General features: G+C 48.6%; 64 protein-coding genes, 2 pseudogenes, 1 riboswitch and 1 other annotated feature (2 of these 68 only partly in view). Of the genes and pseudogenes, 51 read left to right on the top strand and 15 right to left on the bottom strand.

From position 1 onward, the window contains the following. The 4 genes from ccpA to acsA form a co-directional block, all read left to right on the top strand. Positions 1–603, top strand: the 3' portion of a protein-coding gene (gene ccpA / locus I8U23_RS05845) for a catabolite control protein A (protein ID WP_037995652.1). It extends 438 nt beyond the left edge of the window; only the last 603 of its 1041 coding nucleotides appear in the window; its start codon lies beyond the left edge, outside the window; the stop codon is at positions 601–603. Positions 604–617: 14 nt separating this feature from the next. Continuing rightward, positions 618–1331 carry a 5'-methylthioadenosine/adenosylhomocysteine nucleosidase gene (locus I8U23_RS05840; protein WP_121874156.1) on the top strand — a complete coding sequence of 238 codons (714 nt, stop codon included), beginning with the start codon at positions 618–620 and terminating at the stop codon, positions 1329–1331. Between the two features lie 104 nt (positions 1332–1435). Beyond that, a complete protein-coding gene (locus tag I8U23_RS05835) occupies positions 1436–1591 on the top strand; it encodes a DUF1540 domain-containing protein (RefSeq protein ID WP_069201544.1) in 156 nt (51 codons plus the stop codon). A 118-nt stretch (positions 1592–1709) separates the two neighbouring features. Beyond that, entirely contained in the window at positions 1710–3428 is a 1719-nt protein-coding gene (acsA, locus tag I8U23_RS05830; RefSeq protein WP_037995648.1) for an acetate--CoA ligase, read from the top strand. Positions 3429–3453: 25 nt separating this feature from the next. Here the strand turns inward: acsA and I8U23_RS05825 are convergent, their stop codons facing one another. After that, positions 3454–5673, bottom strand: coding sequence for a transglycosylase domain-containing protein (locus I8U23_RS05825; RefSeq protein ID WP_198050822.1), 2220 nt, complete (start codon positions 5671–5673; stop codon positions 3454–3456). A 218-nt stretch (positions 5674–5891) separates the two neighbouring features. Further along, entirely contained in the window at positions 5892–8249 is a 2358-nt protein-coding gene (locus tag I8U23_RS05820) for a transglycosylase domain-containing protein (RefSeq protein WP_049720467.1), read from the bottom strand. Positions 8250–8310: 61 nt separating this feature from the next. Continuing rightward, positions 8311–8516, top strand: a binding site (T-box leader). Positions 8517–8574: 58 nt separating this feature from the next. On the opposite strand from I8U23_RS05820, the gene tyrS reads away from it, so the two are divergent. Further along, entirely contained in the window at positions 8575–9831 is a 1257-nt protein-coding gene (gene tyrS / locus I8U23_RS05815; protein WP_037995647.1) for a tyrosine--tRNA ligase, read from the top strand. A gap of 38 nt (positions 9832–9869) precedes the next feature. Here the strand turns inward: tyrS and I8U23_RS05810 are convergent, their stop codons facing one another. Continuing rightward, complete coding sequence (locus I8U23_RS05810) at positions 9870–10277, bottom strand: NUDIX hydrolase (RefSeq protein ID WP_037995722.1); 408 nt, start codon at positions 10275–10277, stop codon at positions 9870–9872. Positions 10278–10957: 680 nt separating this feature from the next. Here I8U23_RS05810 and ppsA point away from each other — a divergent pair. Beyond that, the gene (ppsA, locus tag I8U23_RS05805) at positions 10958–13582 is read left to right on the top strand and encodes a phosphoenolpyruvate synthase (RefSeq protein ID WP_198050821.1); all 2625 of its coding nucleotides are present in this window, start codon (positions 10958–10960) and stop codon (positions 13580–13582) included. An 80-nt stretch (positions 13583–13662) separates the two neighbouring features. Here ppsA and rpsD read toward each other — a convergent pair whose 3' ends face one another. Both rpsD and trmB read right to left on the bottom strand, forming a co-directional pair. Then, a complete protein-coding gene (gene rpsD / locus I8U23_RS05800; protein ID WP_037995641.1) occupies positions 13663–14265 on the bottom strand; it encodes a 30S ribosomal protein S4 in 603 nt (200 codons plus the stop codon). 266 nt (positions 14266–14531) lie between these two features. Continuing rightward, positions 14532–15185: a tRNA (guanosine(46)-N7)-methyltransferase TrmB gene (gene trmB / locus I8U23_RS05795; protein WP_037995639.1), complete on the bottom strand. Its 654-nt coding sequence runs from the start codon at positions 15183–15185 to the stop codon at positions 14532–14534. 173 nt (positions 15186–15358) lie between these two features. On the opposite strand from trmB, the gene I8U23_RS05790 reads away from it, so the two are divergent. The 13 genes and pseudogenes from I8U23_RS05790 to I8U23_RS05735 all read left to right on the top strand — a co-directional run bounded on the left by I8U23_RS05790 (position 15359) and on the right by I8U23_RS05735 (position 23866). Continuing rightward, positions 15359–15667, top strand: coding sequence for a hypothetical protein (locus tag I8U23_RS05790; RefSeq protein ID WP_037995637.1), 309 nt, complete (start codon positions 15359–15361; stop codon positions 15665–15667). Positions 15668–15885: 218 nt separating this feature from the next. Continuing rightward, positions 15886–16617 carry a hypothetical protein gene (locus I8U23_RS05785; RefSeq protein WP_198050820.1) on the top strand — a complete coding sequence of 244 codons (732 nt, stop codon included), beginning with the start codon at positions 15886–15888 and terminating at the stop codon, positions 16615–16617. A 49-nt stretch (positions 16618–16666) separates the two neighbouring features. Beyond that, positions 16667–17263: a histidine phosphatase family protein gene (locus I8U23_RS05780; protein WP_049720463.1), complete on the top strand. Its 597-nt coding sequence runs from the start codon at positions 16667–16669 to the stop codon at positions 17261–17263. A 29-nt stretch (positions 17264–17292) separates the two neighbouring features. After that, complete coding sequence (locus tag I8U23_RS05775) at positions 17293–17661, top strand: PAS domain-containing protein (RefSeq protein ID WP_049720462.1); 369 nt, start codon at positions 17293–17295, stop codon at positions 17659–17661. Continuing rightward, a pseudogene (locus tag I8U23_RS13400) lies at positions 17583–18464 on the top strand (sigma-54 interaction domain-containing protein); the annotation flags it as partial. The gene I8U23_RS05775 and the pseudogene I8U23_RS13400, both read left to right, overlap by 79 nt. 163 nt (positions 18465–18627) lie before the next feature. Further along, positions 18628–19065 (top strand): annotated as a pseudogene (locus tag I8U23_RS05770) (GntP family permease); the annotation flags it as partial. Between the two features lie 26 nt (positions 19066–19091). After that, complete coding sequence (locus I8U23_RS05765; RefSeq protein ID WP_037995633.1) at positions 19092–19859, top strand: 3-hydroxybutyrate dehydrogenase; 768 nt, start codon at positions 19092–19094, stop codon at positions 19857–19859. A gap of 100 nt (positions 19860–19959) precedes the next feature. Next, positions 19960–20436: a PaaI family thioesterase gene (locus I8U23_RS05760; RefSeq protein ID WP_049720458.1), complete on the top strand. Its 477-nt coding sequence runs from the start codon at positions 19960–19962 to the stop codon at positions 20434–20436. Between the two features lie 12 nt (positions 20437–20448). Next, positions 20449–20874: an NUDIX hydrolase gene (locus I8U23_RS05755; RefSeq protein WP_049720457.1), complete on the top strand. Its 426-nt coding sequence runs from the start codon at positions 20449–20451 to the stop codon at positions 20872–20874. A gap of 73 nt (positions 20875–20947) precedes the next feature. Then, the gene (locus I8U23_RS05750) at positions 20948–21472 is read left to right on the top strand and encodes a hypothetical protein (RefSeq protein ID WP_198050819.1); all 525 of its coding nucleotides are present in this window, start codon (positions 20948–20950) and stop codon (positions 21470–21472) included. Positions 21473–21659: 187 nt separating this feature from the next. Then, the gene (locus I8U23_RS05745) at positions 21660–22445 is read left to right on the top strand and encodes an ABC transporter substrate-binding protein (RefSeq protein ID WP_370526913.1); all 786 of its coding nucleotides are present in this window, start codon (positions 21660–21662) and stop codon (positions 22443–22445) included. 39 nt (positions 22446–22484) lie between these two features. Continuing rightward, the gene (locus tag I8U23_RS05740; protein WP_370526912.1) at positions 22485–23144 is read left to right on the top strand and encodes an amino acid ABC transporter permease; all 660 of its coding nucleotides are present in this window, start codon (positions 22485–22487) and stop codon (positions 23142–23144) included. Then, positions 23141–23866 (top strand): amino acid ABC transporter ATP-binding protein, encoded by a 726-nt coding sequence (locus I8U23_RS05735; RefSeq protein WP_049720454.1) that lies wholly within the window; start codon positions 23141–23143, stop codon positions 23864–23866. Before I8U23_RS05740 ends, I8U23_RS05735 begins: the two co-directional genes overlap by 4 nt. A 47-nt stretch (positions 23867–23913) precedes the next feature. Here I8U23_RS05735 and I8U23_RS05730 read toward each other — a convergent pair whose 3' ends face one another. After that, entirely contained in the window at positions 23914–24417 is a 504-nt protein-coding gene (locus tag I8U23_RS05730; protein ID WP_037995621.1) for a GAF domain-containing protein, read from the bottom strand. Positions 24418–24612: 195 nt separating this feature from the next. On the opposite strand from I8U23_RS05730, the gene I8U23_RS05725 reads away from it, so the two are divergent. The 4 genes from I8U23_RS05725 to I8U23_RS05710 all read left to right on the top strand — a co-directional run bounded on the left by I8U23_RS05725 (position 24613) and on the right by I8U23_RS05710 (position 27950). Further along, a complete protein-coding gene (locus I8U23_RS05725) occupies positions 24613–25728 on the top strand; it encodes an aminopeptidase (protein WP_037995618.1) in 1116 nt (371 codons plus the stop codon). A gap of 30 nt (positions 25729–25758) precedes the next feature. Then, positions 25759–26241, top strand: a complete 483-nt coding sequence (locus I8U23_RS05720) for a PTS sugar transporter subunit IIA (protein ID WP_037995616.1) — start codon at positions 25759–25761, stop codon at positions 26239–26241. A gap of 95 nt (positions 26242–26336) precedes the next feature. Continuing rightward, complete coding sequence (locus tag I8U23_RS05715) at positions 26337–27380, top strand: M42 family metallopeptidase (protein ID WP_037995613.1); 1044 nt, start codon at positions 26337–26339, stop codon at positions 27378–27380. 90 nt (positions 27381–27470) lie between these two features. Beyond that, a complete protein-coding gene (locus tag I8U23_RS05710) occupies positions 27471–27950 on the top strand; it encodes a PaaI family thioesterase (RefSeq protein ID WP_037995611.1) in 480 nt (159 codons plus the stop codon). Positions 27951–28104: 154 nt separating this feature from the next. On the opposite strand, the gene I8U23_RS05705 is transcribed toward I8U23_RS05710, so the two are convergent. Then, positions 28105–28473: a hypothetical protein gene (locus tag I8U23_RS05705; RefSeq protein ID WP_037995608.1), complete on the bottom strand. Its 369-nt coding sequence runs from the start codon at positions 28471–28473 to the stop codon at positions 28105–28107. Positions 28474–28602: 129 nt separating this feature from the next. Here I8U23_RS05705 and glsA point away from each other — a divergent pair, with 129 nt between their 5' ends. Then, positions 28603–29514, top strand: a complete 912-nt coding sequence (gene glsA / locus I8U23_RS05700; protein WP_037995606.1) for a glutaminase A — start codon at positions 28603–28605, stop codon at positions 29512–29514. A gap of 119 nt (positions 29515–29633) precedes the next feature. Beyond that, the gene (locus I8U23_RS05695; protein ID WP_232335082.1) at positions 29634–29933 is read left to right on the top strand and encodes an Fpa/YlaN family protein; all 300 of its coding nucleotides are present in this window, start codon (positions 29634–29636) and stop codon (positions 29931–29933) included. Positions 29934–29979: 46 nt separating this feature from the next. On the opposite strand, the gene cax is transcribed toward I8U23_RS05695, so the two are convergent. Further along, positions 29980–31044, bottom strand: coding sequence for a calcium/proton exchanger (cax, locus tag I8U23_RS05690; RefSeq protein ID WP_049720452.1), 1065 nt, complete (start codon positions 31042–31044; stop codon positions 29980–29982). Between the two features lie 193 nt (positions 31045–31237). On the opposite strand from cax, the gene I8U23_RS05685 reads away from it, so the two are divergent. Continuing rightward, on the top strand, positions 31238–32056 hold the full coding sequence (locus tag I8U23_RS05685; RefSeq protein ID WP_049720451.1) for an NYN domain-containing protein: 819 nt from the start codon (positions 31238–31240) through the stop codon (positions 32054–32056). Between the two features lie 70 nt (positions 32057–32126). Then, complete coding sequence (locus I8U23_RS05680) at positions 32127–32507, top strand: Asp23/Gls24 family envelope stress response protein (protein ID WP_037995602.1); 381 nt, start codon at positions 32127–32129, stop codon at positions 32505–32507. A 44-nt stretch (positions 32508–32551) separates the two neighbouring features. Here I8U23_RS05680 and I8U23_RS05675 read toward each other — a convergent pair whose 3' ends face one another. After that, complete coding sequence (locus tag I8U23_RS05675) at positions 32552–32905, bottom strand: YugN family protein (RefSeq protein ID WP_037995599.1); 354 nt, start codon at positions 32903–32905, stop codon at positions 32552–32554. Positions 32906–33039: 134 nt separating this feature from the next. Here I8U23_RS05675 and I8U23_RS05670 point away from each other — a divergent pair, with 134 nt between their 5' ends. The 8 genes from I8U23_RS05670 (at position 33040) to I8U23_RS05635 (ending at position 39322) form a co-directional block, all read left to right on the top strand. After that, a complete protein-coding gene (locus I8U23_RS05670) occupies positions 33040–34242 on the top strand; it encodes a M20 metallopeptidase family protein (RefSeq protein WP_049720450.1) in 1203 nt (400 codons plus the stop codon). A 44-nt stretch (positions 34243–34286) separates the two neighbouring features. Continuing rightward, positions 34287–34730: a CBS domain-containing protein gene (locus I8U23_RS05665; RefSeq protein ID WP_037995596.1), complete on the top strand. Its 444-nt coding sequence runs from the start codon at positions 34287–34289 to the stop codon at positions 34728–34730. Between the two features lie 137 nt (positions 34731–34867). Continuing rightward, a complete protein-coding gene (gene spoVAC, locus I8U23_RS05660; protein WP_236533659.1) occupies positions 34868–35350 on the top strand; it encodes a stage V sporulation protein AC in 483 nt (160 codons plus the stop codon). Positions 35351–35359: 9 nt separating this feature from the next. After that, complete coding sequence (gene spoVAD, locus I8U23_RS05655; protein ID WP_049720449.1) at positions 35360–36397, top strand: stage V sporulation protein AD; 1038 nt, start codon at positions 35360–35362, stop codon at positions 36395–36397. Then, entirely contained in the window at positions 36397–37065 is a 669-nt protein-coding gene (locus tag I8U23_RS05650) for an SGNH/GDSL hydrolase family protein (RefSeq protein WP_037995593.1), read from the top strand. Before spoVAD ends, I8U23_RS05650 begins: the two co-directional genes overlap by 1 nt. Positions 37066–37132: 67 nt before the next feature. Beyond that, the gene (locus I8U23_RS05645; RefSeq protein WP_037995592.1) at positions 37133–37984 is read left to right on the top strand and encodes an SPFH domain-containing protein; all 852 of its coding nucleotides are present in this window, start codon (positions 37133–37135) and stop codon (positions 37982–37984) included. Continuing rightward, entirely contained in the window at positions 37981–38169 is a 189-nt protein-coding gene (locus I8U23_RS05640; protein ID WP_037995590.1) for a type II toxin-antitoxin system antitoxin, read from the top strand. Before I8U23_RS05645 ends, I8U23_RS05640 begins: the two co-directional genes overlap by 4 nt. Before the next feature lie 67 nt (positions 38170–38236). Further along, on the top strand, positions 38237–39322 hold the full coding sequence (locus I8U23_RS05635) for a S8 family peptidase (RefSeq protein WP_049720448.1): 1086 nt from the start codon (positions 38237–38239) through the stop codon (positions 39320–39322). Between the two features lie 2 nt (positions 39323–39324). Here the strand turns inward: I8U23_RS05635 and mgtE are convergent, their stop codons facing one another. After that, on the bottom strand, positions 39325–40674 hold the full coding sequence (mgtE, locus tag I8U23_RS05630) for a magnesium transporter (RefSeq protein ID WP_037995589.1): 1350 nt from the start codon (positions 40672–40674) through the stop codon (positions 39325–39327). A gap of 278 nt (positions 40675–40952) precedes the next feature. Here mgtE and I8U23_RS05625 point away from each other — a divergent pair, with 278 nt between their 5' ends. Then, positions 40953–41102 carry a hypothetical protein gene (locus I8U23_RS05625; protein WP_156473329.1) on the top strand — a complete coding sequence of 50 codons (150 nt, stop codon included), beginning with the start codon at positions 40953–40955 and terminating at the stop codon, positions 41100–41102. Positions 41103–41207: 105 nt separating this feature from the next. Continuing rightward, positions 41208–41366, top strand: coding sequence for a hypothetical protein (locus I8U23_RS05620; RefSeq protein WP_198050818.1), 159 nt, complete (start codon positions 41208–41210; stop codon positions 41364–41366). A gap of 45 nt (positions 41367–41411) precedes the next feature. Here I8U23_RS05620 and I8U23_RS05615 read toward each other — a convergent pair whose 3' ends face one another. Beyond that, positions 41412–41750: a protease complex subunit PrcB family protein gene (locus I8U23_RS05615; RefSeq protein ID WP_170151235.1), complete on the bottom strand. Its 339-nt coding sequence runs from the start codon at positions 41748–41750 to the stop codon at positions 41412–41414. A 204-nt stretch (positions 41751–41954) separates the two neighbouring features. On the opposite strand from I8U23_RS05615, the gene I8U23_RS05610 reads away from it, so the two are divergent. From I8U23_RS05610 to I8U23_RS05570, 9 genes are all read left to right on the top strand, one after another. Further along, entirely contained in the window at positions 41955–43613 is a 1659-nt protein-coding gene (locus I8U23_RS05610) for a DNA repair helicase XPB (protein ID WP_198050817.1), read from the top strand. After that, positions 43613–45451 carry a helicase-associated domain-containing protein gene (locus I8U23_RS05605; RefSeq protein ID WP_198050816.1) on the top strand — a complete coding sequence of 613 codons (1839 nt, stop codon included), beginning with the start codon at positions 43613–43615 and terminating at the stop codon, positions 45449–45451. Before I8U23_RS05610 ends, I8U23_RS05605 begins: the two co-directional genes overlap by 1 nt. Positions 45452–45469: 18 nt before the next feature. Next, entirely contained in the window at positions 45470–45901 is a 432-nt protein-coding gene (locus tag I8U23_RS05600; protein WP_049720444.1) for a YlbF/YmcA family competence regulator, read from the top strand. Positions 45902–46091: 190 nt separating this feature from the next. Continuing rightward, positions 46092–46328 (top strand): YlbG family protein, encoded by a 237-nt coding sequence (locus I8U23_RS05595; RefSeq protein WP_037995578.1) that lies wholly within the window; start codon positions 46092–46094, stop codon positions 46326–46328. A 97-nt stretch (positions 46329–46425) separates the two neighbouring features. After that, on the top strand, positions 46426–47646 hold the full coding sequence (locus I8U23_RS05590; RefSeq protein WP_037995576.1) for an MFS transporter: 1221 nt from the start codon (positions 46426–46428) through the stop codon (positions 47644–47646). A 96-nt stretch (positions 47647–47742) separates the two neighbouring features. Then, complete coding sequence (locus tag I8U23_RS05585) at positions 47743–48207, top strand: zinc ribbon domain-containing protein (RefSeq protein WP_037995575.1); 465 nt, start codon at positions 47743–47745, stop codon at positions 48205–48207. 14 nt (positions 48208–48221) lie between these two features. Continuing rightward, positions 48222–48581 (top strand): YkvA family protein, encoded by a 360-nt coding sequence (locus I8U23_RS05580; protein ID WP_049720443.1) that lies wholly within the window; start codon positions 48222–48224, stop codon positions 48579–48581. A 245-nt stretch (positions 48582–48826) separates the two neighbouring features. Beyond that, positions 48827–49627 carry a septum site-determining protein MinD gene (gene minD / locus I8U23_RS05575; protein ID WP_049720442.1) on the top strand — a complete coding sequence of 267 codons (801 nt, stop codon included), beginning with the start codon at positions 48827–48829 and terminating at the stop codon, positions 49625–49627. Between the two features lie 29 nt (positions 49628–49656). After that, positions 49657–49908 carry a hypothetical protein gene (locus I8U23_RS05570; protein WP_131470915.1) on the top strand — a complete coding sequence of 84 codons (252 nt, stop codon included), beginning with the start codon at positions 49657–49659 and terminating at the stop codon, positions 49906–49908. A 39-nt stretch (positions 49909–49947) separates the two neighbouring features. Here I8U23_RS05570 and I8U23_RS05565 read toward each other — a convergent pair whose 3' ends face one another. Beyond that, positions 49948–50781: a hypothetical protein gene (locus I8U23_RS05565; RefSeq protein ID WP_037995570.1), complete on the bottom strand. Its 834-nt coding sequence runs from the start codon at positions 50779–50781 to the stop codon at positions 49948–49950. A gap of 297 nt (positions 50782–51078) precedes the next feature. On the opposite strand from I8U23_RS05565, the gene I8U23_RS05560 reads away from it, so the two are divergent. Beyond that, positions 51079–51519, top strand: coding sequence for a hypothetical protein (locus tag I8U23_RS05560; protein WP_037995568.1), 441 nt, complete (start codon positions 51079–51081; stop codon positions 51517–51519). 55 nt (positions 51520–51574) lie between these two features. On the opposite strand, the gene I8U23_RS05555 is transcribed toward I8U23_RS05560, so the two are convergent. Both I8U23_RS05555 and I8U23_RS05550 read right to left on the bottom strand, forming a co-directional pair. Continuing rightward, on the bottom strand, positions 51575–51793 hold the full coding sequence (locus I8U23_RS05555) for a hypothetical protein (protein WP_037995567.1): 219 nt from the start codon (positions 51791–51793) through the stop codon (positions 51575–51577). A gap of 11 nt (positions 51794–51804) precedes the next feature. Beyond that, positions 51805–51960, bottom strand: coding sequence for a hypothetical protein (locus I8U23_RS05550; RefSeq protein WP_156097736.1), 156 nt, complete (start codon positions 51958–51960; stop codon positions 51805–51807). A 258-nt stretch (positions 51961–52218) separates the two neighbouring features. On the opposite strand from I8U23_RS05550, the gene I8U23_RS05545 reads away from it, so the two are divergent. Both I8U23_RS05545 and I8U23_RS05540 read left to right on the top strand, forming a co-directional pair. After that, complete coding sequence (locus I8U23_RS05545) at positions 52219–52386, top strand: hypothetical protein (protein WP_156097735.1); 168 nt, start codon at positions 52219–52221, stop codon at positions 52384–52386. Positions 52387–52526: 140 nt separating this feature from the next. Next, a riboswitch (SAM riboswitch) is annotated at positions 52527–52633 on the top strand. Positions 52634–52714: 81 nt separating this feature from the next. Beyond that, complete coding sequence (locus I8U23_RS05540) at positions 52715–54031, top strand: Na+/H+ antiporter NhaC family protein (RefSeq protein ID WP_232335455.1); 1317 nt, start codon at positions 52715–52717, stop codon at positions 54029–54031. A 296-nt stretch (positions 54032–54327) separates the two neighbouring features. On the opposite strand, the gene cas6 is transcribed toward I8U23_RS05540, so the two are convergent. Then, positions 54328–55074, bottom strand: a complete 747-nt coding sequence (gene cas6 / locus I8U23_RS05535) for a CRISPR-associated endoribonuclease Cas6 (RefSeq protein WP_198050814.1) — start codon at positions 55072–55074, stop codon at positions 54328–54330. A 301-nt stretch (positions 55075–55375) separates the two neighbouring features. On the opposite strand from cas6, the gene I8U23_RS05530 reads away from it, so the two are divergent. Both I8U23_RS05530 and I8U23_RS05525 read left to right on the top strand, forming a co-directional pair. Beyond that, complete coding sequence (locus tag I8U23_RS05530) at positions 55376–55675, top strand: EthD family reductase (RefSeq protein ID WP_037995564.1); 300 nt, start codon at positions 55376–55378, stop codon at positions 55673–55675. A gap of 129 nt (positions 55676–55804) precedes the next feature. After that, positions 55805–56010: the 5' portion of a PaaI family thioesterase gene (locus I8U23_RS05525; protein ID WP_049720439.1), read on the top strand. Its footprint extends 214 nt past the window's final position; the window shows 206 of its 420 coding nt (coding positions 1–206); it begins with the start codon at positions 55805–55807; its stop codon lies off the right edge, out of view.

Below are 56010 nucleotides of genomic sequence, written 5' to 3'. Positions count from 1 at the left end.
GTTGTCCTTGCGGCGAGCCGCGATGAGAAAAAAGAACTTCCCTATGTCACAATTGATCAGATTCAGGCATCCAAAGAGGCCACCCTGATCCTGGGGCATGAGGGACATAAACATGTCGGGTTTATCGGTGGCCCGCTGACGGATTCGGTCAACGGCTATCCGCGTTATCTCGGTTACAAAGAAGCCTTGAAAGAGATGGATATTGCCTTTGAGGAAGACCTGATCCGTTTGGGGGATTATCGCTACCGTTCCGGTTACAAAGCGATGAGAGAACTATTGGAAAGCCGTCCTGAAATCACCGCTGTCTTTGCGGCCAGCGATGAAATGGCTGTGGGTGCCCTTCATGCGGCATTGGACATGGGGCGTGACGTTCCGAATGATTTATCGGTCATCGGTTTTGAAAACATTCCGCTGGCTTCCCAAGTCCGCCCGCTTTTAAGCACCGTCGGGGTTCCGATGTATGACATCGGTGCGGTGGCCATGCGGTTGCTTACGAAATACATGAATGAAGAGCAAGTGGAGACAGGGCAGGTTTATTTGCCGTATCATATCCAATTGCGGGAGTCCACCCGGTTAAAAGAGTGGGAAGAAGAAAAAGAATAAGCGAGGAGAAACCGATGGAAAAAAAGATTGGAATTATCGGGGCAATGGACGAAGAAATCGCTTCTCTGCTCCGTTTGATGGAGGATGTACGGTCTCATACCCATTATCAAATCACTTATTATGAAGGCCGGCTCGAAGGCACCCCCGTGGTGCTTTGCAAATCGGGCGTCGGCAAAGTGAATGCCGCATTGTGCACGCAGGTTTTAATTGATCGTTTCCAAGTGCAGGCGATCGTGTTCACCGGCGTGGCCGGGGCTTTGGACCCCAAGTTGGAGATCGGGGATATTGTTGTTTCCACCGAATGCCAGGAGCATGATGTGGATGTTAGTGCTTTGGGATTTGCCAAAGGAATCATTCCCTATCAGGAAGTGTCGGTTTACCCGGCCGATTCCAAGTGGATCGGTTGGGCGGTCAAAGCCGGGGAAACGCTGGAAGGGGTTCAAGTCATACAAGGTAAAGTTTTGTCCGGTGACCAATTTATTTCTGATCTTGGAAAAGTCAAGGAATTGCGGGGACAGATGGAAGGAGCTTGTGTGGAAATGGAAGGGGCGGCGGTGGCCCATGTCTCCCATCTGGCCGGCATTCCATATGTGGTGATCCGTTCCATGTCCGACCGGGCGGACCATTCGGCCAATGTGAATTTCACGGAGTTTACGCAGTTGGCGGCCAAGCGCTCCAGTGAAATGGTTTGCCGCATGCTTTCCTTGCGCAACCGGAACCGCTTATGAAAAACGCCAGCCTGAAAAGGCGGGGCGTTTTTTTCATGAATCTGACAGTGTAAAAAAGGGGAGCGTGAGAGAGAATAACGATAGAGCAAAGGAGGGAAGTGAAGATGGCACGAGATGTATTGTGTGAAGTGAAAAACTGTACCTTTTGGCAACAAGGAAACTTGTGCAGTGCCGAGGAAATTTATGTTGTGAGCCACAAAGGGGAAGAAGCGGAAGACACCAAAGAAACCGACTGCAAAACATTTAAGCCGGTACACTGATGAAAGGGGAAGAAGAGTTTTTACTCTTCTTCTTTTGTGTCTAAAATTTGAATTTGATTCGAATTATGTTATAATACTGAAAAGTGAAACCTTTATTTTAAAGGGGGCATCTCTTCTTATGAGACATGATGAGACCATTGCAGTGAAAACAACAGGGAATAATCTGCAAGATTATGAAAACACTTACAAGAGCTTCCGCTGGGAAGAAGTGGAACAACAGTTCACGTGGGCCAAAACGGGAAAAGTCAACGCAGGTTATGAAGCAATTGACCGCCATGTCGATGAGGGGAAAAAAGACAAAATCGCCTTGTATTATAGTGATGCCAAGCGGGACGAGAAATATACCTTTTACGAGTTGAAGCAAAAGTCAAACCAATTTGGCAATGTCCTGAAAAAGCTGGGCATTTCCAAGGGTGATCGTGTTTTTATTTTTATGCCCCGGACCCCCGAACTTTATGTCAGTTTCTTGGGAATTATCAAAATAGGCGCAATTGCCGGCCCTTTGTTTGAAGCGTTCATGGAAGATGCGGTGAAGGACCGCTTGGAAGACAGCGAAGCGGTGGCTCTGGTGACGACGAAAAGTCTTTTGGAACGTGTACCGAGAGAAGAGTTGCCAAATTTAAAATATGTGATTTTGGTCGATGGGGAAGAAAACACCGCTGAAGGTGTGTATTCCTTTGAAAAAGAGATGTCGCAGGCATCGACGGAATTGGAAATTGAATGGGTTGATCGGGAAGATCCCATGCTGATGCATTATACTTCCGGATCCACAGGAAAGCCCAAAGGGGTTCTCCATGTGCATAATGCCATGATTCAGCATTATCAAACCGGGAAGTGGGTTCTCGATCTTCAGGAAAATGACATATATTGGTGCACAGCAGATCCGGGTTGGGTGACCGGAACTTGTTACGGGATTTTTGCTCCCTGGTTGAACGGAGTGACAAATGTGATTCGCGGAGGACGGTTTTCGCCGGATGACTGGTACCAAACCCTTGAAAAATACAAAGTAACGGTTTGGTACAGCGCGCCGACCGCCTTCCGGATGTTGATGGGAGCAGGGGAAGAAGTGGCCAAACGGTATGATCTTTCTTCTGTCCGTCATATCCTGAGCGTGGGGGAACCGCTCAATCCGGAAGTGGTTCGCTGGGGCTTAAAAGTATATAACAAACGCATCCATGACAATTGGTGGATGACGGAAACCGGCGGGATCCTGATTGCAAATTTCCCGCAAATGGAGATTAAACCCGGATCGATGGGTAAACCGATCCCGGGAGTGAAAGCGGTCATTTTGGATGACGACGGAAATGAGTTGCCGCCTTATCAAATGGGGAATCTTTCCATTAAAACACCGTGGCCGTCCATGATGAGGCAGATCTGGAAAAACCCCGAAAAATACAAAGAATATTTCAAAATTCCCGGCTGGTATACATCGGGAGACACGGCATACAAGGACGAGGAAGGTTATTTCTGGTTTCAAGGCCGTTTGGATGATGTGATCAATACCTCCGGGGAACGCGTGGGGCCGTTTGAAGTGGAAAGCAAATTGGTCGAGCATCCGGCGGTGGCGGAAGCGGGGGTCATCGGGAAACCGGATCCGGTGCGGGGACAAATCATCAAAGCTTTTATCTCGCTTCGGGATGGATATGAACCTTCCGATGAGTTAAAAGAAGAGATCCGTTTGTTTGTGAAAAAGGGTTTGGCGGCTCATGCCGCACCGCGGGAAATTGAGTTTAAAGACAAGTTGCCCAAGACCCGCAGCGGGAAAATCATGCGCCGCGTTTTAAAAGCTTGGGAACTCGGATTGCCGACCGGCGATTTGTCCACCATGGAAGATTGATATAACACTAAAAAAGACGCCACTTTCAGGTGGCGTCTTTTTCTGGTGAAAAGTAACGCAGGAACGTACTGGCTTCTTGAGGCTGCTCCGCTCCCGGTTGGGGCTGTTCCGGCTGCTGCGGTTGTTGCGGAGGTGCCGGTTGCTGTCCCGGATTTCCCGGTTGCTGACCGGGTTGTGCCGGGTTCCCCGGTTGCTCCGGCTGTTGCGGTTGTTGCGGTTGTTGCGGTTGTTGCGGGACCTTATGGCATTCAAAGCATTGGTCCTTGACTTGTCCGCCCGGATTTTCAAACTGGCTTCCTTGTTTGATCAGATCCGGACTTGCTTGCTGAGCCGCTTTAAAGATTTTGACCCAAGCTGTTTTGGAAAGATCTTTGTCAGCCGGGCGATTTGCGTCCGAATAACCGGACCAGACCCCGAGGGAAATTTCCGGAGTATAGCCAATGAACCACAGGTCGTAATAATTGGATGTCGTTCCGGTCTTACCGGCAATCGTGAACCCTGGGAGACTGGAGCCGATATAGCGACCGGTTCCGTCCGTCACCACTTTCTGCAACATTTTGGTTAATTCAAAGGAAACAGACGGTTTTAAAATGGTTTTTGGCTGATGATGTTTTTCAAACTCGTAAATCACATCCCCATTGGAATCGACGATTTTTTGAATCAAATGGGGTTTGTTATGTTTTCCGTTATTGGCAATCATGGCAAAGCCGGCTGTCATCTCGGCAACGGTGTACCCTGCACGCATGCCTCCCAACGCGGAAGCTTCGCCATCGTATTTGGTGGGCGGCATGTCCATCTTGCGTAAGTATTTAAAGCCTTTTTTGATTCCCAGTTCCCGGAAGATTTTCACGGCCGGGATGTTGAGCGAGTTTTGCAAGGCGACCGTGGCCGTCACCGGTCCGGAATATTTTCCGTTCGCATTGACATAGTTGTCAGAGCTTCCGGCTTTTTTGATCGGTTCGTCAATAATGATGGAGTTGGGCGAAATGATTCCTTCATTCATGGCCGGACCGTAAACCAGCAAAGGTTTGATGGTGGATCCCGGCTGGTTGGTAGCGCTCAGTGCATAGTTAATGTTGGATTTCTCAAAACTGGTGCCACCGACAAAGGCCAGAATGGCTCCGGTTTTGTTATCGATAATGGTTGCACCGATTTGTTCGCTGTGGCCGTTTTTTGAAGGAATGTGCATTTTGGAAACGGCGTCGTTCACAGCATCGTACATGTTTTTGTCAATCGTTGTGTAAATTTTGTATCCGCCTTGACGAACTTGATCGATGTAGTTTTTATCCGACTGAACTTTATTGCCTTTTTTCTGATCCAGTTCTTTTAAAACTTGCGCGGCTTCCCGTTCAACGGAAGTAATGATGTACGGGTATTCTGCGTACGCATTTGGAAAATCCGATGCATTGGCAAGATGGGCTTTAATGTCGTATTTGACGGCTTGATTGTATTCCGCTTGCGAGATTTTGCCGGTTTCAAGCATTTTCCCCAGTACATATTTCATCCGTTTTAACCCTTTTTGGAAATGCTTGTTTTGTTCTTGTTCGGTGTTTCCATAAAAGGGGTTGTAGTCGTAGGGACGTTGCACCATTCCTGCCAGATAAGCCGCTTCCGCAATGGACAATTCTTTGATGTCTTTATTAAAAAGCCCGCGTGCGGCGGAGGCAAAACCAACCATCCGGGTGCCGTGAGCACCGGGGCCGAATTCAACACTATTTAAATATTTTACAAAAATCTCATCTTTGCTGTAAAAACGTTCCAAACGCACGGCATTGATGATTTCCAAGGCTTTGCGCTCATAAGTTTTTTTGGTGTTGTCCAAAATCTCATTTTTCACCAATTGCTGGGTAAGCGTACTTCCCCCGGTTTCCACGCCGCTGTTACTGATTTGCTGCCAAATGGCGCGTAAGATCGAGCGGGGGACGATCCCGTTATGATTGTAGAAATCCCTGTCTTCGGTGGCGACCAAGGCATCCACAACATACGGGCTCACTTCATCCATGTTCTTGATCAGTTTCCGGTCCGTTTGTGCGATCATGCGACCGATCTGCTCTTCTGAACGGAAATAAGCGTAACTGGTTTGCGACCAGCCGGTCAATTCCTTTTCGTAAGCCTCTTTGGTCCGGATCGTTTCATTTTTGGCAAAAGCAGAAACAACGCCTGCTCCGGCCCCGAAGATTCCTACAGAGAGAATCAGGATGACTGATAAACAGCCGAGTAAAATACGCTTGATCTTGTTGTTCATATTTCTTCTTTCCCCACTTTTTGTTCGCTCTCGTCGGGATGGTTAGATGGTTTCATGATGATGCATCAATCCCCTCCCTCCATGTTGACGAGACCTATTATAACATAGGGCATTATCTTGCTAGTCATATATAATTTTTGACAATATTTTCATGGATTTTTGACCGCGAAAAATCCCCTGATCTTTTTGCCAGATCAGGGGATTTTCCAAACAGATGTTCAGTTTTCATCCCGTTGTCCCGGAGGGCGCCCGGGATGATCGGGCTGATTTCCGTGCTGATGATCCGGTTCCTCCCCGGGATCATCGGGAGGATTGGGGTCGTCTCCGCCACCGCCATCCGAAGGTTTGTCATCCGGCGGACGGACAATATCGGGCGGCTTCGTGCCATCATCCGGATTTCCTTGTGAAGGATCATCCGCAGGATTGCCATTGGGGTCTTTTTGTTTGTTTTCTTTCTCTTTGTCTTCCTGATGTTTGTTTATCCGGTCGCATTCCAGGCACGGAACGCCGTGGAAAAGACCGCCGGGGTTTTCAAAGCGCGCATTTTTGTCAAAGTATTGAGGCGCTGCTTGCTGAGCGGCTTTAAAAATATTGACCCAGGCTTGTTTGGAGAATTTGTCATTGTGGCTCATCGGGAAGTTGTAATCGTATCCGCTCCAAACCCCAAGGGTGATTTGCGGTGTGTAACCGATAAACCAAAGGTCCCGGTCTTCGGAAGTGGTTCCGGTTTTTCCGGCAATGTCAAAACCGTTAATGCGGCTTCCGATATATACACCGGTTCCTCCTTTGACGACCTCGCGAAGCATGTCCGTCACCTGATAGGCGGTTTGCGGAGAGAAGACCGTTTCCGGTTTGTTTTCGTGTTCATAGATGACTTCCCCGTCGGCATTGGTGATTTTTTCCACTATGTAGGGGTCATTGTATTTCCCTTGGTTTCCAAACGTTGCAAAAGCCGCCGTCATTCTGGCAACGGAGTAACCTTTGGTTTGCCCCCCGATGGCTGCTGATTCCCCGTCATTTGGATGCGGCGGGATTTTCAGCTTGCGCAGATACTCGAAGCCGGTGTCATGGCCCAAGTGGTTGAACACTTTGATGGCCGGAATGTTGTAGGACCATTTTAAAGCTTCCCGGATGGTAACCGGTCCGTGATATTTCTGGTTCGCATTTTGGTAATAGCCGGAACCGTCTCCCCGGGCCAGTTTTTCATCCAATACTTTGGTGTCGGGGGAAACCACTTTTTGTTCAATGGCCGGTCCGTAAACGATCAACGGCTTGATGGAGGAGCCGGGTTGGTTTAAAGCGTCAAAAGCATGGTCTTTTTGATTGCCCTCGCGGTTGGACGAGGAGACAAAGGAAAGAACGGCTCCCGTGCGGTTGTCCATGAGCACTGCACCCAATTGTTCATGGTCTTCAAACTCACCGTATTTGCGCGTGTGGAAGGTGAGATGTTTGGTGGCTTCCTTGTTGACGGCATCATACATGTTTTTGTCGATCGTGCTGTACACATGGTATCCCTGTGTCTGGATCCGCTCAATGTATTTTTGCAAGGTGGCGCGGTATTTGCCTTCCTGGCTCAGTTTTTCGATATCCAGACCGTCTTTTTTCATCAGGATTTCGGCCGCTTCTTTTTCAAGCGCATACATGATAAACGGATAATTGGCATACCCGTTGGCGTCCGGACTGGGCTTGGCCAGGGAACCCTTGATGTCAAACTTCAACGCTTCCTGATATTGTTCTTCCGTGATCTTTTTGTTCTCCAACATTTCCGACAGTACCAGTCGCATCCGGTCCAAACCGCGACGGAGATTATCCGGATCACCAAATGGATTGTATGCATTCGGGCGTTGAACCATCCCGGCAAGATAGGCGGCCTGGGCGAGATTCAGGTCTTTGACATCCACGCCGAAAATGCCGTTGGCTGCGGCCTGTACACCGTACAAGTTTTGATTGTTGGCGCCTTTGCCGAAATAGACGCTGTTCATGTAATAAACGAGAATCTGGTCTTTCTCCAACAAGGAGTCAAGCCGGATGGACAAAACGATTTCTTTGGATTTACGCGCTAGGTCTTTTTCGAAATTCTCCAGGATGACCCGTCGCACCAATTGCTGGGTGATCGTGCTTCCGCCGGTTGTCACGTCCGCATGGGTGATCTGTTGGTAAGCCGCCCGCAAGATCGAGCGGGGGACAATCCCGTGATGTTTGTAAAAATCGCGGTCTTCGACGGAAATAAAAGCATCGATCAAGTAAGGGCTGACATCGTTAACTGACTTGATGAGTTTCCGGACATCCCCTTCATTCCGGAAGGCCCCGATGCGAATGGGATTTCCGCTGTCATCTTTGTTGGCAAAATAGGCATAACTGTTTTCAAACAAGCTGTTTAATGCTTTTTCAAAATCTTCTTTATCTCTCACCGGTTCATCTTTCACCATGGCGGATACAATGCCCGCACCAGTGCCGACCGCAAAAAAAGCGGCGATCAGCACGAAAGCAACAAGTCCGTAAAGGCCAGGTTTCACCGCATTGATCACCGGTTGATGCTTTCGTTTTTTTGTAAATCGGGCTGATCTACTTTTCATTCACTTGATACCCTCCTCATTCTAGGGTAATATTATAGCATAATCTGGTTATTATAACGTGTAAAAAGCTGTGAACAAGCGAGTAGTCGCCAGACCATTCCTTCCAGAGAGCCGGTGGTTGCTGCGAACCGGCAGGAACCTGGCGGTGAATTACACTTGGGAGCTTGCGTGTCATGCGCACGGACGACAGGGTCCGTTATCGAAATGAGTGGGAAACGTCCGGTTTCCAATGAGGGTGGTACCGCGGAATCAATCTCCGTCCCTTTTGATGAGGGATGGAGTTTTTTTATGACCTACTTTTATTTTACTTAAGGAGGGAACAGGTATGTCAGTAAAAAAAGAATGGTCCGCCGAAACCATGGAAAAAACTGAACAACAACTGAGAGTGATCCGGCGTGGAGCAGCCGAAATTTTGCCATTGGAAGATTTGCGGGAGAAATTGGCCCGCTCAATCGAAGAAAACCGCCCGCTGAAAATCAAACTGGGTTTGGACCCGACCGCCCCGGATCTGCATATCGGCCATACGGTCGTCTTTCATAAACTGCGCGAATTTCAGGAGTTGGGACATCAGGTTCAGCTGGTGATCGGGGATTTTACCGCACAAATCGGGGACCCGACCGGAAAATCGCAAACCCGGAAACAGTTGTCCGAAGAAGAAGTGAAAGAAAATGCGAAAACTTATACGGACCAATTGTTTAAAGTGTTGGACCGGGAAAAAACCGAAGTTTATTTCAACAGTCACTGGTTAAGCCCGCTGACTTTTGCCGATGTGACCCATCTCGCTTCGAAATGCACCGTGGCCCGCATGTTGGAACGGGATGATTTTTCCAAACGTTACGAAAGGGGCCAGGCCATCAGCATTCATGAGTTTTTCTATCCCCTGATGCAAGGGTACGATTCGGTGGTGCTCAAAAGTGACATTGAGATCGGGGGGACGGACCAGACATTTAACTTATTGATGGGGCGCCAGTTGCAAAAAGAATACGGTCTGGAAGAACAAGTGATTTTGACGATGCCGATCCTTGAAGGGATGGACGGCGTGAAGAAAATGAGCAAAAGCTTGGGCAACTACATCGGCGTCGATGAAGAGCCGAATAACATGTATGGAAAAACCATGTCCATTCCGGACGAGTTGATGCTCAAGTATTTTGAGTTGGTGACCGATCTGACGGTAGATGAGCTGGATGGGTTAAAACAAGCACTGGAGCAAGAAAAATTGCATCCCCGGGACGCGAAAATGCGGCTGGCGCATACCCTGGTGCGGATGTATCACGGAAAAGAAGCGGCGGATGAAGCCCAAAGGCATTTTCAGACCGTCTTCCAAAAGGGATCGTTGCCGGACGAGATTCCGGAAGTGATATTGGCCGAAGAAGATTTGGAACAAGGAAAGATTTGGGTGGTTGCCCTCTTGTCCAAGCTGGGTCTGGTGGCTAGCAACGGGGAAGGTCGCCGGATGATTCAACAGGGCGGTGTCCGGATCAACCAGGAAAAAGTCACTGACATCCAAGCGCAAATTCAAGTGGAAGACGGCATGGTCGTCCAAGTCGGAAAGCGGAAATTTGCAAAGGTGAAACGAAATTGAACCGACAGAGCAGGGGATGGCCTGCTCTGCCGGTTTTTTTAATATTCCACGATGAATGGATGTCTTTTTTCATGGAGGCAGTACATGATCTGTTGTTTGACAATGCGTTGGCTGATCATTCTCATGGCCGTGTCGACAGGGAAATAAGCGGCATCATCGACTTCTTCTCCGACCGCAATCCGTCCGCTGATGGGTTTGCCGATAAATAACAGTTCGCATTTATGTGAACGTAAGTCCTGGAAAACTCCGCAGTATTTGATCAATTTGATGTTCATCCCCGCTTTTTGCTTCACTTCGCGAATGGCGGCCAAGCGAATGGATTCTTTTTCTCTCACCCGTCCGCCGGGAATCTCCCAACCGCGTTTCGGGTGTTTGACAAGCAAAAGCTGTGAGTGGTAGTTAAAAACCAAAACACGGGAATACAATGAAAATTTCGGAGGTGCCATCATAACTCACCTCACCTTTTTGAAAATGAGGTCCAGGTGGTGAAAAGATTAGCAAAAAACAGAGGGGAAATAATCAGAGGATGATTGGTTCCTTTATATATATTTTAACAAAAATTAGCAAAGATTAACATATATATTGGTATAAAGTAATACGAAAATATGATTAAAATCGGTATATTTTATGCTTGAATTTTGCAACGGTTCAGGGCTTCCGCGGGGATGGTTGCGAGGAAGTCTGTGGGCACCCGGAAAAAATGAAAAGCCCGGAATGCTTGAAAAGAAAAGGGGCCGGGAAGTCGTGCAGAAGCAAACGGGAGCGGGGAATGCCGCTTGCGGGAGCGGGAAGGCAGATCAAAAATTTTGGATGATTCTTAATATTTGTCCATAATTTCAGAGAATTCAAACCGGGGAACCGGGGGAACACCCGGTTAAAAGATAAAGGAATGGATTCACGATTTCAAACCGCCGGCGAAATGATGTTCCAAAAACGTCAAGGGATCCATCTGCCCTGAAACCGGCATCTTCCTCCCACTTTTATTATACAACGGCGGAAAAAAGAATATCAGACTGTTTTTTCGGGGGGAAATGGTGCATCATGTTCCAGTGAGATCGTGTCCGGGAGGTTGGATGGTGCCCGCGGGCCATCCGCCTCCGGTGACGCCGTCAGGAGGAGGAATGAGATGAATCCGTATGTCCTTGAGTTTCAGGAAATCCAACCAACGCATCTCAGGCTTGTCGGGGGAAAAGGATATCATTTGGGAGAGCTCTCAAAGATTCAAGGCATCCACGTGCCGGAAGGATTTTGTGTGACCACAGCCGCTTTTGAAAAGGCCTTGGCATCAAATGAAACCTTTCATATGCTGTTGGACCGGCTCACCCGGCTGAAAGATGAGGATCTTGAACAAACGGGTGAAATCAGTGGGAAGATCCGGAAAGTGATCATGCAGTCCACCCTTCCTCAAGAGATGGTGAACGAGGTGGACCGCCTGCTTGAAAAGTTTGGAAGGGAAGAAGCATATGCTGTTCGTTCCAGCGCAACGGCCGAGGATTCGCCTGACCATTCTTTTGCGGGACAGCTGGTTTCCTGGCTCCATGTCAAGGGGACCCGGGAAATTTTCCGGTCGGTGAAACAATGCTGGGCTTCTCTGTTTACGGATCGGGCTGTGATTTACCGCATGAAAAACGGGAGGGATCATCGGGAGGTTTTGCCGGCTGTTGTGATTCAAAGGATGGTTTTTCCTGATGCTTCCGGTGTCATGTTCACCGCCGATCCCGTCACTTCCAACCGCAAGGTGCTGGCGGTGGATGCGTGCTTCGGATTGGGGGAGGCCTTGGTCTCCGGCGAAATTTCCGGCGACAGCTACAAAGTGCGGGAAGGAAAAATCACGGAGAAACGGATTGCCTGCAAAAAGTCGGCGGTTTATGCACGGAAAGAGGGCGGGACGGAGAAAAAGGGGATCCCGCCGGAGAAGCAAAACCGTCCCGTCCTTTCAGAAAAGCAAGTGTTGAAGTTGGAGCAAACCGGCAGGATGCTGGAAGCGCATTTCGGATGTCCCCAAGACATCGAATGGTGTCTGGCCGACGGCACCGTTTATATTGTTCAGAGCCGCCCCGTCACCACTTTGTTTCCTGTTCCAAAGCAGGGGGAAGCCCGGGGAAAACGCGTTTACGTGTCGGTCGGGCATCAACAAATGATGACGGATGCCATGAAACCGTTGGGATTGTCTTTTTTCCTGTTAACGACGCCCGCGCCCATGCGGACCGCAGGGGGAAGGTTGTTTGTCGATGTCACGCCGATGCTGGCTTCGCCTGAAAGCCGAAACCATTTGATCCAATCCCTCGGACAAAACGATCCGCTGATCAAAGACGCGCTGATGACCATTGTCAAACGGGAGAATTTTTTTGAGGATTTTACCCGATCTTGTCCGGATAGCAAAGGACGCAATCCCGGACCGGGACGCCAAGCGCTGCCGTCTCCGCCTGATCCGGCCTCCATTCCAAGCGATCCGTCTGTCGTTTTGGAACGAATGAGAAAAGCTCAGGCATCCGTCGAACAGTGTAAACAAGAGATCCGACAGAAAGCCGGACCGGCGTTGTTTGATTACATCCGGCATGATCTGAAACGACTGAGGAAGGAGTTATCTTCCCATATCGATTTGATTCAGGCGGCGATGGACGCTGCGATGTGGATCAATGAAAAGATGGAACAGTGGCTGGGGGAAAAACACGCAGCCGACCAATTGACGCAATCAGTGCCGAACAACATCACGTCGGAAATGGGAATGGAGCTTTTGGAGGTGGCCGATGCGATCCGCCCTTATCCGCAAGTTGTGGATTATTTGCAACAAGTGAAAAAGGATTCTTTTTTGGATGACATGATCCGGTTGGAGGGCGGCAAAGAAGCCCGTGCCAAAATCGATGCTTTTCTTGAAAAGCATGGAATGCGTTGTCCCGGGGAAATTGATATCACCCGGACCCGTTGGAGCGAAAAGCCCGTCACATTGGTTCCCGTCATTTTGCACCACGTCAAAAACTTTGGGCCGGGTGCCGGCAGACGCAAGTTCGAGCAAGGAAAGCAAAAAGCATTGAAAAAAGAAAAGGAATTATTGGAACGGTTGAAAGAACTGCCGGATGGCGGGCAAAAAGCAAGGGAAACCAAGCGGATGATCCAGCGGCTGAGAAACCTCGCCGGCTTCAGGGAATATCCCAAGTACTGTATCATTCAACGTTACTTTATCTATAAGCAGTCCTTGCTGAAAGAAGCGGAAAAGCTTGTGCAAAAGGGGATTTTGCGGGATAAAGAAGAGGTTTTTTACCTCACTTTTGATGAATTTTGCGAAGCGGTGCGCACCGGCAGGCTGGATAAACGCATCATCCGCCGGCGAAAGAGAGAATACCAATTCTATGAAAAACTGTTCCCTCCGCGTGTGATCACATCCGATGGCGAAATCATCCAAGGCCGGTACCGACGGGAAAACCTCCCGGACAACGCAATTTTGGGGCTGCCGGTTTCTTCCGGCATTGTCGAGGGACGGGCCCGTGTTCTTTTAAACATGGAGGACGCGGTTCCGGAAGACGGGGGTATTTTGGTGACAAGATTTACCGACCCCGGTTGGACTCCCTTTTTTGTCTCGGTGAAAGGATTGGTTACCGAAGTGGGAGGGTTGATGACCCATGGCTCTGTCATTGCCCGGGAATACGGCTTGCCGGCTGTGGTCGGGGTGGAGAATGCGACCAAGCGGATCAAGGACGGACAAAGGATCCGGGTGAATGGCACGGAGGGTTATATCGAAATTTTGGAGTGAGCCGAAAAAACCAAAAAACCCTGAAAGCCTGGATCCAGGCTTTCAGGGTTTTTTTTCGTCGCATATGCCGTTTTGCCGGATTAACGGGAGTAGAACTCGACGATCATGGTCTCGTTAATCTCAGACGGCAATTCCGAGCGCTCCGGAAGACGGGTGTAGGTACCTTCCATTTTGTTTTCATCAAAGGTGAGATATTCCGGAAGGTATTGGCGTTCTTCCAAAGCTTCTTTGATGATTTGCAGGTTGCGGCTTTTTTCGCGTACGCCGATGACATCGCCCGGTTTTACTTGGTAAGACGGACGGTCCACTTTTTTCCCGTTGACCAGGATGTGGCCGTGTACCACCAATTGGCGTGCTTGTGCACGGGTACGGGCAAGTCCGAGACGATACACGAGGTTGTCCAAACGGGATTCCAACAGCTTCATGAAGTTTTCCCCGTGGACCCCTTTCATTTTCCCTGCGCGTTTGAACAGATTACGGAATTGCTTTTCATTAACGCCGTACATCAGACGGAGTTTTTGTTTTTCCTGCAATTGCATTCCGTATTCGGAAAGCTTTCTGCGTTGGTTCGGGCCGTGTTGTCCGGGAGCGTACGGGCGTTTTGCCAACTCTTTTCCGGTTCCGGAAAGAGAAATTCCCAGACGACGGCTTAATTTCCAAGTAGGTCCTGTGTAACGTGCCATACTTTTTGGCTCCTTTCATCATTTGCTGGTTTTTCGCAAATGACAGGGTGCTGATTCGCGAATTACCCGCACTTTCCGGATAGCGGCGAAAAGCCGGATACCCACCGGTTCCCGGTGAGGCGAATCAGTGAGGGTGATCCCTTCACCTATCGTTTGCTTGCTATCCTCAAAACCCTTTTTCAGGAACTTTGAGCCATACAAGGAATTATTATAGCCGGTTCCATGCAAAAGTCAATAACAGAAGGGAAAATGGAGGAATGGGACGATCAGACGGGCTTGACACGAATGTAGTGGATCGGCAGGCCGCGGGCGACAAATTTTTCTTCGTATTCAGTGGTGATGTTGTCCGCCTGAAAGGGGCTGTTGTGCAGATCCCGCGTCATTTCGACCGTTTCCCAGCCGTATTCGGCAAATTCCTCCAATGAAAAGTCAAACAGGCTGACACTGTCGGTTTTTAAAATCAAGTCACCGCCGGGAGCCAACACTTTCCGGTAACGTTCCAAAAAGCGATGATGAGTCAAGCGCCTTTTGGTATGCCGCTTTTTCGGCCATGGATCGCTGAAGTGAAGGTACAGGCGGTTGATTTCCCCGTTGCCGAAGACCTCATTTAACCATTCCACATCCATCCAGATGTAATGAAGGTTTTGGTTTTCGGTTTCTTCTCCTTTTCGGACGGCTTTTAACAAAGGCTCCTGAATTTTTTCGACGCCGATCCAGTTTATATCGGGATATTGGGTGGAAGCTTTGGCTAAAAATTGGCCCTTTCCGGTCCCGAGTTCCACGTAAAGGGGGTTGTCGGGATGGGGAAAGCGCGTACGCCACTTGCCTTGCCACTCATTTTTGTTTTCTTCCGTGACCCGGAAAACCATCGGGTGATTGGAAAGAATTTTCGGTGCTTCTGGGTTTCTTCTCAGTCGCATGGTTCTCTCTGATCCTCCATTTAAAATTCCTTTCTATTATAACGATTGACAAGCGGGAAAACAAAGGGTTTCCCTTTTGATGCCCGGTTTTTCCCGGGTGGGTGTATACATAAACGAAGCGGTTTGGATTGGAATAGATAGAAAATAGATCTTCAATGAAGGGAGAAGGATGGATGTATCATTATCCGTATGGATGGATGGGAAATGAAGGATATATTGAGCAGAGAAGGCCTGAACCCCCGGGAAGGCCGGGGAGCCCCGGTCAGCAGCAACCCCCGCAACAACGTCCCTTCGTCGCTCCTCAAACGTTGCGCCAATATGTCGGTCAGGTGATCCGTGTGGTGGTTCGTGATGTATTCCGTTATCCCACCTACGTTTATGTCGCCGATGTGAACCGTTGGGGAGATGCCACCTTGGTTGCTTGTGTTCAAGGGGTCCCCCGGCCGATTGTTGTTTCCTCCAGACAAGTCAGCATCGTGTAACAGGAAAGATCCGTTTTTCCGGGCTTGTGAAGGTGTCGTCCTTCCGGCCCGGATTTTGTTGATATAAATAAAAACATTTAATATGCTAAGATTAAAGCCGGTACCGTGCAAGTTGGGGCGACACTTGGTTGGCATGGATCCGGAGGTCTGTCCGTTTGATTTTGCTATACAATGGGAACAAGGATGGATGATTTTTCGGACTGGTTCGGGGTGTTGATGTGTCAAAAAGATATTTTCTGCTCTTGATGGTTTTCATGGCTTTTGCCTGTGTGGCTTGCCAGGGGTTTCTCTTCGGCATTCAACAAGACCCCACGGATCACTGGGGTTTTTATGAAAAATTGTATCAAGAGGTTCCAAAAATCAAAGATTTGCTTTTGGATGCGGGTGTGCAAACTTACTTGCAAAATCAACCCTATATTTACGGCGGAAGTGATGATGGCCGGTATTTGTCCGTTTTAACTTACATAAAGGAAAAACAAGTGTTTCGGATGGATTTTTACCAATTGGACAGCGGCCGGTGTGTCCAAACCCTTTATTTGCCGGAAAAAAGCAAGCTGGAAACCAAAATGCATTCCAAAGACGGCGATGAGATGGTGGAATATCTGGAAATTGTACAAGAAACGATCGACAAAGGATACCGGATCAACAAGCCGGTGAAACCAGTTTTGTTAGTGACCGGCAACCGGTATATCCTGCAGAAAGAAGCCGGATGGTATGCACGGGCGTATAAGCAGGAAGGCGATTTGTATTTGACGGTTGAAAATGAAAAGGACCAGCGTTGGACGGTTTTCCGGAAAGATTTAAAAGGAATCAAAGAAAATGAAATTTATCCTTATTTGGTGCCTTTGGATGAGAATCATTCCGACTGGGCTTTTGCGGTTGTGCTGATAGGGGACCGGGCGGAAGAAAACATGATCCGCCGTTTTGATGCCGGCACTTTCCGGCCCTGAACCCCGCACAACCCGCGGATTTGGCACCGACTGGACGGGAGGAAGAGGGATGGAGACCAAAATTCTTTTGATTCGTCATGGGGAAACCTTGTGGAACCGGGAATTTCGCAAGCAAGGGCAACGGGATGTCCCGTTGAGTGATTTGGGCAGGGAGCAGGCTGCCAAGCTGGCCGGCTATCTGAAGGATGAAACGTTCAGTGCCATTTATGCCAGCGACCTGTCCCGCGCCAAAGAGACGGCACAACTGGTGGCCAAACCGCACCGGTTGCCGGTCACGGTCTTTCCGGAATTCAGGGAAAGAAATTTTGGTGAGTGGGAAGGGTTGATGGATGAGGAAGTGAAACGGAAATATCCCGACTGGAAAGAAGTGACTTTAAACGGGGGAAAATACGGTGTGGAAACCGTGAAAGCCATGCAAAAACGATTTTCTGAAAAATGCGAGGAATTGGCCAGGGAACATTTTGGAGGGCAAATTGCGATTGTGGCCCATGGTTTGTGCATCCATATGTTTTTGCATGCGGTGACTGGCGGGGAGTACGGCCCGCAAAGAGAAAAATTGAAAAATACCAGCATGACCCGGCTGATTTATCACCAAAACGGCCGGTGGACGGTGGAAAGTTATAATGAAGTGCCGCATCTTCAATGAGATTATCCGCTAATGGAGGTTGTCCGGCTGTGGAAGCAGAATGCAACGATTTTCAAGAGCTCAGAAAGGAGCTTTTCCGGTTGCGGGAAAGGCAGCAGCTGATTGAAGAGGCTTTTGAGAGCGCCTATGAGGGGATTGTTCTTGTGGATCCCGACGGGAAAATTGTCATGCTGAACGACACGTATGCCAGATTTTTGCAGGTGGATGCCCGGGAAGTTATCGGGCGGCATGTGACCGAAGTGATTGAAAACACACGGATGCACATTGTCGTCCGCACCGGCCGGAGCTGGCGCAAGTCCAACGGATCCGCGGCGGAGACATGTTGGTTCATCGCATTCCCATCCGTAAAAACAACCGGGTGGTTTCCGCAGTTGGCAAAGTTTTGTTTCAAGATGTGAACAAACTGCACGCCTTGTCCCGCCGGGTCATGCAGTTGAGCAAAGAATTGGACTATTACAGGGGAGAATTTTTTAAAAAATTGGGAATCCGATACCGTTTTGATGACATTGCGGGAAAAAGCGAAGCCATGCTCCGGGTGAAGGAAATGGCGCGGAAAGTGGCTTGGAGTGATTCCACGGTTTTCATCGGGGGCGAAAGCGGAACCGGAAAAGAAATGTTTGCCCATGCCATCCATTTTGAAAGCCCGAGACGGGGAAAGCCGTTTATTAAAGTCAATTGTGCCGCCAATCCGGAAAGCCTGGTGGAATCGATTTTGTTCGGGTATGAAGAGGGGGCGTTTACCGGAGCTTTCCCGGGAGGCAGAAAGGGAAAGTTTCTCCTCGCGGAGGGTGGCACGATTTTTTTGGATGAGATCGGGGAACTTCCTCTCACCATGCAGGCAAAACTGTTGCGTGTGTTGCAGGAAAAAGAAGTGGAGCCGGTGGGATCGGCTCATCCGGTTCCGGTCAATGTCCGGGTGTTGGCAGCCAGCAACCGGGATTTGGAAGAGATGGTCAGGGAAAAGCGGTTCCGGTTGGATTTATTTTACAGGCTTCATGTGATTTCCTTACAGATTCCCCCGTTGCGCAAGCGGAAAGAAGACATCCCGGACCTGGCACAGATCCTGCTCAGGGAATTATCGGCGGATCTGGGGATTTACGCAAGCCGGATCACGCCGGGAGCCATGGGATGCCTGTTGAATTATGACTGGCCCGGAAACATCCGGGAATTGCGAAATGTCTTGGAGCGGTCGATGCATCTGATGGATGGGGACACATTGGATGTGAAACATTTGCCGTATCACCTGCAGAAAAACCAAGGATGCCATGACGGGAAATTTTCCTTGAAGTCCGCCGTGGCCCGGGCGGAAAAAGAAGCGATCCGGCAAGCATTGAAAGCTGCGAACGGAAACCGGAATTTGGCCATTGGCGATCATGAATACAGCCTCGGAAGTGGGGTTTGGAAATGTGATTGCCGGCTTGCCGGGGTTTCAGTCGATTACCCGTGCCCTGTTGTCGATGGACGTGAATCCCCTTTTTTCCGAGGCATTGTCCATCAACATTCTGGCCGGCATCACCGGGTCCGCATCCGGCGGGATGAGCATTGCCCTTGACATCATGGGGCAAAAGTATCTGGAGCTGGCCGCAAGCATCGGGACGGATCCCGAAGTGTTGCACCGGATCGCTTCCATGTCGGCCGGCGGCATGGACACATTGCCCCATAACGGGGCGGTCATCACCCTTCTGGCGATCTGCGGATTGACGCATCGGGAAGCGTATCCGGACATTTTTGCGATCACGGTGATCAAGACGTTGGTTGTTCCGCTTATGATCTTGTTGACCATCGCGACGGGAATTTATTAAAAATTTTTTCAAGAGGAGGATACCGGATGGCGGAAAGAACGGTGATTGTGACAGGCGCTGCCGGAACGATCGGGCGGGCCATTGCCCGGGCGTTTGCCGGAGAAGGAGACTTTGTGGCGGTCTGGGATGTAAAGAAAGAAGCGGCTGAATCGGTGGCGGAAGACATCCAAAATGAAACGGCCGGATCGGCCAAAGGCTATGCGGTGGATGTGACCAGCGAAGAGCAAATCAAGCAAAACACCAAGTTGCTTGTGGATGAACGGGGCAGCATCGATGTGATTGTCAATAATGCCGGATTGCAACATATTGATCCGGTGGAGCATTTCCCGCTCGAAAAGTGGAATCATTTGTTGGATGTGATGTTGACCGGTCCGTTTTTGTTGATCAAACATGTGTTGCCGGTGATGAAAAAACAGAAGTACGGGCGGATCATCAATATTTCGTCCGTGCACGGAAAGACCGCTTCCCCCTTTAAAGCGGCCTATATTTCAGCCAAACACGGATTGGTGGGGCTGACCAAAACGGTTGCTTTGGAAACCGCCGATTACGGCATTACCGCCAATGCGATCATGCCCGGCGCCGTGGATACCCCGCTGGTGCAAAATCAACTGGAGAAATTGGCCTCGGAAGAAGGGATCACAAAACAGGAGGCTTTGATGAAACATTTGTTGAACAAACAAGCCGTCAAACGGTTTATCCGCCCGGAAGAAGTGGCTGCTTGTGCGGTTTATCTTGCTTCGGATCCGGCCGGGGCGGTGACCGGAGAGACCATTTCCGTATCGGGCGGATGGTGACAAAATTTCCCCGTCTTAAAAAGGCGGGGATTCTTGCGTCCTGCGGGTGGTTTCGTTAAGATAATAGAAGAAAAATCAAGATATGAACCGAGGAGCAACGATGACGTTAGAAACTTTATACCAAGAACTGCAGGATTTAAATCCCGGTGAAATTGAAACCATACATAAACTGGTTCAAGCTTTGAAACGCACAAGGGTCAGCCCGCTGGCATATATTGAGGAAGTCATGAACTTTCAAGCGACGGGCTACGATGAACAGAAAAATGCGTACATTCACCGCATGTGCATCACAGATGAATTGAAAAACCGCTACAAAATCTTGCATGGCGGCATCACCGCCACTTTTATCGACACGGCCATGGGATCCACCATTTTTCAAATGGAAGGGAAAGATGCCCGGGTCGTGACCCTGGACTTGAATGTTCATTTTTTGGCACCAGGCCAGGAAGGCTGGCTGACTTCCGAAACGCAAGTGATCAAAAAGGGAAAAACGACCATTATTTTGGAAACCAAAGTGTTCGATGAGCGGGAAAAGATGATTGCCACAGCTTCCTCAACCTTTTTCCGTTTGAAGTAGGCGGGGATTTTTATGACAAAACCTTACAAAATCGTGGCAAAAGCGATTATTTTTCATGAAGGCCATGTGCTAATTTTGCGCAAGTCGCTGGAAGAACGCCTGGCCAAAGACACTCACGGTTGGGACTTTCCGGGAGGCGGTTTGGAACCGTGCGAACCGATCATGGATGCGTTGGCCCGGGAAGTGAAGGAAGAAACCGGTTTGGAAGTGAAAGTGGTGGCACCGGCATATATATACGATGAGATCCAGGAAGAAAAGCATTTGATCATTGTTAAATTTGCCTGTGACCAACCCACGGGAGATCTGACTTTAAGTGCAGAGCATGACCTTTACCGTTGGGTTTATCTGGACGAACTGGACGAGGGAGAATATCCGGAATGGATGAAAGAAGAGATCCGCCGGGCTTATCGGATTTACACCGATTTTCGCGGTCTTTGAATCTTGGAACAAGAACAGAGAAGTCCTCTGGTTGTGAAACCGGGGGATTTTTTTGGGATGGGAGGAAACGGACATGCTTCGTGTCAATCTTCGTTTGGCCATGTTTTTTGTGTTCTGTGGCGTTTGTGGCGTGTTGTTGGCAGGATGCGCGGATCAGCCGGAAATGGGAACGGGCACGGTGGTTGGAAACGAAAAGAAAGTGATGATGCTGGAAGAAACCCATCTGCTCGAACTCCGGGAAGATGAACAAAAGATTTATGATCAGTATAAGAGCAAACCGGTGGAAGATTTGAAACAGATCGATCCCATTGTTGCGGCCAAGCTGTATCTCCACGCCGTTTTGAACCATGATGAAGAGATGGAGGAATTGTTGTCTGTCAATAAAAAGCCCGGGGACCACCAGAAACTGATCCAAAAGGTGAACAGTATGAAACGGGTGTTGACCGGAGTGACAAAAGTGAAGTTTGTCCAACTTGATGACCATACGGGTTACGTCGAGTATCCGCTGATGGGCGAAGATGCCAGCCGGTTTCAAATGGTGAAAAATGAACAGGAAATATGGAAAGTGGATACAAGCAGTTTGATTGAATCCTCTTGATTTGTTCCCGGAATCTTGCAGCCACCCTGCGTTACGGGTGGTTTTTTTATTGATCTTTATGAAATCTAACATTATAAATATAAAGTTTTATGGTTTAAAAATGCAATAGAACGGGAAATACATAACGCATATCGGGAATAAGGTTTGGATTTTTTATCTGTTGTATTGAAAAAAGGAGGTTTTTGTGATCCGTTTCCGTTGGTTTTCTTTTTTGGGCATGGTTTTTTGTTTTCTGTTTTTCACTGCTTGTGTGCCGGACCGCCCCGAAGGCCGGTTTACTTTGGAAGAAGGAACGTTTACCTTTGCGATGAGCGGTCTGTATAAACCGTTCAACTATCATGACACCCGACAGGGAGGAGAATTGACCGGATTTGATGTGGAGATCGGGAAGGCATTGGCCAAAGAAATGGGATTGAAACCCAATCCGGTTGCCACGCCTTGGGAAACCATCATTGCCGGTTTGCAAATGAGAAAATATGATGCCATCATCGGCAGCATGGGGATTACCGAGAAGCGAAAACAAGCTGTTGATTTTACGATCCCTTATTACCGTTCGGGTGCGCAAATATTTGTGTCCGCTGAGAACACGTCCATTCGTTCGGCGGATGATTTGAAAGGAAAAATCATCGGGGTGATGAAGGCGTCCACTTTTAAAGAGGTGGCATCCGGCTACAGTTCCGATCTCGTGGAATACACCAACGACATCACCGCTTTGCAGGATTTGCCGACCGGGCGTCTGGATGCCGTCATTACCGATCAGGCCGTCGGGTTGTATGCGATGAACCGGATGAATTTCCCGATCAAAGATGTCGGTGAGCCGCTGACACAAGACGAGATGGCCATTGCCGTGCATAAAGGGGATAAAGAATTGCAGCAAAAGTTAAATCAGGCTCTTGAAAAGATCATCCGGGACGGGACGTATGACCGGATCAGTCACAAGTATTTTAATCGGAATCTTCTGGAAAATGAATGAAATAGATGTGAAGGGGTGACTTTCAACAGAAACATGGAGATCATGGAAATTTTCCAAGTGACGTTTGCTGGCTTTACCAAAGCCGCTTGGCAAACCGTTCAGTTAACGTTTTGGTCCTTGCTTTTGGGAACGGCGATTGGCTTGGTGTTTGCATTTTTCAAAATTTCCCGCAATGCCGTTTTAAATGGAATTGCAACGGTTTATATCACGGTGATTCGCGGGACGCCGCTGATTGTGCAGATTTTTGCCATTTACTTCGGCTTGGCGCAACTGGTGGTGTTGGATTCGTTCACGGCCGGGGTGTATGCGCTGGCCATCCATGCCGGAGCCTATATTGCGGAAATTTTCCGCGGCGCGATTCAATCCATCGACAAAGGACAGATGGAAGCGGCCCGTTCCCTTGGCATGACTTATCCGATGGCCATGCGCCGGATTATTTTGCCGCAGGCTTTTCGCCGTTCCATTCCTTCCTTGGGGAACCAGTTTATCATCGGGTTGAAAGATTCTTCCCTGGTGGCTTATATCGGCGGAACCGAGTTGTGGGCCACGGCTTTGGGAGCGGCGGCGGATAATTTTAAGCAGTTTGAGACTTATTTGATTAACGGGTTTTATTATTTGGCATTGGTTTTGATTTTTACATTTCTGCTGCAGTGGGTGGAGAAGCATTTGGATGTGGAACAAAGGGGTGTCCGTGCTTGATTCAGGTGAAAAAGTTGAACAAGTCGTTCGGAGGAGTGCAGGTGTTGAAGGATGTCAATTTTAAAGTGGAAGAAAGCGAGGTGGTTGTTTTCATCGGGGCCAGTGGTTCGGGAAAGAGCACATTGCTCCGTTGCCTGAATTTTTTGGAGAAACCGGACGGAGGCGAAATTTGGTTCAAGGGAAAAAAAGTGGAGCCGAAAAAAAAGAATCTGAACCGGATTCGCCAGGAAGTCGGAATGGTTTTTCAGCATTTTCACCTTTTCCCGCATCGGACAGTTCTTCAAAATCTGATGGAGGCCCCGGTTCATGTGAAAAAAGTTTCCAAAGAAGAGGCCGAGCGTTTGGGACTGAAAATGTTGGACAAAGTCGGGTTGCGCGAAAAAGCCCATGTCTATCCTTACGCTTTATCCGGCGGACAAAAACAGCGGGTGGCGAATGCGCGGGCCTTGGCGATGCAGCCGAAAGTCATGCTGTTTGACGAACCGACTTCCGCCCTGGATCCCGAATTGGTGGGGGAAGTGTTGACCGTGATGAAAGAACTGGCTCAAGACGGGATGACGATGGTGATTGTCACCCATGAAATGGGATTTGCCCGTGAAGTGGCCGATCAGGTGATGTTCTTGGATCAAGGGGTGATTGTGGAATCGGGACCGCCGGAACAAATTTTTGAATCCCCGAAAGAAGAAAGGACCCGGCAGTTTTTAAGCCAGGTTTACAATTGAACGGGAAAGGTTTGAAAACCCCGGGTTGGAGACAACACCGGGGTTTTTCAGTTTGCAAGGAGCGGACTCCAGTCCGTTTTTTGGATTATGATTTCGGCGTACTTTTCCAGCTGGGCCAGATCTTCCTCATCAAAACGGGCTTCCTTCGGGCTGTCAATATCCAAGACGCCGATGATTTTTCCGTTTACCGACAAAGGGATGACGATTTCGGAACGGCTGTCGGCGTCACAAGCGATATGTCCGGCAAACTCCAGGACGTTTTTCACCAGTTGCGGCCGCTCCTCTTTGACAGCGGTTCCGCATACGCCTTTTCCGACGGGGATCCGGACACAAGCCGGTTTGCCCATGAAAGGACCCAAGACCAATTCGCCGTCTTTCATCAGGTAAAAGCCGGCCCAGTTAATGTCAGACAAGGAATGAAATAAATGTGAGGCGGCATTGGATAAATTCGGAAGCCAGAAGGTTTCTCCTTCCAACAGGGCGGACAGTTGTTGTTGCATGGATTCATAACGCGTGGTTTTGTCTCCTTTCACTTCTTCAAAAGCAAACATTGAATGCCCTCCATTTCTCCGGTCGTGATCGGTGAGACCGGGTGATTTCATGTTTTCGCAGGTATGGTTCCCATTGTACACCGGACCGGCGGGGATGAAAAGATTGTACGCTTTGGGCAAAGAAGTGTTAGAATATAAAAATGACAAGAAACAGATGCAACACAATCGACATTGAACCATAAAGGGGATGAAGAAATGCGTGATTCACGTGTTTTGAAATTGGCCGAAATTTTGGTGAACCATTCTTGCAAAGTCCAACCGGGGGAAAAAGTCCTGATTGATGTATTCGGCAATGAACGGGAACTGGCCCGTGCATTGATTGAGGAGGTTTATAAAGCGGGCGGGCATCCGTACGTGCAGCTCAACGACCAGATGATCACCCGTGCGCTTTTAATGGGAACTTCTGAAGAACATATGGAAACGTTAACATACCATGCGCTCGAACAGATGAAATCCATGGATTGTTACATTGGGATCCGGGGCAATGACAATGTGAGTGAGCTGAGTGATGTTCCCGAAGAAAAAATGAGATTGTACATGAGCCTGTTTAATCACCGGGTACATAGCGAGCAACGGGTGAAACACACGAAATGGGTGGTTCTCCGTTATCCCAACGCGTCCATGGCACAGCTGGCCAACATGAGTACGGAGGCTTTTGAGGATTACTATTTCCGTGTATGCAATGTGGATTATGAACAAATGTCCAAAGCCATGGATCCGCTGGTGAAACGAATGGAGCAGACGGACGAAGTGCGGATTGTGGGCCCGGGAACAGACCTCACCTTCTCCATCAAAGGAATTCCGGTGGTCAAATGTGCAGGGGAAATGAATATTCCCGACGGGGAAGTGTTCACCGCTCCGGTCCGCGATTCGATCAATGGCGTGATTACGTTCAACACCCCGTCGGTATATCAGGGAGTCACCTTTGAAAACATTTCCTTTGAGCTCAAAGACGGTAAAATTGTGAAAGCGACCGCCAATGACACCGAGCGGTTAAACCAAATTTTGGACACCGATGAAGGAGCCCGCTATGCCGGGGAATGGAGTTTGGGTTTGAATCCGCATATCCATCATCCGATGAAGGACACCTTGTTTGACGAAAAAATCAACGGAAGTTTCCATTTTACTCCGGGACGGGCTTACGATGAAGCGGATAACGGCAACCGCTCGGCCATTCACTGGGATCTTGTTTTGATTCAACGGCCGGAATACGGCGGCGGAGAAATTTATTTTGACGGCGAACTGATTCGCAAAGACGGGCTCTTTGTAGTGGACGATTTGATTCCGCTCAATCCGGAAAATCTAAAATAAACAAAATGGATCAAAGAGAGGGGCAAAAAAATGTTCTTTTGGAAGAAAAAAAAGAAAAGCATTGAAGTTTATTCCCCGATGAACGGACGGTTTGTATCATTGGATGAAGTGCCGGACCAAGTTTTTTCCCAAGGAATGATGGGAGAAGGATTTGCGGTGGATCCGGTTGGCGGGGAAGTGGTTTCCCCGGTCGATGGCAAAGTAATTCATGTTTTCCCGACAAAGCATGCCATCGGTTTAAAAACAGCGGATGGCCTGGAAATTCTGGTCCACATCGGCATTGACACAGTGGAGTTGAACGGTGAAGGATTTGAAACCTTTGTCAGCGAAGGCGATTCGGTCAAAGTTGGGCAAAAATTGTTAAAGGTGGATGTGGATTTCTTGAAGGGGAAAGGAAAATCGCCGGTTTCGCCGGTGGTTTTTCCTCAGTCAGCCGAATGGAAGATTGAATTTAAAGAGCAAGAAGATTTAAAAGCAGGAGAAACCCATGTTGCAAGCGTAGAAAAAAAATAAAGAGAATCAGCGGCCAAGAGGAAGAGGCTTCCTTCTCATTTAGTCAGATGGAAGGGGAAGCCTCTTTTTTCTAAAAGCTCAAGGGGGAATGAATCATGAATTTTCCGGAAGAACAAGTTTTAACCACCCTGGTGGAATTGATGCAAATTCAAAGTCCTTCCGGCCATACCGACCATGCGATTGAATATGTCACCCGCCGGTTGACCAAGGCGGGAATGCAGCCGGTGTTCACCAACAAAGGAGGGGTGCTTGTCACCATCAAGGGAGAAAACGACACCCAACACCGGTTTGTGACAGCCCATGTGGACACGTTGGGTGCCATGGTGAAAGAGATCAAGGAAGACGGGCGCTTAAAATTGAGCAAAATCGGCGGGTTTGGTTGGTTTTCCGTGGACGGGGCCTATTGCTTTGTGGAGACGAGAAAAGGAGAGGTGTTTACCGGAACCATCCTCGCTTCCCATACGTCGGTTCATGTTTATCATGATGCCGAAAAACAAGAACGCTCCGATGAGAACATGGAAGTCCGGCTGGATGTGCGGGCCGGCTCCCGGGAAGAGATTGAGGCGCTTGGCATCCGGGTGGGGGACTTTGTTTCATTTGACCCGTCCGTTGTCCAAACGGATACCGGTTTTGTCAAAGCCCGCCATCTGGATGACAAAGCCAGTGTGGCCGTCATGCTGGAGCTTTTAAAACATTTGAAAGAATCCGGGGCGAAACTGCCTTATACCACCCATTTTTATTTCAGCAACTTCGAAGAAGTGGGCTTTGGGGCGAATGCCGGGATCCCGGTTCCTGTTTGCGAATACGTGTCGGTTGACATGGGGGCGACCGGGGAAGGGCAGGCATCGGATGAATTTAGCGTGTCCATTTGTGCCAAAGACGGTTCGGGCCCTTATCATTACGGGTTGACCAATCATTTGATCCGGCTGGCCGAGGAGCATCACATTGCTTATCAAGTGGACATTTATCCGCATTATGCTTCTGATGCCAGTGCCGCCGTCCGGGCAGGGTATGATGTGAAGCATGCCTTGATCGGCCCGGGGGTGGATGCTTCTCATGCTTATGAACGGACGCATCGGGATGCTTTGGAAAACACGTATCTGCTTTTGTATCATTATTTGCTTTCAAACATGGCGTGAACCGGGTTTGTGAGCCGTGGCCGTGCGGTTTTCTCAGGACAGCTTGTTTTTGAAACGGGATCATATTTGCAAGTAAAGGAGAGAGAAAAGGTGGATCTCAGGAAGGAACTGGACAGGATTCTCCGGGACGGCAACGATGAGGAAAGGGAAATTTTATCTTTGGCTGTACAGGCCATCCGGCAAAAAAGGGATCGTGACAGTGCCTATTTGTCCGGTTTTATGGGGTTGAAGGGTGAATTCATCGGTGAGGATGAGTATCAGTTTTCCGTTCCGATCACTCCGTTCATGTTGAATAAAGCCGGCATTGTCCATGGAGGCATCACGGCTACACTGGCCGATTCAACGATGGGATCATTGATCAACCGGCGGCTGTCGGACAAATACCAGGGAGCCGTGACGGCCGAAATGAAAATCAATTATTTGTCGCCGGGAACGGGCGAACGGATCATTTCCAGAGCCAAATTGCTGAAGATGGGAAGCCATTTGGCAACCGCCACTTGTGAGATCAAGAATGAGAAAAATCAATTGATCGCGCATGCATCGGGAACCTTTTTCATGATTCGAAAATAAGAAGAAACTTTTTGGCGGTACGGAAGAGGGATGGACGACGGCGGATGTTTAAAAGAGCCATACCGCCATTTCCGGTGATGTGATAAAACAGAAGAACGAGGGGGCCGAAAAAAGGCCTCCTCGTTCGTTTTCCTGAGGGAATTGAGCGGGCGGGTCATTCCACCACTTCGAGATGCGTCAGATAATCGACCGGCTGATCCTTGTTGCTGCCGTCTGCCAAATACAGAAGCGCCGGACCTCCTTCCCGGATTGGTTTGTTGTCTTTGGCAAAGCACAAATAAGCTTTTTTCGCTTCTTCCATGGAAATGACAACATCTTCGCCCTGACGGCGGCGACAAATCAACTTGGTGGCTTTTTCGGAAGGCTCGGCATTGGCCAGAAACGGGGCCAATTCGACAGCCAGCCCGCTCACTCCGTCCAGACGCTCCTCAAGAGGGAAACGGCGCTCATCAAAAATCCAAATGGTTGGATCCAGATGAATGGTATATTTTACATCTCCGGTTACTTGAATGACGGAATTCATCATGATCACCCAAACGAATTGAATTTTATAACGTTTTCATTATATCGAAGATGGAGCGGAGAATAAAATAACAAATGCTGAATCGGACATGATAATTCATAAAAGAACTTCGGAAAGAAGGAAGCCGATATGCAAAAATTACTGGAGCGTTTGATTGAAAAACATCTGCCCACAACCCGGTATGGCAAGTGTGCCGAATATATTCCCGTATTGGCCGGGCAGGATCCGTCCCAGCTGGGGATCACCGTTGTCACAAAGGACCAAAAAGTGTATCAGGCCGGACGGTTTCCGAAACGCTTCACGCTGCAAAGCATCTCCAAGGTGATTGCATTGATGCTCGCGGTAATGGATAACGGGGACCGCAAAGTTTTTTCCAAAGTGGGAATGGAGCCCACCGGCGATCCTTTTAATTCCATATATAACATGGAAATGATGAAGTTGAAAAAGCCGTTAAATCCGATGATCAATGCCGGGGCGTTGGTGGTGACCTCCCTGATCAAAGGGAGAACGGCACGGGAAAAGACGGGGCGGATCATCCGGCTGATCGAGGAAATGACAGGAAGCAAAGGAATTGAAGTGGATGAAGAAGTTTTTCGTTCCGAATATGAATCGGCGCACAGGAACCGGGCACTGGCCCACTTGTTGAAAGAACTCAACCTGATCGACCGGGTGGAGGAAACATTGGAAGCCTATTTGCTTCAATGCTCGATTCAGGTTACCTGTGAAGACCTGGCCAAAATCGGATTATGCCTGGCCCGGTACGGACAAACCTTTGACAACCGGATGGTGGTTCCGGTCTATGTTTCCCGAATGGCGAAAACCTTTATGGTGACATGCGGCATGTACAATGAGTCCGGGGAATTTGCCATCAAAGTGGGAATACCGGCAAAAAGCGGGGTCTCGGGAGGCATTATGGCTTCCGTGCCGATGGAAATGGGAATCGGAGTGTTCGGTCCGGCCCTGAACGAAAAGGGAAACAGCATCGGGGGGGTTGCGTTATTGGAAGATCTTTCGAGGGAATTGGATTTAAGTATTTTTTAATAACGGGATTCGGTATTTTACAAACGGAGGGGGTCATGATACACTAACTTTAACGCAGGGAATACGGGCCGTTTTAAGCAAACCAATTGCAATGACGGCGGTCGATGGAGGGGTTTGCTTTGACCATACCAACACAGACCGATTTGAGTTACAAGGCTCTGCAATTACTCAGAGAAGATGCAGATAAAATCGCTCAACTTATTTCCGTACAGCTTGACAATCTCACCTTGCCAAAATGTCCTTTATATGAGGAAGTTCTAGATACACAAATGTTTGGTTTATCAAGGGAAATTGATTTTGCCGTCCGGGCAGGATTAATCGAAAAAGAGCAAGGGCAACAAATCATTCATGATCTGGAACGGAAATTAGCTGATTTTTATTCGAAAGTTTTGCCTAAGTCTAATGATAATATGTCATAGATGAATAGACTCCTTTGAAAAAGAGGAGTCTTTTTTCTTTTTGGATTCAGGCGACAAAAAAGACCGCGCCCAAGATGAAATAGACAATCAGCAGCAAAACCCCTTCATACCAGTTGGTCGCCCCGTCCCGGGAAATGGATGCGGTGATCAATGCAGAGACGGCAATGGCCGCAATTTCATGATGGGTGAAGAGGATGTCCATGGGATTTTGAAACAACCGGCTCACAAAGATTAAGACGGGGGCCACAAAGAGACTGATTTGCAGGCTGCTTCCGATGGCAATTTCCACGGCCGCCCCCATCCGGTTTTTCATGGCCAGAAAGATGGCTGCGCTGTGTTCGGCTGCATTTCCGATGATCGCAATCAGAAAAGCGCCGACAAATAATTGGGACCATCCGAGGGTGTGAGCGACGGCTTCGACGCTGTGCACAAGCCATTCACTTTGAATTGCCACAAAAACCGTGGAAATGAAAAGAAGGAGGAGGGAAATTTTCCCGGACCAAACCGGTTCCTCTTTTTCTTCTTCCCGGTCCGGCAGACCATCCACGGCGTCCCCCAATTCATCTTTGTGCGTGACAAGAGAGAAATAAAGCCACAAAAAATAGCCGGCAATCAGGAGAAAAGCAATGACCATGCTGATAATCCCGACCTCCCGCTCCCCGAGAGATTGGATAAAGGCGGCCGGGATAAACAGGGCGATCACGGAAAGCATCATCAGGGATGCATTATGGCCGGCAAGTTCGGAATTAAAGCGCTGGGTTTTATGTTTCATCCCTCCGAAAAGGACACTCAGTCCCAGCACCAACAGCAAGTTTCCGATCACCGAACCGGTGATGCTTGCTTTGACCATGTCGAAGTATCCTTCTTTCACCAGAAAAATAGCGATGATCAATTCAGCCGCATTGCCGAAGGTGGCATTTAACAGTCCCCCCAACCGTTCCCCGGCATAATGGGCCACATTTTCCGTTGCTTTTCCCAACAACGCAGCCCACAGCAAAAGAGAGAAGGAAGCTGCAACAAATTGGATGAATTGGTTGCCCCAAAAGTAATGAGCCCCTGCGCTGAGCAAGGTGGAAAGAATCAATAAAGGATAAAACCATTTGTTATTCAATCCTGCGCACCCCTCATTCCATAAGATGTGAGTTTATGTTGAACAAAAAACGATTTTGTCATACGGAAACGCAAAAAAATGTCAAATCCTATCAAAGTATCTGTAAGACGATTTCGAAAGTTTATGGCAGGAAATCTCTGTAAAAAATCGAAATAATTGAACATACTCCATTTTATGAAGGGAGGGACGTTCGATGACTCCCGTGTCCAAGGACATAGCGATATTTATTGATCTGGAAAATGTGTATTACGGACTCAAAAAGTATCATATGGACCCGGATCACCCGGATGAGACTCATAATTTATTTTTGCGTCTGCAAGAACATTACGGACGGGATGCCATCCGCCTCATGGAAGCATATGCGGATTTTGAGCAATTGGATTTGTCCATGATGAGCCTGCAAAAAAAACGGGTTCACATCCATCAGGTGTACGGGAACGGGCGAAACGGCCGGGAACGGAAAAATGCGGCGGACATTCAGTTGTGTTTGGATGCCATGGAAGTGTTATATGAAATTCCCGAAATCAACACGTTTGTAATCGTCAGTGCGGATCAGGACATGATCCCGCTTTTGGACCGCTTGTGGTCGAGAGGAAAGCAGGTTGAACTTTTTTGCCTTTGTGATGAAAGTTTATCCCGAACCGCTCAGTTGCATGAGTTTTGTGACCAAACCCACAATCTCTTTGAATTTTTGAATATTAACGAATTTCAGAATCTGACGCGGCTGGATCGCCTGATTCATAATGCGGTGGTGCAAATTTATGAATGGTATCATGATCCCAACAATATTGGAAAGAGTTATGGAAGCACGTGGATCAAAAATGATTTTATGCGTAAATTCCACTTGGACGAAATGGAAGCGAACCAATTGTTTACGAAGCTTTTAAAAGGGAAATTTATTGTTCCTGTAGAAATTGAGATGGAAGATAAAACATATTATGGTTATAAGGTGAATCTCAACCATTCTCAGGTGCAAACCATGGTGAAAATCGCCGGGTATAAGGTTAGTTGACCGGATTTCCGCCGGACGGTTGTGCTAAACTATAACCGGGGGCCATTCTGACGACAAGGGGGGATGATGCGTGGCTGAAGAAACCAATCAAGGGTCGATCCGGATTGCCGACGACGTGGTTGCCGTGATTGCTGGACTGGCGGCAGGCAAAACCCATGGAATTGCCAGCATGTCAGGCGGGATGGCTGAAGGGTTCGCCAAACGGGTGAGCGGGAAGAACATCACCAAAGGCGTGCAAGTCGAAGTGGGCAATTTGGAAGCGGCCATTGATTTAAGAGTCATCGTGGACTATGGCCAACCCATTCACAAAGTATGCCGGGAACTCCAACAAAATGTGAAAGAAGCCGTGGAAACGATGACGGGCTTACATGTGGTTGAAGTCAATGTCAAAGTGGACGGCGTCCATATAAAGGAAACGGCTGTCCAAGCCGGTAACGGGGAGTTGCGTTGAAAAAGAGGGTGAAGCCAAAGCACCCTCTTCTTTTGTCCAAATCTTTATTTTTTCTCTTCCAGCAAAGCTTTTTCCAAATCATTCAGCAGTTGTTGGACTTCTTCTTTTAATTCTTCCGGGACTTCGGCAGTGTCATCCAGGCCGTGCGGGAAGAAGTGACGGGAAAATACGGGAGTGCCCAGCTCCAGCAATGCTTTCGGGTGTTCCAAACGTTTATCGTTCACGACATCTCCGCTCAGACGCAGGTAGTAACTCACGCCATTGGCTGACAATTTGTAATCGTACGTGACCCGTTCATAATCCCAGGACCAGCGGACAAATCCCAATTTTTTCATTAATTTTTCCATTTCGCCGAATTCTTTTTTGATCCCTTTGGTTTTACTGTCATAAAAAATCATTCATGTGCGCCTCCTTTGTATTGGCACCGTATTCAATCCTTTTTTATCATAGTACGAACGCTTTGACAAAGCAACCGGACAAAGGGGCATAAAGGAGGAGCGAAAAAGGGAAGAGAGGAGTGCCGAGAGGACAGATGAAAGAACGATTGGACCGTCTTTTTCCCCTCATGAAAAAGTGGCGCCGGCATTTTCATCAATATCCTGAACGTTCTTTTCAAGAGCGGGAAACATCCGAAAAGGTGGCTGGCTATCTGAAAAGTTTAAATCTGGAGGTCAAAACGGGAGTCGGCGGGTACGGCGTGACCGGTTTCCTCAAAGGAAAAGGAGAAGGGCCCACGGTCGCATTGCGCGCGGATATGGATGCTTTGCCGATTCAGGATGAGAAAACGTGCGAATACCGCTCGACCGTTCCGGGAGTGATGCATGCTTGCGGGCATGACGGGCACATGGCCATGTTGATGGGAGCAGCCGCTTTGTTGTCAGAGTTGCGTGAAGAGTTGCGCGGAAATGTTTTGTTTCTTTTTCAACCGGCTGAAGAGTTGGTTCCCGGAGGAGCCAAAGCCATGATTGAAGCCGGGGTGTTGGAAGGAGTGGATGTGATTTACGGGGCCCATTTGTGGACGCCTCTTCCCCTCGGCACGGTCGGGTCCCGCCCGGGAGTGTTGATGGCGGCGGCGGATGCGTTCCGGATTGAGATCAAAGGGCGGGGCGGCCATGCCGGATTGCCGCATGAATCCGTTGATGCGGTGCAAATTGCCGCTCACTTGGTGGTTCATTTGCAATCCATTATCAGCAGGGAAGTCAATCCCTTGGAACCGGCAGTGATTTCAGTGGGAATGATCCAGGCGGGGCAAACTTTCAATGTGATTGCGGAACATTGCCGGTTGGAGGGCACCGTGCGCACATTCAATGAAGAAGTCCGCCGGTTGATTGTGCGCCGGATGAAAGAAGTCACTGAGTCCACTTGCCGCATGTATGGGGCCGATTGCGAATTTTACTATGAGTGGGGGTATCCCGCCGTTTCCAACGAGTCCCGGCCCGCACGGGAATTAATGGACGAAGCGCGAAAGATTGACGGAGTTTCCTGCGTGAAGGAAATGGAACCTTTAATGGCTGGTGAAGATTTCAGTTATTACCTGAAGGAACGTCCCGGCGCCTTTTGCTTTATCGGGGCGGGAAATGATCAGGATTTTCGGTATCCGCACCATCATCCGATGTTTGATTTTGATGAAAGGGCCATGAAAATCGGGGCCGAATTATTGACCCGGACGGCCTTGAGGGAAATGGGGCTGGAATTGGAGGAAATAGGGAAAATTCCCGGGCAGTGTCAGGAATGAGTTGTCCCTCCCTGGCAAAGGATATAACCCAAGGGGGGATTCTGATGCATACTTTACGCGAAGTCATGTCGACCAACGTTGAAGCTGTGTCGCCGCAGGACAATGTGTATGAAGTGGCAAACAAAATGCGCGGTTCCAATGTCGGGATGATACCGGTTGTGGAAAACGGAGAGTTAAAAGGCGTGATTACAGACCGGGACCTTGTAACACGGGGAATTGCAGACAAGAAGCCGAATTCCAGTTCCGTCAGCGACATTATGTCCACCAATCTTGTTTATGGTACACCGGATATGACGGTGGATGAAGCCGCTGAATTGATGGCAAGAGCGCAAGTGAGACGTTTGCCTGTGGTGGAAAACAATCGTGTGGTCGGAGTTGTTTCGATCGGGGATCTGGCGGTTCAGCCGGAGTTCCAGGATGAGGCCAGCCAGGCTTTGAACGAAATCTCCGAAACGCACAATCCAAATGCATCCAATGACCTCCAGTGAGTTTGTGCCATGTTGCCGGTGAAACGCCGGCGGCATGGTTTTTTGCATGCTTTTTACATGGGAATCCGGGTGCATAAAGTGGGCGAAAAGGCCGCAATCTAAAAGAAGATACTGGTTGAAAAAGGAGCGAAGAAAACGTGAGCGAAAAGATTTCGTCAGCCAATGTGGATAAAAAATCCCAAAAAGCGTATCAAAAACTGGCAAAAAAACATCAACCGCGGCCCAATGTGCTGAAAAACTGTGTGAAAGCATTTGTGGTCGGAGGAGCCATTTGCATGCTGGGCCAAGGGCTGTCGCAAATGTATGTCAAGTGGTTTGGGTTTCCGCCGGAGAAAGCCGGAAATCCAACAGTGGCCACATTGGTTTTTATTTCCTGTTTGTTGACGGGGTTGGGAGTATATGACCGGATCGGTCAATGGGCAGGAGCGGGAACGGCCGTACCGGTGACCGGCTTTGCCAATTCCATGGCTTCTGCCGCCTTGGAGCACCGTTCCGAAGGGTTTGTGCTGGGAGTCGGCGGAAACATGTTCAAACTGGCCGGTTCGGTGATTGTCTTTGGAACCGTTGCGGCGTTTTTCATCGGCATCATTCACTACTTTTTCTTTCATTGGATCAAATGATCGGGGGAGATGGAATTGAAACAAAGTAAATTAATCGGACAGAGTACATGGAGCTTTTCCGAAGACCTGTGTGTGCTTTCCAGTGCGGCCACGGCAGGCCCCATGGAAGGCGAAGGGCTGTTGAAGGATCGTTATGACAAGGTGTATTCCGATTTATACATGGGAGAAGAGACATGGGAAAAAGCCGAGCGCAAAATGTTGGAAGACGCAGTGCAAATCGCCATTGAAAAAGCAAACCTGACCCCCGGGCAAATCAATTTCTATGTGGCAGGCGATTTGTTAAACCAAAACATTTCTGCTTCCTTTTCCGCCAAAACAAACCAAATTCCCCTGCTGGGAGTGTACGGCGCCTGTTCCACTTCCATGCTTTCGTTGTCATTGGCTGCTGCTTTGGTGGACGGGGGATATGCCGATTATGCCGTGGCCGGTGTCAGCAGCCATAACTGCACGGCCGAAAGGCAATACCGTTATCCGACGGAATACGGAGGCCAAAAACCGGATACGGCTCAATGGACGGTCACCGGCGCCGGAGCTTGTGTTGTCGGGAAAGGAAAGGGAACAATCGGGATTCGCTATGCGACCATTGGCAAGGTGACGGATTTGGGTGTGAAAAATCCGTTTGACATGGGATCAGCCATGGCCCCGGCCGCGGCCAAAACGATTCAAACCCATTTTAAAGACACAGGCCGGACGGCGGATGATTATGATTTGATCGTCACCGGGGATCTGGCCAGTGTGGGATTACCCATAGCCAGGGAACTGTTGGAGAATGACGGTTACAACATGGGAGCCAAATTCAAAGACTGCGGTTTGATGATTTATACCCAGGATCAGCAAACCTTTGCCGGGGGAAGCGGGTGTGCCAGCAGTGCGGTGGTGACTTACGGTCATTTATTGAAGGAGATGGAAGAAGGAGTGTATGACCGGATCCTGGTGGTGGCGACCGGAGCCTTGCTCAGTCCGGTTTCTTATCAGCAAGGCGAAGCGATTCCTTGCATTGCCCATGCCGTTTCATTTGAAAGGCGAAATGAGAAGGGAGGGTCTTGATGCATAATGAACCACCAGCCGCCGTTTCTTATTTGGCCATCGGGGATTCGTTGACGGAAGGAATCGGGGCAAACAGTCCCCAACAACATTTCGTGGCCCAGCTTTTCCGTTATTTAAGGCATTCCGATCACTGCCACTTCCGTAATTGGGGGATTTCGGGAATGACTTCCACCGAGTTGTTGCAGCTGGTGCAACATTCGGCTTTCCAACGACTCCTCCCGCGTTTGACCCACTTGACTGTGACCACGGGGGGATGCGATTTTATCGAGCTGTTTGAAAAAGGAAAGCTGACCGTCGGGGAAATCCTGAAATCTTCCCGCATGGTGCAAAGAAATGTCCGGCAAATCCTTTCATTGATCCGGCGGCAAAATCCTCGGTTGACCGTTTATCTGTTGGGATTTTACATTCCGTTGCCGGCATATGAGATGGGGATCGAGCAGGCGCAGCTCTTTGTCCAGATGTTGAACCGGGCGTATTCGGGTTTGTGCAAGCGGTTCCGAGTGAATATGGTGGATCCGTATCCATCGTTTTTAAACCGCAAAGAGTATTTTGCCGATGAAGTGCATCCCAACCAAACGGGTTATGATGAGTTGGCCCGGTTATTCATCCAGTCGGCCAAGCAAAGTCCTCTTCAGAATCCTGGGGAAATGAGCAAAACCATCTCTTAAAAAGGGGTGGTTTTTTATTTATCATAATGATATCATTTAGATAACAAATCAATTTCGAGGTGAAGGTATGAATCAATCACGGGAAGTTGTTACCTGGAAAGTGAATGGATTTTTGATGCTTTTGGTTCACTTGGTATTACTGGTTGCCGGAGCAGTGTTGGTTTTGGCAGGCCATTTGCTTGGTGTCATTTTGTTGATTCTGTTTTTCGTCACTTTGCCGGGGTACACCCTCATTCAGCCGAACGAAGCGCGTGTCTTGCTGTTTTTTGGGAAATATGTGGGCAGTGTCCGGGAAGACGGGTTTTTCTGGCTCAATCCGTTTGCTGCCAAAAAAAAGATCTCTTTACGCGTCCGGAATTTCCAAAGCGATAAGTTAAAAGTGAATGATGCCGACGGAAATCCGATTTTGATCGGAGCGGTGATTGTCTGGCGGGTCGTCGATTCAGCCAAAGCATTGTTGGATGTGGAAGATTTCGATTCTTTTGTTGCGGTGCAAAGTGAAACGGCCATCCGGGCCATTGCCAGCCGTTATCCGTATGACCGCCAAGACGATGCGGAAATCTCTCTGCGTACGGCCACCGACGATGTGACAGAGAATTTGCGGGAGGAATTGGGGAAACGTTTGGCGATTGCCGGGGTGGAAGTATTGGAAGCGCGGATCAGCCATTTGGCATATGCCCCGGAAATCGCCCAGTCCATGTTGCGCCGCCAGCAAGCGCAGGCAGTCATTGCTGCACGCAAGCAAATTGTTGAAGGGGCCATGAGTATGGTTGAAATGACGCTGTCCCATTTGGAAAAACAGGGTGTGGTTCAACTGGATGAAGAAAGAAAAGCGGCCATGGCCAATAATCTGATGGTGGCGCTGGTTTCGGAGAGTGAATCCCAGCCTGTGATCAATACAGGCACCCTGTACTCATGAGCAAAGAAAAAAAGCGTTTCCTTCTCCGGCTCGACCATGCACTTTATTCGGCTTTGGAAAAATGGGCAGCGGATGAGTTTCGCAGTGTGAATGCACAGATCGAGTTTATTTTAAAACAAGCCGCGAAAAAAGCAGGCCGGTTTCCTCCGGAACCAAAGACCGGGAAGAAGGAAAATAAACTATAACGCTATGAATCTCGTCTATACCAAATCACCCCTCGATTCATAACTAGAATCAAAGGGGTGATTTTTTATGAGTGCCAACTATCACTTGTTGCTACGCTCTCCTGCCCATTTGAAAAAAATCAAAGCCGCGGGAGGAAACATCCTGTTTGTTGGAAAATACACGCCGGCGGTGATTGTGTCATTCAAACATCCCGACCAGGCCCGGAAAATTGCCAATAGTCCGGAATTGATCGGCATTGCCAAAGATCAGTTGTTAACCCTCCCGTATTATAAGGTCAACAAGGTGATCAAAGCATCGGCCGTGCCTTATCCCGAACACAAGATGATGAATCAACAGGTGTTGACGTGGAATATCGCCCGCGTGATCGGAAAACGCCGTTTAAACAGCGGATCGGGCGTCCGGGTCGGTGTCATTGACACGGGGATTGATTTTCATCATCCCGATCTGGCTTCCAATGTGAAAGGAGGAGTCAACATTCTGTCTCCTTCTCTGCCGCCGATGGATGAAAACGGTCACGGAACACACATTGCCGGCATCATCGGTGCATTGAACAATCATTACGGTGTGGTGGGAGTGGCTCCGAAGGTTTCGCTTTATGCCATCAAAGTACTCAATGCATCGGGAAAAGGGACGATTTCCAATTTGATTCGCGGTGTGGAATGGGCGATTGCCAACCGCATGCATATTTTAAACATCAGTATCAGCGGGGGAAAGTTGACCACGCCTCTGTTGGATTATGTTCTTCAAGCGGCGGTCAAACGCGGGATTCTGGTGGTGGCTGCAGCCGGAAACACCGGAACGCCGGCGGGGACGGGCGACACCGTTTCGGTTCCGGCGCGGTTGGCCCCGGTGATTTCGGTGGCGGCATTGAACCGGAATAACGGGCGCGAACCTTACTCCGCGACGGGAAAGGTGGATTTGGCCGCACCGGGATCGCAAATATTGAGTACCTACTCGTTACGCCGGTTTGCGATCTTAAGCGGGACATCCATGGCCGCCGCCCATGTCAGCGGGGTTTTGGCCATTTACCGGGCGGCTTATCCGCGGATGGATGCGAACGAGCTCAAAAAAATGGTTTTTCAGCGAGCCATTGATTTGCCGCCGGCAGGTCCGGATCCCTGGACCGGAAGAGGATTGGTCCGCGCATTGTGAGATCACATGAGGTATTGCAGAAAAAGGGTGGCGAACCCGAAGTAAATCATCAGGGAAAAGACATCGTTTAAGGTGGTGATCAAAGGGCCGGAAGCGGTTGTCGGGTCTATGCCGAATTTCTCCAAAATCAGGGGGACGAAGGTGCCGACCATGGTTCCCAAGATCAGGGTGAAGAAAAGGGAAAGCCCGACGACCAACCCCAGCTGAAAACTTTTCCAAATTCCGATCGCCAAGGTGATAAAAACACTGCATATCAAGCCGATGATCACACCGGCAATCCCTTCCTGACGGATGAATTTCCGGAAGTGATCCGGGGCGGGTTGATCCTTGGACAGGGCCCGGATGGTCAAAGCCAGCGATTGCGTCGCTGCATTTCCGGTCATCCCGGCGACCATCGGCATAAAGAGCGTCAAAACGGGAAGGACTTCAATGGTGCTTTCAAACAAGCCGATTAGATTGGCGGTGAGGATGCCGATTCCGAGTAAGATGATCAGCCAGGGAATCCGCTTGCGGGCGGAATCAAAGGGATCTACAAAGTCCGTCGGTTGGACGGCTGACAGTTGTTCCAAATCTTCCCGGGCTTCTTCGATCAGGACGTCGATAATATCATCCACGGTGACAATGCCCACCAGTTTTTTGTTTTGATCCACCACGGGCAGGGCCAGAAAATCATATCGGCTCAGGATCCGCGCCACTTCTTCCTGATCCATGTCAACTGGAACTGAAATGACCCGTTCATTCATGATCCGGTCGATTTTTTCGTGGGGTTCACGGATCAAAAGGTCCCGCAAGGAAAGAACGCCGATCAGCCGGTGGCGGACATCGGTCACATACAAATAATAAATCGTTTCGGCAGCAGGGGCGATTTCCCGCAAAAAACGCAATGTTTCTTCCACTGTATAGTGGGAGAAGATTTGGACGTATGCATTGGTCATCAATCCTCCGGCCGTGTCTTCCGGATAATGCAGCAATGCCCGAACCTGATCGGCTTCCACTGTTTTCATCTCTTTTAAAAGCAAAGTGGATTGGGACAATTCCAGTTCGCTGAGCAGATCGGCGGCATCGTCGTTGGGCATGTGGTCGAGTACTTGCGCAGCTTTTTTTTGACCCAATGCGGCAAGGACTTCCTTTTGTTCCTGAAGGTCCAATTCTTCCATGAGAAGGGCGATTTCTTCCGGCTGCAACAGGGTGAGCAGGCGCCTTTGATAAATATTGCTCAATTGGAAAAACAGGCGGGCCAGATCATACGAATGCAATTTTTGGATCATGGCCCGAAAACCCGTTTGATCCAGGTTTTGCAAGTAAGTCAACAGTTGCTTTAAATCTTTTTGTCCGATTGGTTGATGATCCATGATGGATTTCCCCTTGTCATAAGCCAAGCTTGTGTTTACATAAATTGAAACTGACGTGACAAAAAAGGAGGAAGTTCAATATGTACCCTATGTTTTACCCTCCGTTCAGACATGGTTATGGCAGTCCCTATTACCCGTTCCCGGTTTATCCCCCGGGCACCGGTTGCGGCTGCGGAGGAGGCCGTTACGGCGGATATATGCCGGGTTACTCATACCCCTCCAACCCTCCGTATGGAGGAGCTTATGGTCCGCCTCCTCAATCCGGGATGTCATATCCTATGTTTCCACCAGATGACCAAGGATATCAGTGGCAATGGCAAAGGCCGCGCCGGAACAACCCCCGGGCCTGGGAATCGCCCGAATCCCCGGAATCCCCTTGGTTCCGGGCTTATCAGAATCAGGAAAAAAACGAGAAGGAAGAAAAGTGACCCGACCGGGTTTTCCCTTTGTTTTATGCAAAGGGAATTTTTTTTGGAAAAAACAAGATCATTGAAAACCAAACGATACGGACACACTACGGACAGAAGGAGGGAATGGAAATCATGAGAATGCCGGATGTGATTCGCGAACCGGAAATTGCTCAGCCCCGACAACCGGAAATCATGACGCCCCGGGATCCGGAACCCGAAAGAAGAGAAGAACCGTACGCTCCCGACCGGAGTCCGGAACGGGTCAAAGAACCGAAACAATAAGAAAAAACGGAGCTTGTCAAAATGATTTGACAGGCTCCGTTTGATTTAAAGCCAATGAACTTCGGCGTGTTCCACATGATTTTTGGGTTCTGTGACAATAATAACGGCAGGATAAGTGATCACCTGCGCTTGGAAAGAATCCTTGGACGGTTCGTGTTTTTGCGCATGAACCACCAGTTTGTTGCCCTTTTGCTCCACTTTTTTCACGTCAATTTTATAGCCCGCCGTCGGCTTTTCTCCCAAACCTAAAATGACATATTTTTTGGAGTCGGCTGAAAGCAGACGGATGGATTCCCCGGGGGATTGCAGCGATTCTTGAGCTTGGTTTTGAAGTTGAGACGGCACCTGTTCCAAAGAGACGACTTGAAAAGGGATTTCTTCCATGACCGTTCCTCCCGTGTCAGATTCTTGACCGAAGGTTGAGCAACCGGCCAGCAAACAAAAAATAAAAACGGAGACAATGGATTTGAAAGTGTGCATTGGTTTTTCACCCCACAATTGCTTTTATGGGATAGACGTTTTTTTATGACCGGGAGTTTCAACATTCTTTCAACCGGTCACCAATTCGGGGACAGGAGGTGAAAAGGGTTGGCTTTCAAACCATTGATCGTCAGGGACAATGGGATCATTCTCGCAGAAAAACGGGCTCCGGGAATTCAGGATGTGATTCAAAAACTGGATCAGTTTGCCCGGTGTGTCAAAGAAACGGATGTTTTGTACACGTACCGTTGGGATGAATGCTCCCTGTGGCAAGCCGCCGCCGACGGATCCGATCCGGACAGCCTCGTGATGTGGCTTCGACAACATGCCAAATTTCCGCTTTCTTCCGGACTGGTGCAAAAAATAAAAACGGAAATGAAACGTTTTGGTTTGATCCGGTTTGAGAAAGACAGCAAAGAGACGTTTCTTTTGATGTGCCCGGAAGAAAAGATCATTCGACGCATCAAACAATTGTCGGAGATTATGAAATGTATTCTTCAAAAGAACAAAAATACCCTTGTGATTCCGATGGAATATCGGGGATTGCTGAAAAAGAAATGTGTTGATTGGGGTTATCCGCCTTTGGATGCCATCGGCTCTTCCGAAGGAGCACAGCTTTCCCTGCGCTTGAAAACCCACCCTTCTTTTCCCGGATTGCGTCAATACCAACAACAAGCGGTGGATGCTTTTTGCCATCCGGAGCAAAGCTGGCGGACAAGCGGGGTGATCCTGTTGCCGTGCGGCTCGGGAAAAACCGTGGTGGGCCTTGGCATTATGGAAAAGATTCAAAAAGAGACGCTGATTCTGACCCCGAATGTCACCTCCTGCCGACAATGGATCCGCGAATTGAAAGAGAAAACCGACTTGCCGGAAGAATGGATCGGAGAGTATACATCTTTAACGAAAAACATCGCCCCGGTCACGGTCACCACGTACCAAATGTTGACCAAAAGAGACGGAAAAACGGGTGCATTTTTGCATATGCACCTTTTTTCGAAAAGAGATTGGGGACTGATCATTTATGATGAAGTGCATTTGTTGCCGGCACCGGTTTTTCGGGTCACCGCCGGCTTGCAAGCCAAAAGGAGGCTCGGGTTGACAGCGGCATTGATCCGGGAAGACGGTCGGGAAAAGGATGTATTTTCGCTCATCGGGCCGGTGATTTATGCTTCCCGGTGGAAAGAGATGGAGGAAGGGGGATGGATCTCGGAAGCGGTTTGCCATGAGGTGCGTGTTCCGCTTTCCGACTCACTGAAAGAGGTTTACCAAACCGCCGAAAAACGCCACCGGTACCGCCTGGCCGCGGAAAATCCGCTGAAACAGGAGGTCTTGCAAGAGATCTTAAAAAAACATCAGGGCGAGCAAATTTTGGTGATCGGCCAGTATGTGGATCAACTGAAAGCTTTGGCGGAGCGTTTTGACGCCCCGCTCATCACCGGTTCCACCCCGCAACCGGAACGGGAAGAGTGGTACAGGAAGTTTCGGAAAAAGGAAATCTCTGTTTTATTTGTTTCCAAGGTGGCGAATATGGCGATCGACCTGCCGGATGCGAAAGTGGCCGTTCAAGTGTCCGGAACGTTTGGTTCCCGCCAGGAAGAGGCCCAACGTTTGGGGCGGATTTTACGGCCGAAAGCAAACGGACAAAAAGCTTATTTTTATCAGCTGGTCACCCAGGACACCTTGGATCAGGAATATGCATGGCAACGCCAAACCTTTTTGCGGGAAAAAGGGTATCACTATTTCGTCGTAAAGTGGGGGGGAACATAATGATGCGGGTGAGAGAGCTCCGGTATTGTTTGACTTCCTTATCCGACGCGGAACGAAAACAGATTGCAAACGCGCTGGATCTTCAAGAAGAGTCATTGGCTGCGATGGAACAGAAACTGACCGATCCCGCTTATTATCAGGATTGCCTGCAAAAGATGGACCGAAAAACGTACCGGTGGTTTTGGTCGGTCTTTTTGAAGAAGGGAAAAATAAAAAAACAAGCCCTGCATCAGGAAAAAAACCTGCCACTTTCCAAAGTGGAATATCAGCATCTGCTGGATGCGGCTTGCGGGCGGGGATGGATTTATTGCCTGCGGAACCGGCATATGGAGCGGATGTATTATGTGCCTTGGGAGATCCGGGTGGCCTGGGCCCGGTCCATTTCTGTCGCTCAGTCTCTTCGCCCATTGGATGAAGAACGCGTCATTCCTGTCCAATCCAATCCTTTGAAAGCAAGCCAGGCCTTTTTTCACTTTTTGACATCGTTAAGCCATGAACCTTGGCTGTTGAATCGGACCGGCCATCTCTCCAAAAAAGATCTGAAAAAAATGGATGTCGAGTTGGATTTGGACGACGTTCATGCATCCTGGCCCGGCTGGTCCGGTTTTCTGCTGGAAACCGCCCGTTTGCTCGGATTGGTCACAGAGACCAAAAAACATGTTGCCGTTCATCAAACAAGGTGGAAAAGCTGGCTTTCCACCCCTTGGCCAAAAAGTGTCGGCCAATTGTATGATGCCGTTCGCCATGTCCTTTTGAAAGATCACCCGGAGCTGGACGGATTCTGCTTGATTTTGGAACAATTGCCGGCCGGAACGTGGTGGGGATTGGAACAATTCTGGCGCCGTCTTAAAACGGAGGTGCCGCTGAAGATGCCGTTTCAATTCATCAAACGGTTGCAAGAGGGGTTTATCACCCCGATGGCTTGCATGGGCTGGTTGGAGTCGGGCAGGACGGAAAAAGGAGAAACTTGTTTCCGATGGATGTCTTATCCCCCCAGGGAGTGGGTGGATCCAGGCGAAATGCCGGTCTATGTCGATCCAGCACCGGAAGTTTATGTCCCGTTTCATTTTCCGTGGGAAAAGCGTCATGAACTTTCCTTGTGGGCGGATTTTATGGGCGGGGATCACATGCTTGTGTACGAGATCAACGAAAGGTCATTGGGCAGAGGGCTCCAATACGGACGGACGGTGGACAAGATTCTGGAAAAACTGGAAGCATGGGCGGGGGAAGTTCCGTCTTCTGTTACGGAAAGGCTCCTTGATCTCAAAAAAAGAATCGGTGCCGTCACCCTGTCAACATGGACGTGCCTGAAAATCGAAAACGATGACGTGGCAAAAGATTGGCCGGAGCGGTTGGAAGAGGCCGGCTGGGAAGTCAAAAAACTGAACGGGTCCGAGTATTTTATCAAAGAAACACCAGGGAAAGTCAGGGCCTGGCTGAAACAGCAGAACCGGGAAGCCATCATGGAAAAAAAGGAATGGTCTGGTAAAGCCGAAAACCTGGAAACCGATTTTGAGGGCATCCGGGATTGCCGGGTCGAAGTTCCGAAACCGGAGCCTGTTCCTTTGCCCAAGGCTTGGTTTTCCGGGCTCAGACCATATGGAATCAACATGGCCAGGGAAATGGTCCGGCAAAGCATTTCTCACGGATTGCCGCTTTTCATGGAGCATCAGGGGCGAAAAATGGAAGTGTACCCGGAACATTTGCGTTATGAAAATGGCAAATGGATGATGGAGGCGCTGGTTGGAACCGAGCGAAAAAACATTCATTTGGGTGAAGTGGAAGCTTTCCAGATGTTGCCCTCTCCTTCTGTATCGCGGGAAAATCCATTACAATAAAAAGGAGGAGGGGTGTTCATGGAAACACTGGACATGGCGACCATACTGCTTGAAGCATATCAATTGGCGGATAAAATCAACGAATCGCCGGAAGTCGAAGAGTACCTGCGGACCAAACGACGGCTGAGTGAAGATCAGGAAGCGCAAAAATTGATCCGGGAATTCCACAAAGTGAAGGATCAGTTTGAAGAAGCCCAGCGGTTTGGCATCTTTCATCCCAATTATCACGAGGCCAAGGAAAAGGCGGTGAAGTGGCAGGAGAAATTACGGAAACACCCGGCCATCCATTCGTATTTGTTGGCCGAGGAACAACTGGACCGGCTGTTGCATGAAGTCTCCAGGACCATCGCACATGCCGTGTCCGAATCCGTGAAGGTGCCGGGCAATGATCCGGTTTTCCCAATCGGGGCCAAAGGTTGCGGCGGATGTGCAAGCCACTCTTCCTCTTGATTTTATCCCTTGTTGAAATAGAACGAGCCGGCAGAGAAAGCGCCTTTGGGTTTTTCTCTGCCTTGTTTATATTTGGTGTATTTCGCGCATTGAATAATTGTTAACAGAGTGTTAACATGATATTAGGCTGTTTTTTTATCCAAACAATGGCGCCCTCCGGACACGTTCCGAAGAAAAGGAGTTACCAAGCATGAATATTGCGGAAAGATTAGGTTTGGCTGTTTGGGTCAATGATCTGAAGTCAGCCCGTTCGTTGGGTCGCATGGGAAACATTCATTACATTTCCAAACGATTAAAGTACGTTTACCTTTACATTGATGAAAAATCTGCGGATCAGGTCATCCACCGCATTGAGCAATTACCGTTTGTAAAACGCGTTGAAAGATCGCAAAGAAGGAACATTTGCCTTGACTTTCATAAATCATGATGTCCATACTTTCATTTCTGTCACATCCAGTGACAGTTTTTTTGTTGTCTGTTATTTCGTATTTCGAAATTTACCATGTCGGAAGGAGTAAGAGAAGATGCCGGTCTGGAAGCGAAACATGTATATTTTGATGGTGTCGCAGTTTTTGGTTTTAGGATCGATGACCATGATCATGCCATTTCTTCCGCTTTATTTGAAAGAACTGGGCATGACGGATCCCAAGCAAGTCCAATTATGGGCTGGCTTGATTTTTGGGATCAACTTTTTGTCCCAGATTATTGTCCAGCCGATCTGGGGGAATCTGGCTGACCGGTACGGCAGAAAAATGATGATCTTGCGTTCCGGGTTTGGCATGTCGGTTGCCATCTTTCTCATGAGTCTGGCCACATCCCATTGGCAGCTTTTTTTCCTTCGCCTCTTAAACGGGATGGTTTCCGGGTTTATTCCGGCCTCGATTTCATTGATGGCGACCAACTCCCCGAAAGAAAAAAGCGGTTATGTGTTGGGGATGTTGCAAGCCGGGGCAACCGCAGGATCCATCATCGGTCCCTTTATGGGCGGGGTTTTGGCCGAGTTGGTCGGATACCGGAATAACTTCATTCTCACGTCTGCCATGTTGCTGACTGCGTCGTTGGTGGTTTTGTTTGCGGTCAAGGAAGAGAAAAAACCGGATCCTTCCGTCCAGCCGAAACAATCGGTTTTGAAGGACGGTCTTTTTGTGCTGAATCAGCGCACGTTGCTGCTTCTTTTCGGAGTCGGTTTGTTGTTGCAATTTGCCAATGTCGGCCCGACACCGCTGATGTCTTTGTTTGTGGATGAATTGGGAGCGCACGGGCACGTCGCCTTTTTTGCCGGACTGGTGACGGCGATGACAGGCGTTTCCAACATGCTGTCTTCCCCGATATTGGGCAGAACCGCCGACCGTTACGGGTCAGACCGTGTTCTTTTTATGGCTTTGATTGCTTCCGGACTGCTGTTTATCCCGCATATGGCGGTCACCAACATTTGGCAGCTGTTGATTCTCCGTTTCTTGTTGGGGCTTTGCGTCGGAGGATTGTTGCCTTCGCTGAACACATTGATCCGCCGTTTTTCGCCCCCGGGAAAAGAAAGCACCGCATACGGTTTTTACACCAGTGCCAACAGCATCGGCAATTTGCTCGGTCCCATCTGCTACGGCGCCATGTCAGGATGGTTTGGTATCCGTGGCGTTTTTCCGGTGACCGGCCTCATTTTGATCCTGAATGCTTTTTGGTTTAATGCGGTGATGCGCAAGAAAGTCCGGGATCCCCATTCCCGCAAGGCGGCCAAATCGGCCTGACAAAAAAACGAATTTGGAGGTTTTGGCTTGTTTCTTTCCGCCTCTCTTCCATACAATAGATAAAGCAATGATGATTTTTTGTGAGGAGAGATTCTGTTGAACTTTTTTCAGGATTTGAAGGAAAAACTGGAGAAAAGTGTGGAGACGGCCGGCCAAAAATCTCAAAAAATGTTGGAGATGAGTCGCTTAACACTTCGGATAAAAGGGAAAAAAGAAGATATCGAACACGAGGTCAGCAAACTGGGATGGCAAGTCTATCGCCACTGGGAGGAACATGGGAATCTCGAATTGACGGACAGCATTGTCCTTTCTTTGGAATCGATCCGGGATCAGCAAAAACGGCTCGAAGCGTTGACCAAAGAGCTGGAAGAGTTAAAGAAAAAGGAGATTGTTTCCCGCAAGGAAGCCGAACGGGTTCCTTTGGATTTGGCATCGGACGAGGCGGAGGGGGGGAAACCGGAAGCATTGGTGTCTTCCGTAATTTACATCTGCCCTTTTTGTGCCCGCCAAATCGCTCCCGATGACCAAAGCTGCCCCCATTGCCAAAAACGCTTCTATTGAGGAGAGGAGCATCCATGAAGCAAAAAAATAAAATCATCGCCATGCTTCAGGTGTTAAAAAAAGAAGCAATGACAAAAGAGGGAGAAAAAAAGATCATTGACCAGTTCAACCGCAAAGTGGAAAGTGTCGGCGGAATTCAGGCATTGATTCACAAGTTGAAGGTCATGTACCATTATTTCCGCGATCCCGGCGTCAGCATGAAGAAAAAAGGGTTGGTGGGAGCGGCCCTTCTTTATTTCATCCTGCCGACCGATGTGATCTTTGACTGGTTGCCGATGGTGGGATATATCGATGACATGGCGGCCGTCTTGTTTGTTTGGCGTTTTTTATCAAAGGAACTCGAACGGTTTGAACAGGGAAAAGAACTGAATTAGCCAACTGATTCCAAAAGTAGGAAATCGGCAGAGACATTTTTTGCCAAGAAGCTGATTTCTTACTTTTTTTATTCTTACAGTTTTGCTACAATAAATGGAGAATATTGTAGATCCGGTGGCATTGACAGACTTTCTTCGACAAAAAAAGGATCGGATTGGTTCGATAATTTTAATGGATAGAAAAGGATAAGTGGAGAGAAAAGTTGAAGCGGAGTACATATGAGGGCGAGAAAGGGGAATCGATGATGAACCACAGGTCTGTGGCGATTACAGTGACAAGCGGCAAAGGAGGCGTCGGCAAGTCGACGACCGTTGCTTCACTGGGATTGGGTTTGGCTCAGTTGGGTTATAAAGTTTGCCTGGTGGATACCGATATCGGATTGCGCAAGCTGGACTTGATGCTGGGTTTGGAAAACCGGATCGTCTATGATCTGGTCGATGTGATCGAAGGGGTAAGCAAATTGCGCCAGTCCCTGGTTCGCCATAAAGAGTACAATCAGCTCGCGTTGTTGCCCGCGGCGCAAACCAGGTACAAGGAAGAGGTTTCACCTGAACAGGTTCAAGCGATTGTGAATGAGTTGCGGAACGAATTTGACTATATTTTGATCGACTCACCGGCAGGGATCGAAGGAGGATTCCGTAACGCGATCGCTTCCGCGGACCGGGCCATTCTTGTTGTCAATCCGGAGATTCCATCTGTCAGGGATTCGGACCGGGTCATTGGTTTGTTGGAGTCGGCGAACATCCGGCAAATCGACTTGATCGTGAACCGGGTGCAACCCGGAATGGTCAGAGACGGGGACATGTTGAGCGTGGAACGGGTACAAAGCCATCTCGCCATCAATCTTTTGGGCATTGTTCCGGAGGACAAACGCATCATCCGTTCTTCCAACACCGGGGAGCCGGTTATTTTGGATCACAAATCGTTGGCCGGGAAAGCGTTTGCCAACATTGCCCGCCGGTTGATCGGAGAAGAAGTGCCGTTTTTGGAATTGGAGTCTTCCACGATTATCACCAGGATCAAGAGGTTGTTTCATATCGCTTAATGAAATTTGAGGTGACAAGGATGGCTTTTTTGAACATGTTTAATCGGGATAAGGATGAACCAACGGCCATGACGGCAGATGATCGGTTGTCATTGGTGCTCAGCTATCAACGATCGGACATCAACGAACAAAAGCTCAAAGAGTTTCGCGCACGGCTGATCGAGTTATGCGATGATTTTGGTTACGATGTGGTCGGACAAGTGGTGGTGGTTCCGCAATCCAAAGAACGAACGACCATCATCAATGCAAGCATTCCGGTGAAATTGAAAGGCCAGGTATAAGTAAAAGCACGGACCGGTGCGGGTTCGTGCTTTTTCTTTTTACAAGAACTTGTGATTGATCAGGTGTTTTTCCAAAAACTCGATAATATGGCTGGGAAAAGCCTTGTCTTCCGTCAAGGTGAACATGGCCACCGAAACCCGGGTGGTCCCGTATGTACGCATGAGAGAGAGTAATTTGGATTTCGCTTCATTGTTGGGGCGCCCGTATTTTTTCTCAAAAGCTTTTAAAACCAGCTCTTCTTCTGGTGTCAGAGATGATGCATGATCCGTCCTGTCATCGGAAGGAGTGATTAAAGATTGTTGATATGTATGCATTTGATGAAAAGCAGATGTCAATTGTTGATTGGTTCCGGAAAGATCCTTGGATGGGACGGGAAAGGACTGGTTCACCTGTTGCAGTGACGGATGAAACGGCCAATCATGCAATTGCCGGCGGCGCCGGGGTCTTTGCACGGGAAGGTGTTTGAATTTTTCGGGATGTTTTCGCCTTAAGGTATAAATCCGTTGGTAGATGGCTCCCTGGGTACGGGAAAGTTTCTTTTCCAGTTCGCTGATCGCGGCAGAGAGGGACTTTCCTTCTTCCAAATATTCATTGACGGTTTCAATGACCAATTCTTCTTCTTCTTTTTCCCAGCTGTTCAGGCGGTTCCCGCCGTCCGGCGAATTTTCTAAAGAGTGAAAACGATCTGGATATTCCGACCTCAGCTTTCTTACGTGGGACATCACTCCGGAATATCCGCGTTTTAATTGTTCAGACAGTTCTTTTAGAATTTCCCGTTCTTTTTTACCTTCTTTTAAACCTTTATTCATTGTTTTTATAATCAACTCGTTTTCTTCTTCGGTATATTTCCCTTTTTTTGTTTCAAAAAACATTCGGTGCAAACTCCTTCCGAAGATAATTTTCCTTAAAATCTTTACTTATAAATATAACAGAAAAGCCGTAATCTTTTCCACTGCCCATTTTATAAGCAAGGGTAATTATTAATGTTTAACAAGGAACCGGGCTTGTTTTTTCGTTCACAGACCAGAAAATTTAAGGAAATCCATCTGAAATTATATAATAAAATCATTTTCTTGGCGACGGAGGTATGAAAACTGGGAATTTTGCCCATAACCCTTATTAAGAGAGAAAAAGAATAGGTTGATATGAACGATGAAAGGGGTGGAGTAATGACACTGTTGTCGATTCAAGAAATCAGTTCTCTTTTATTTTCACGTCATAGAATCAAAACCCAACGAGATTTAAGCGACCAGGAACTCCCCCATCGCCATTGGAATGAAACCGAACGTGCCGCATTGGTGATTTTTTGGGGGTTATTGATTTACCCGAAGCTGGATCCGGATTTAAGAGAAGAAAATGAGTCAGACGCGGTACATATCAAACGGTTTATCAATATATTTGAAAACTATTTGGGAAGTGCCGGACGGTGCCGTGAAGTGTTGGAAAAACTGAAGGAACATGATTATATCCGCTTTCGCGATGAAGAATGGGTGGTTCCCGGAACCGGATTGTTTTCCGCTGTCGATGCGGCCAAAATGTACCGGTATTTTCGTTCATCGGTTTTGTCCCGCAAGATCTTCCAACTTCTTTATCCGGATCAACATGTTTGAACAGACAATTCCAAAAAATGACCCCAGTAATTACTTTTCAAAGTAATAGCTGGGGTCATTCTTGTTTTAAAGATTCAAGAAACAAACGCAAGGTTTTTCGCTGATCGGGTGATAATTCCAAAGCAACACGAATAAGATGTTGAATGTCGTCGGGCAGATGGTGGATAAACGGTTGTTCTTGCCCGAGTTGATTAATGAGTTGCTCGATTAAATTGCGCGATTCGTTAATGTGCTTGTAGGTTTCGATCAACAGCTTCTCTGTTGGCTGGCTCATTGCAATCCATCCTACTCTTTGACGGAATGAAGGATCTCATCAATTTCTTTTTTGATATAGATCAATTCTTCATGGCTCAATTTATGCAGGTCACGAATCATCATCTCGAGCTTCATGGAGCGGAATTCTTCCAGAAAAGACGGCATATATTGTGGTTGCATGGACATACCCGTTTACTCCCTTCGGTTTATCAATCTGTGATGGGTCAGGTTTTCATTCTATCAAAAATTCGACGCAGGTCAACATCGGTTTTTGACCTTGTCCTCTGTTTTTTGTCAGCTTTTTGCCGGGATGTTTCCTTTTTTTCTTTCAATCAGACAAACCCTTTGGTAATTTAGACAAAATTTTGGGTTTAATATATTGAATAACGGGTAATAATTTGTTGACTCTCGTCAAACCAAATGAAAAGAATTGAGGTGCTTCGCATGATCGAACAGTTAAAAGCACTGGAAGAGCGTCTCTATTCCGTTCAACAAGAATACTTGCTGGCAAAAGAAAGACATGAATTTTTGGCACAATATGATCTTTACGAAGAGTGGAAACAATTGAAAAAACAACAGAGCGAACTGAAGTCACAGTTAGGGCTCAATTAAATGATAAATGGCAGAAAACAGCCGGCGAATCCAGACGGCTGTTTTCCATATTTTTTAAGCATCCAATCAATTGACAAACAAAGGATTGCGTATTATGATGTCAAAAGATCATTCATGACATCGAAATCCAACACCCGATCTTCTTATCCAGAGAGGTGGAGGGACTGGCCCGATGAAACCTCGGCAACGGGCTCTTCGGAGTACTGTGCCAATTCCAGCAAGCGTTTTGAAGCTTGGAAGATAAGAAGAGGTTTTCAATAACATGGAGACAGAAGACCTCTTCGTATGCATCGAAGAGGTCTTTTCTTTTAATAAAGGGGAGAGACGATTGGAAAACAGAGAAAATCCATGGGCTTTATTGCCTTTTGCCGTGTTTTTGATCTTGTTTATTGGTGTGGGGGCTTATACCGGTGATTTCACCAAAATGCCGGCCATCATTGCCGTGATGATTGCATCGGTGTTGGCCTTGTGCATGCACCGCAAAGAGTCGTTGGCATCGAAATTGCAACACTATTTTCGTGGAGCCGGCCATCCGGATATCATCATGATGATCTTGATCTTTTTGTTGTCCGGTGCCTTTTCGGCAGTGGCCAAAGGCATGGGCGCCGTGGATTCCACGGTCAACCTGGCCCTGAACCTTTTGCCGGCCAATTGGTTGATGGTCGGACTGTTCGTGATCGCCTGCTTCATTTCGTTGGCGATGGGAACATCGATGGGAACGATCGTGGCACTCGCGCCGATCGGGGTCGGAATCAGCCAACAGGCGGACATTGCACTGGCCTTGTCCATGGCGGTGGTGATCGGGGGAGCCATGTTCGGGGATAACTTGTCCTTTATCTCCGACACCACGATTGCAGCGGTCAGTACCCAAAAGATCCGGATGAAAGACAAATTTAAAGCCAACTTTTTGATTGTGTTGCCCGCCGCCATCTTGACCGCAGCGATTCTCTTCTTTTTCACGGGGGGCGGACAAGGCAGTGTGGCCGGCGGTCAAGACTTCTCCATTCTCCAGACACTGCCTTATATCGCCGTGTTGATTACGGCCTTGCTCGGGGTTCATGTATTGATCGTTTTGATCTTGGGCATTGTTTTTGCTGGAGCCATCGGACTGTTTGAGGGAAGCTACACATGGCTTTCCTTGGTGAAACATGCCGAAGAAGGGATCACCGGCATGCAATCCTTGTCGATCCTGGTGCTGTTGATCGGCGGGATGGTGGAATTGATCCGGCATTACGGGGGCATTCAGTTTTTGTTAAATTTGTTGACGAGCAAAGTGCGGACGAAAACAGGGGCGCAGTTCGGCATTGCCGGTCTGGTGAGTTTGACCAACCTGTGCGTGGCCAACAACACCATCTCCATCATCATGACCGGACCGCTCGCCAAAGAGATTTCGGACCAATACGGAATTGACGGACGGAAATCGGCCAGCTTGTTGGACATCTTTTCCTGCAGTGTACAGGGACTGATCCCGTACGGGCCGCAAATGTTGCTTGCTGCAGGGATTGCTTCCATCTCGCCGGTCAGCATCTTGGCTTATTCCTATTATCCGGCTTTGATCGCCGTTTGCGCCGTATTGTCCATCCTGTTCCGCTTTCCGCGCTTAAAAGCCGTGCCGGTCAGCCATCAGGAAGCAAAAGCAAGTTGAAATCAGAGAATGAAACCAGGGGAAAACGCCCCTGGTTTTTTATTTTTTGCTCCATATTATATATGAAACTGACCAGCCGGCTGGCTGTCGGTTTGGGCAACCCGCATCCGACAGAAAATGGATTCACCTTTTATCACATATATCATCAATGTCCTTTAGGGTGATTACTACCGAAAGGGTGTTGATCCGATCGATTCTTATTCCTAATGAAAACCGGCGCATACAGGGTTTGCGGCTCGGGCTCGGGCCAAAACTTCCAATGGTTATGGCCGGTTTGTTGAAAATCCCGTTTACGATCAGGACAGGGGTTCCAATATGCCAAAGCCTTGATTGGTATAACTCCCGATTCCCGCTTCCATTGCCACTTCCTGAATACGGGGGGATGCATGGATTTGCAGAGGCATTTGGTATCCTTTGGTCTTTTTTCCTTTGATGTCGATCAAAGTGGCAGCTTGTTCAAGGCGAAAGTGTCCGGGATTCAGCAAACGGATGCGAATGGGAGCCGAGTTGGAGTCATCCACTCCCCATTTCAATTTGGCCCAACGATGGAGGGATGTTCGAATTTGGTCATAAAAATCGCTTTCCAGCGGATGGCAAAACACCAACTTCCCTTCTTTGCGGACAGGAAACACCACTGGCCCCAAACAACGATAATTCATGACAGATTCGAAACGGGGCCGTTCCTCAAAATGAATCGAGTGCAAAGGAAAACGGTGTGAAAACAGTTGTAAATGGTTGAGTGCTTGGATGCCTTGGCAGAGTGCTTGCAACAAGGGAGGATGAATCGAATCCACTTTCCATGTCGCTTTTCCCTGTACCCGCATTTGTCCGGGGGATTTCCGGCAATGGTCAAAAGCGAGGGGGGAAAAAACGAACGGCTTGTATTTTCGTCCTTCATAGGGGATGCCTTCCTGATGCAACCACTCAGCCAGATCCGGATCCGCCATCCTGACGGCGTGGTAAAAGTAACTCATCAGGGCATATGGATAATGGTAAGGAAGTGATGTTTCCGCCGGGATCTCAAACACAAATCGAATTCGCATCAAATCGCTCCTTTAATAGTCTTCTTTCACTCTAGCAAAGGAGGAACAGGGCGAACAAGACAAGATGAAGTTGGGTCATAACCATCCGAAACCGGAGCCGGATGAAACGCTGCAAAAAGTGGTTAATCGGCTGAAAGAAAAGGATGATTGAAGTGAATATTCTAAAATGAAAGAAAAAACTAATTGACTGAAAAGAGGCTGAAAGTTTATACTTAATTTTAGAGCAACGTTTTTATAACGTTATATTAAATTATGTTATATGGAGAATAACCCAAAACATTAAGGGGAGTGAAAATTCAAAATGGTAAAATTAATTGCGATTTACCGTCAGCCGGAAGACAAGGAGAAATTTGACGAGCATTATTACAATGTCCATGCTCCGTTGGCTGAAAAGATGCCGGGGCTTATCAAACTGGAAGTGAATAAAATTTACGGTTCTCCGGCCGGGAAGAGTGACCTGTATTTGATGGCCGAAATGTATTTTGAAACCAAAGAGGCGTTGAATGCGGCACTGGCATCCCCGGAAGGAAAAGCGGCTGGCAAAGATTTGATGACGTTTGCCGGCAAACTGGTGCAAATGCATTTTGCCGAGGTGGTGTAACAGGCGGCATGATGTCAACCGTGTGTGCATGCGGTTGGCGTCCCTCCAACATGAATTCATAGTATTCAGATCGGTTCGTGTATCGTTGTTTGAAAGCGCTACCGAAATGATGCGGACAGGTGGTTTGAGATGAAAAATGTAAGTGAGCATTCCACAAACGAAACGGTGATCAATCGTTTTAACCATGCCCTTGGCATTGAGATCGAGCAGTTGGATGAAGAAGGATGCACGGCATCTTTAAAAATCCGCCCGGAATTTTACAACAGCATGGAGGGCGTGGTGCATGGCGGCGTGACGGCCACGTTGGCTGATGTCGCTATGGGGCACGGGGCGGC

It is taken from the genome of Thermoactinomyces sp. CICC 10735, assembly GCF_016055175.1.
GTDB lineage: Bacteria > Bacillota > Bacilli > Thermoactinomycetales > Thermoactinomycetaceae > Thermoactinomyces > Thermoactinomyces vulgaris.
Note: the sequence above shows the minus strand (reverse complement) of the source record. Positions and strands in the feature narration are given on the sequence as shown.

Coding starts and splice junctions, on each gene's coding strand:
- minD (WP_049720442.1), top strand. CDS start 48,827: ATGAACCACAGGTCTGTGGCGATTACAGTGACAAGCGGCAAAGGAGGC.
- cas6 (WP_198050814.1), bottom strand. CDS start 55,074: ATGCGAATTCGATTTGTGTTTGAGATCCCGGCGGAAACATCACTTCCT.
- I8U23_RS05825 (WP_198050822.1), bottom strand. CDS start 5,673: ATGAACAACAAGATCAAGCGTATTTTACTCGGCTGTTTATCAGTCATC.
- I8U23_RS05555 (WP_037995567.1), bottom strand. CDS start 51,793: ATGAGCCAGCCAACAGAGAAGCTGTTGATCGAAACCTACAAGCACATT.
- I8U23_RS05580 (WP_049720443.1), top strand. CDS start 48,222: ATGAAGCAAAAAAATAAAATCATCGCCATGCTTCAGGTGTTAAAAAAA.
- I8U23_RS05615 (WP_170151235.1), bottom strand. CDS start 41,750: ATGGAAGAAATCCCTTTTCAAGTCGTCTCTTTGGAACAGGTGCCGTCT.
- I8U23_RS05720 (WP_037995616.1), top strand. CDS start 25,759: ATGTTCTTTTGGAAGAAAAAAAAGAAAAGCATTGAAGTTTATTCCCCG.
- I8U23_RS05670 (WP_049720450.1), top strand. CDS start 33,040: ATGAAAGAACGATTGGACCGTCTTTTTCCCCTCATGAAAAAGTGGCGC.
- I8U23_RS05790 (WP_037995637.1), top strand. CDS start 15,359: ATGTATCATTATCCGTATGGATGGATGGGAAATGAAGGATATATTGAG.
- I8U23_RS05765 (WP_037995633.1), top strand. CDS start 19,092: ATGGCGGAAAGAACGGTGATTGTGACAGGCGCTGCCGGAACGATCGGG.
- I8U23_RS05810 (WP_037995722.1), bottom strand. CDS start 10,277: ATGGCACCTCCGAAATTTTCATTGTATTCCCGTGTTTTGGTTTTTAAC.
- mgtE (WP_037995589.1), bottom strand. CDS start 40,674: ATGGATCATCAACCAATCGGACAAAAAGATTTAAAGCAACTGTTGACT.
- ppsA (WP_198050821.1), top strand. CDS start 10,958: ATGAATCCGTATGTCCTTGAGTTTCAGGAAATCCAACCAACGCATCTC.
- I8U23_RS05590 (WP_037995576.1), top strand. CDS start 46,426: ATGCCGGTCTGGAAGCGAAACATGTATATTTTGATGGTGTCGCAGTTT.
- I8U23_RS05755 (WP_049720457.1), top strand. CDS start 20,449: ATGACAAAACCTTACAAAATCGTGGCAAAAGCGATTATTTTTCATGAA.
- I8U23_RS05685 (WP_049720451.1), top strand. CDS start 31,238: ATGACTCCCGTGTCCAAGGACATAGCGATATTTATTGATCTGGAAAAT.
- I8U23_RS05675 (WP_037995599.1), bottom strand. CDS start 32,905: ATGATTTTTTATGACAGTAAAACCAAAGGGATCAAAAAAGAATTCGGC.
- I8U23_RS05625 (WP_156473329.1), top strand. CDS start 40,953: ATGTTTCCACCAGATGACCAAGGATATCAGTGGCAATGGCAAAGGCCG.
- I8U23_RS05840 (WP_121874156.1), top strand. CDS start 618: ATGGAAAAAAAGATTGGAATTATCGGGGCAATGGACGAAGAAATCGCT.
- glsA (WP_037995606.1), top strand. CDS start 28,603: ATGCAAAAATTACTGGAGCGTTTGATTGAAAAACATCTGCCCACAACC.
- I8U23_RS05645 (WP_037995592.1), top strand. CDS start 37,133: ATGAATCAATCACGGGAAGTTGTTACCTGGAAAGTGAATGGATTTTTG.
- I8U23_RS05665 (WP_037995596.1), top strand. CDS start 34,287: ATGCATACTTTACGCGAAGTCATGTCGACCAACGTTGAAGCTGTGTCG.
- I8U23_RS05725 (WP_037995618.1), top strand. CDS start 24,613: ATGCGTGATTCACGTGTTTTGAAATTGGCCGAAATTTTGGTGAACCAT.
- spoVAD (WP_049720449.1), top strand. CDS start 35,360: ATGGAATTGAAACAAAGTAAATTAATCGGACAGAGTACATGGAGCTTT.
- I8U23_RS05545 (WP_156097735.1), top strand. CDS start 52,219: ATGATCGAACAGTTAAAAGCACTGGAAGAGCGTCTCTATTCCGTTCAA.
- I8U23_RS05635 (WP_049720448.1), top strand. CDS start 38,237: ATGAGTGCCAACTATCACTTGTTGCTACGCTCTCCTGCCCATTTGAAA.
- I8U23_RS05835 (WP_069201544.1), top strand. CDS start 1,436: ATGGCACGAGATGTATTGTGTGAAGTGAAAAACTGTACCTTTTGGCAA.
- I8U23_RS05705 (WP_037995608.1), bottom strand. CDS start 28,473: ATGAATTCCGTCATTCAAGTAACCGGAGATGTAAAATATACCATTCAT.
- trmB (WP_037995639.1), bottom strand. CDS start 15,185: ATGCGACTGAGAAGAAACCCAGAAGCACCGAAAATTCTTTCCAATCAC.
- I8U23_RS05560 (WP_037995568.1), top strand. CDS start 51,079: ATGACACTGTTGTCGATTCAAGAAATCAGTTCTCTTTTATTTTCACGT.
- I8U23_RS05565 (WP_037995570.1), bottom strand. CDS start 50,781: ATGTTTTTTGAAACAAAAAAAGGGAAATATACCGAAGAAGAAAACGAG.
- I8U23_RS05780 (WP_049720463.1), top strand. CDS start 16,667: ATGGAGACCAAAATTCTTTTGATTCGTCATGGGGAAACCTTGTGGAAC.
- I8U23_RS05640 (WP_037995590.1), top strand. CDS start 37,981: ATGAGCAAAGAAAAAAAGCGTTTCCTTCTCCGGCTCGACCATGCACTT.
- I8U23_RS05530 (WP_037995564.1), top strand. CDS start 55,376: ATGGTAAAATTAATTGCGATTTACCGTCAGCCGGAAGACAAGGAGAAA.
- I8U23_RS05730 (WP_037995621.1), bottom strand. CDS start 24,417: ATGTTTGCTTTTGAAGAAGTGAAAGGAGACAAAACCACGCGTTATGAA.
- I8U23_RS05620 (WP_198050818.1), top strand. CDS start 41,208: ATGGAAATCATGAGAATGCCGGATGTGATTCGCGAACCGGAAATTGCT.
- I8U23_RS05650 (WP_037995593.1), top strand. CDS start 36,397: ATGCATAATGAACCACCAGCCGCCGTTTCTTATTTGGCCATCGGGGAT.
- I8U23_RS05595 (WP_037995578.1), top strand. CDS start 46,092: ATGAATATTGCGGAAAGATTAGGTTTGGCTGTTTGGGTCAATGATCTG.
- I8U23_RS05715 (WP_037995613.1), top strand. CDS start 26,337: ATGAATTTTCCGGAAGAACAAGTTTTAACCACCCTGGTGGAATTGATG.
- acsA (WP_037995648.1), top strand. CDS start 1,710: ATGAGACATGATGAGACCATTGCAGTGAAAACAACAGGGAATAATCTG.
- I8U23_RS05550 (WP_156097736.1), bottom strand. CDS start 51,960: ATGTCCATGCAACCACAATATATGCCGTCTTTTCTGGAAGAATTCCGC.
- tyrS (WP_037995647.1), top strand. CDS start 8,575: ATGTCAGTAAAAAAAGAATGGTCCGCCGAAACCATGGAAAAAACTGAA.
- I8U23_RS05760 (WP_049720458.1), top strand. CDS start 19,960: ATGACGTTAGAAACTTTATACCAAGAACTGCAGGATTTAAATCCCGGT.
- I8U23_RS05820 (WP_049720467.1), bottom strand. CDS start 8,249: ATGAAAAGTAGATCAGCCCGATTTACAAAAAAACGAAAGCATCAACCG.
- rpsD (WP_037995641.1), bottom strand. CDS start 14,265: ATGGCACGTTACACAGGACCTACTTGGAAATTAAGCCGTCGTCTGGGA.
- I8U23_RS05750 (WP_198050819.1), top strand. CDS start 20,948: ATGCTTCGTGTCAATCTTCGTTTGGCCATGTTTTTTGTGTTCTGTGGC.
- I8U23_RS05600 (WP_049720444.1), top strand. CDS start 45,470: ATGGAAACACTGGACATGGCGACCATACTGCTTGAAGCATATCAATTG.
- I8U23_RS05605 (WP_198050816.1), top strand. CDS start 43,613: ATGATGCGGGTGAGAGAGCTCCGGTATTGTTTGACTTCCTTATCCGAC.